At 39.6% G+C, this 57,671-nt stretch carries 51 protein-coding genes (1 of these 51 only partly in view); 26 read left to right on the forward strand and 25 right to left on the reverse strand.

Annotated features, from left to right (window positions below; all coding sequences use genetic code 11):
• From ACPPVU_RS24255 to ACPPVU_RS24275, 5 genes are all read right to left on the reverse strand, one after another.
• Positions 1 to 927 carry the 5' portion of an energy transducer TonB gene (locus ACPPVU_RS24255; protein ID WP_426669319.1) on the reverse strand. 717 nt of this gene lie to the left of the window's left edge, so only the first 927 of its 1,644 coding nucleotides appear in the window; it begins with the start codon at positions 925 to 927; its stop codon lies off the left edge, out of view.
• Between the two features lie 3 nt (positions 928 to 930).
• On the reverse strand, positions 931 to 1,302 hold the full coding sequence (locus ACPPVU_RS24260) for a BlaI/MecI/CopY family transcriptional regulator (RefSeq protein WP_426669320.1): 372 nt from the start codon (positions 1,300 to 1,302) through the stop codon (positions 931 to 933).
• A gap of 157 nt (positions 1,303 to 1,459) precedes the next feature.
• Complete coding sequence (locus ACPPVU_RS24265; protein WP_426669321.1) at positions 1,460 to 3,019, reverse strand: M20/M25/M40 family metallo-hydrolase; 1,560 nt, start codon at positions 3,017 to 3,019, stop codon at positions 1,460 to 1,462.
• Positions 3,020 to 3,182: 163 nt separating this feature from the next.
• A complete protein-coding gene (locus ACPPVU_RS24270) occupies positions 3,183 to 3,875 on the reverse strand; it encodes a response regulator transcription factor (RefSeq protein WP_426669322.1) in 693 nt (230 codons plus the stop codon).
• Positions 3,876 to 3,885: 10 nt separating this feature from the next.
• On the reverse strand, positions 3,886 to 5,724 hold the full coding sequence (locus ACPPVU_RS24275) for a sensor histidine kinase (protein ID WP_426669323.1): 1,839 nt from the start codon (positions 5,722 to 5,724) through the stop codon (positions 3,886 to 3,888).
• A gap of 214 nt (positions 5,725 to 5,938) precedes the next feature.
• Here ACPPVU_RS24275 and ACPPVU_RS24280 point away from each other — a divergent pair, with 214 nt between their 5' ends.
• Complete coding sequence (locus tag ACPPVU_RS24280) at positions 5,939 to 6,823, forward strand: T9SS type A sorting domain-containing protein (protein WP_426669324.1); 885 nt, start codon at positions 5,939 to 5,941, stop codon at positions 6,821 to 6,823.
• Positions 6,824 to 6,878: 55 nt separating this feature from the next.
• Here ACPPVU_RS24280 and msrB read toward each other — a convergent pair whose 3' ends face one another.
• From msrB to nagB, 8 genes are all read right to left on the reverse strand, one after another.
• Positions 6,879 to 7,385, reverse strand: coding sequence for a peptide-methionine (R)-S-oxide reductase MsrB (gene msrB, locus ACPPVU_RS24285; RefSeq protein ID WP_426669325.1), 507 nt, complete (start codon positions 7,383 to 7,385; stop codon positions 6,879 to 6,881).
• A gap of 625 nt (positions 7,386 to 8,010) precedes the next feature.
• Positions 8,011 to 10,611: a ligase-associated DNA damage response DEXH box helicase gene (locus tag ACPPVU_RS24290; protein ID WP_426672228.1), complete on the reverse strand. Its 2,601-nt coding sequence runs from the start codon at positions 10,609 to 10,611 to the stop codon at positions 8,011 to 8,013.
• A gap of 262 nt (positions 10,612 to 10,873) precedes the next feature.
• Positions 10,874 to 11,206, reverse strand: a complete 333-nt coding sequence (locus ACPPVU_RS24295) for a hypothetical protein (protein ID WP_426669326.1) — start codon at positions 11,204 to 11,206, stop codon at positions 10,874 to 10,876.
• Positions 11,207 to 11,332: 126 nt separating this feature from the next.
• Positions 11,333 to 14,194, reverse strand: coding sequence for a M16 family metallopeptidase (locus ACPPVU_RS24300; protein ID WP_426669327.1), 2,862 nt, complete (start codon positions 14,192 to 14,194; stop codon positions 11,333 to 11,335).
• A gap of 57 nt (positions 14,195 to 14,251) precedes the next feature.
• A complete protein-coding gene (locus ACPPVU_RS24305; protein WP_426669328.1) occupies positions 14,252 to 15,367 on the reverse strand; it encodes an acyltransferase family protein in 1,116 nt (371 codons plus the stop codon).
• 28 nt (positions 15,368 to 15,395) lie between these two features.
• Positions 15,396 to 15,740, reverse strand: a complete 345-nt coding sequence (locus ACPPVU_RS24310) for a hypothetical protein (protein ID WP_426669329.1) — start codon at positions 15,738 to 15,740, stop codon at positions 15,396 to 15,398.
• A gap of 138 nt (positions 15,741 to 15,878) precedes the next feature.
• Positions 15,879 to 16,232 carry a four helix bundle protein gene (locus tag ACPPVU_RS24315; RefSeq protein WP_426669330.1) on the reverse strand — a complete coding sequence of 118 codons (354 nt, stop codon included), beginning with the start codon at positions 16,230 to 16,232 and terminating at the stop codon, positions 15,879 to 15,881.
• 146 nt (positions 16,233 to 16,378) lie between these two features.
• A complete protein-coding gene (nagB, locus tag ACPPVU_RS24320; protein WP_426669331.1) occupies positions 16,379 to 18,298 on the reverse strand; it encodes a glucosamine-6-phosphate deaminase in 1,920 nt (639 codons plus the stop codon).
• A 97-nt stretch (positions 18,299 to 18,395) separates the two neighbouring features.
• Here nagB and ACPPVU_RS24325 point away from each other — a divergent pair, with 97 nt between their 5' ends.
• On the forward strand, positions 18,396 to 19,604 hold the full coding sequence (locus ACPPVU_RS24325; protein WP_426669332.1) for an anhydro-N-acetylmuramic acid kinase: 1,209 nt from the start codon (positions 18,396 to 18,398) through the stop codon (positions 19,602 to 19,604).
• A 135-nt stretch (positions 19,605 to 19,739) separates the two neighbouring features.
• Here the strand turns inward: ACPPVU_RS24325 and ACPPVU_RS24330 are convergent, their stop codons facing one another.
• The gene (locus ACPPVU_RS24330; RefSeq protein ID WP_426669333.1) at positions 19,740 to 20,063 is read right to left on the reverse strand and encodes an SHOCT domain-containing protein; all 324 of its coding nucleotides are present in this window, start codon (positions 20,061 to 20,063) and stop codon (positions 19,740 to 19,742) included.
• Between the two features lie 162 nt (positions 20,064 to 20,225).
• Here ACPPVU_RS24330 and ACPPVU_RS24335 point away from each other — a divergent pair, with 162 nt between their 5' ends.
• The 4 genes from ACPPVU_RS24335 (at position 20,226) to trpC (ending at position 23,834) form a co-directional block, all read left to right on the forward strand.
• On the forward strand, positions 20,226 to 20,669 hold the full coding sequence (locus ACPPVU_RS24335; protein WP_426669334.1) for a cytochrome B: 444 nt from the start codon (positions 20,226 to 20,228) through the stop codon (positions 20,667 to 20,669).
• A 218-nt stretch (positions 20,670 to 20,887) separates the two neighbouring features.
• Positions 20,888 to 22,297, forward strand: coding sequence for an anthranilate synthase component I family protein (locus ACPPVU_RS24340; protein ID WP_426669335.1), 1,410 nt, complete (start codon positions 20,888 to 20,890; stop codon positions 22,295 to 22,297).
• Between the two features lie 55 nt (positions 22,298 to 22,352).
• Complete coding sequence (locus tag ACPPVU_RS24345) at positions 22,353 to 22,994, forward strand: anthranilate synthase component II (protein ID WP_426669336.1); 642 nt, start codon at positions 22,353 to 22,355, stop codon at positions 22,992 to 22,994.
• A 57-nt stretch (positions 22,995 to 23,051) separates the two neighbouring features.
• Positions 23,052 to 23,834: an indole-3-glycerol phosphate synthase TrpC gene (gene trpC, locus ACPPVU_RS24350; protein ID WP_426669337.1), complete on the forward strand. Its 783-nt coding sequence runs from the start codon at positions 23,052 to 23,054 to the stop codon at positions 23,832 to 23,834.
• 5 nt (positions 23,835 to 23,839) lie between these two features.
• Here trpC and ACPPVU_RS24355 read toward each other — a convergent pair whose 3' ends face one another.
• Positions 23,840 to 24,193 (reverse strand): DUF5615 family PIN-like protein, encoded by a 354-nt coding sequence (locus ACPPVU_RS24355; protein ID WP_426669338.1) that lies wholly within the window; start codon positions 24,191 to 24,193, stop codon positions 23,840 to 23,842.
• Positions 24,183 to 24,425 (reverse strand): DUF433 domain-containing protein, encoded by a 243-nt coding sequence (locus tag ACPPVU_RS24360; protein ID WP_426669339.1) that lies wholly within the window; start codon positions 24,423 to 24,425, stop codon positions 24,183 to 24,185. Before ACPPVU_RS24360 ends, ACPPVU_RS24355 begins: the two co-directional genes overlap by 11 nt.
• Positions 24,426 to 24,522: 97 nt before the next feature.
• Between ACPPVU_RS24360 and hflX the strand changes: the two genes are divergently transcribed.
• A complete protein-coding gene (hflX, locus tag ACPPVU_RS24365) occupies positions 24,523 to 25,707 on the forward strand; it encodes a GTPase HflX (RefSeq protein WP_426669340.1) in 1,185 nt (394 codons plus the stop codon).
• Positions 25,708 to 25,785: 78 nt separating this feature from the next.
• Here hflX and ACPPVU_RS24370 read toward each other — a convergent pair whose 3' ends face one another.
• Both ACPPVU_RS24370 and mqnB read right to left on the reverse strand, forming a co-directional pair.
• Positions 25,786 to 26,625, reverse strand: a complete 840-nt coding sequence (locus ACPPVU_RS24370; RefSeq protein WP_426669341.1) for a menaquinone biosynthesis family protein — start codon at positions 26,623 to 26,625, stop codon at positions 25,786 to 25,788.
• Between the two features lie 62 nt (positions 26,626 to 26,687).
• Entirely contained in the window at positions 26,688 to 27,359 is a 672-nt protein-coding gene (gene mqnB / locus ACPPVU_RS24375) for a futalosine hydrolase (RefSeq protein WP_426669342.1), read from the reverse strand.
• 82 nt (positions 27,360 to 27,441) lie between these two features.
• Here mqnB and ACPPVU_RS24380 point away from each other — a divergent pair, with 82 nt between their 5' ends.
• The 4 genes from ACPPVU_RS24380 to ACPPVU_RS24395 all read left to right on the forward strand — a co-directional run bounded on the left by ACPPVU_RS24380 (position 27,442) and on the right by ACPPVU_RS24395 (position 33,323).
• A complete protein-coding gene (locus ACPPVU_RS24380) occupies positions 27,442 to 27,858 on the forward strand; it encodes a 6-pyruvoyl trahydropterin synthase family protein (RefSeq protein ID WP_426672229.1) in 417 nt (138 codons plus the stop codon).
• Between the two features lie 9 nt (positions 27,859 to 27,867).
• Positions 27,868 to 28,506: a GTP cyclohydrolase I FolE gene (gene folE / locus ACPPVU_RS24385; RefSeq protein WP_426669343.1), complete on the forward strand. Its 639-nt coding sequence runs from the start codon at positions 27,868 to 27,870 to the stop codon at positions 28,504 to 28,506.
• 117 nt (positions 28,507 to 28,623) lie between these two features.
• On the forward strand, positions 28,624 to 29,511 hold the full coding sequence (gene fabD / locus ACPPVU_RS24390; RefSeq protein WP_426669344.1) for an ACP S-malonyltransferase: 888 nt from the start codon (positions 28,624 to 28,626) through the stop codon (positions 29,509 to 29,511).
• Between the two features lie 71 nt (positions 29,512 to 29,582).
• Positions 29,583 to 33,323, forward strand: coding sequence for an ATP-binding protein (locus tag ACPPVU_RS24395; protein ID WP_426669345.1), 3,741 nt, complete (start codon positions 29,583 to 29,585; stop codon positions 33,321 to 33,323).
• 63 nt (positions 33,324 to 33,386) lie between these two features.
• On the opposite strand, the gene ACPPVU_RS24400 is transcribed toward ACPPVU_RS24395, so the two are convergent.
• Positions 33,387 to 34,304, reverse strand: coding sequence for a hypothetical protein (locus ACPPVU_RS24400; protein WP_426669346.1), 918 nt, complete (start codon positions 34,302 to 34,304; stop codon positions 33,387 to 33,389).
• Between the two features lie 340 nt (positions 34,305 to 34,644).
• Here ACPPVU_RS24400 and ACPPVU_RS24405 point away from each other — a divergent pair, with 340 nt between their 5' ends.
• Positions 34,645 to 36,195 carry a glycoside hydrolase family 10 protein gene (locus ACPPVU_RS24405; RefSeq protein ID WP_426669347.1) on the forward strand — a complete coding sequence of 517 codons (1,551 nt, stop codon included), beginning with the start codon at positions 34,645 to 34,647 and terminating at the stop codon, positions 36,193 to 36,195.
• Positions 36,196 to 36,208: 13 nt separating this feature from the next.
• Here ACPPVU_RS24405 and ACPPVU_RS24410 read toward each other — a convergent pair whose 3' ends face one another.
• Positions 36,209 to 36,997: a DUF1835 domain-containing protein gene (locus tag ACPPVU_RS24410; protein ID WP_426669348.1), complete on the reverse strand. Its 789-nt coding sequence runs from the start codon at positions 36,995 to 36,997 to the stop codon at positions 36,209 to 36,211.
• Between the two features lie 138 nt (positions 36,998 to 37,135).
• Here ACPPVU_RS24410 and ACPPVU_RS24415 point away from each other — a divergent pair, with 138 nt between their 5' ends.
• The 7 genes from ACPPVU_RS24415 to ACPPVU_RS24445 all read left to right on the forward strand — a co-directional run bounded on the left by ACPPVU_RS24415 (position 37,136) and on the right by ACPPVU_RS24445 (position 43,747).
• Positions 37,136 to 37,903, forward strand: a complete 768-nt coding sequence (locus tag ACPPVU_RS24415; RefSeq protein WP_426669349.1) for a UDP-2,3-diacylglucosamine diphosphatase — start codon at positions 37,136 to 37,138, stop codon at positions 37,901 to 37,903.
• 106 nt (positions 37,904 to 38,009) lie between these two features.
• Entirely contained in the window at positions 38,010 to 39,083 is a 1,074-nt protein-coding gene (prfA, locus tag ACPPVU_RS24420) for a peptide chain release factor 1 (RefSeq protein WP_426669350.1), read from the forward strand.
• Between the two features lie 180 nt (positions 39,084 to 39,263).
• The gene (locus tag ACPPVU_RS24425) at positions 39,264 to 40,190 is read left to right on the forward strand and encodes an FAD:protein FMN transferase (RefSeq protein WP_426669351.1); all 927 of its coding nucleotides are present in this window, start codon (positions 39,264 to 39,266) and stop codon (positions 40,188 to 40,190) included.
• A gap of 372 nt (positions 40,191 to 40,562) precedes the next feature.
• Positions 40,563 to 40,805 (forward strand): hypothetical protein, encoded by a 243-nt coding sequence (locus ACPPVU_RS24430; protein WP_426669352.1) that lies wholly within the window; start codon positions 40,563 to 40,565, stop codon positions 40,803 to 40,805.
• Positions 40,806 to 40,880: 75 nt separating this feature from the next.
• Positions 40,881 to 41,723, forward strand: a complete 843-nt coding sequence (locus ACPPVU_RS24435; protein ID WP_426669353.1) for a hypothetical protein — start codon at positions 40,881 to 40,883, stop codon at positions 41,721 to 41,723.
• A 5-nt stretch (positions 41,724 to 41,728) separates the two neighbouring features.
• A complete protein-coding gene (locus ACPPVU_RS24440) occupies positions 41,729 to 42,412 on the forward strand; it encodes a response regulator transcription factor (protein WP_426669354.1) in 684 nt (227 codons plus the stop codon).
• Positions 42,413 to 42,415: 3 nt separating this feature from the next.
• Positions 42,416 to 43,747, forward strand: coding sequence for a sensor histidine kinase (locus ACPPVU_RS24445; RefSeq protein WP_426669355.1), 1,332 nt, complete (start codon positions 42,416 to 42,418; stop codon positions 43,745 to 43,747).
• Between the two features lie 302 nt (positions 43,748 to 44,049).
• On the opposite strand, the gene ACPPVU_RS24450 is transcribed toward ACPPVU_RS24445, so the two are convergent.
• Complete coding sequence (locus ACPPVU_RS24450) at positions 44,050 to 45,162, reverse strand: glycosyltransferase family 4 protein (protein WP_426669356.1); 1,113 nt, start codon at positions 45,160 to 45,162, stop codon at positions 44,050 to 44,052.
• A 410-nt stretch (positions 45,163 to 45,572) separates the two neighbouring features.
• On the opposite strand from ACPPVU_RS24450, the gene ACPPVU_RS24455 reads away from it, so the two are divergent.
• The 3 genes from ACPPVU_RS24455 to ACPPVU_RS24465 are packed head-to-tail and all read left to right on the forward strand — an operon-like array spanning position 45,573 to position 48,105.
• Positions 45,573 to 46,235 carry a hypothetical protein gene (locus ACPPVU_RS24455; RefSeq protein WP_426669357.1) on the forward strand — a complete coding sequence of 221 codons (663 nt, stop codon included), beginning with the start codon at positions 45,573 to 45,575 and terminating at the stop codon, positions 46,233 to 46,235.
• 10 nt (positions 46,236 to 46,245) lie between these two features.
• Positions 46,246 to 47,490, forward strand: a complete 1,245-nt coding sequence (locus tag ACPPVU_RS24460; RefSeq protein ID WP_426669358.1) for a glycerophosphodiester phosphodiesterase — start codon at positions 46,246 to 46,248, stop codon at positions 47,488 to 47,490.
• Positions 47,491 to 47,517: 27 nt separating this feature from the next.
• The gene (locus tag ACPPVU_RS24465) at positions 47,518 to 48,105 is read left to right on the forward strand and encodes a hypothetical protein (protein WP_426669359.1); all 588 of its coding nucleotides are present in this window, start codon (positions 47,518 to 47,520) and stop codon (positions 48,103 to 48,105) included.
• 19 nt (positions 48,106 to 48,124) lie between these two features.
• On the opposite strand, the gene ACPPVU_RS24470 is transcribed toward ACPPVU_RS24465, so the two are convergent.
• The gene (locus ACPPVU_RS24470; protein WP_426669360.1) at positions 48,125 to 49,051 is read right to left on the reverse strand and encodes a metallophosphoesterase family protein; all 927 of its coding nucleotides are present in this window, start codon (positions 49,049 to 49,051) and stop codon (positions 48,125 to 48,127) included.
• Positions 49,052 to 49,212: 161 nt separating this feature from the next.
• Between ACPPVU_RS24470 and ACPPVU_RS24475 the strand changes: the two genes are divergently transcribed.
• Complete coding sequence (locus tag ACPPVU_RS24475) at positions 49,213 to 49,569, forward strand: TolB family protein (protein ID WP_426669361.1); 357 nt, start codon at positions 49,213 to 49,215, stop codon at positions 49,567 to 49,569.
• A 377-nt stretch (positions 49,570 to 49,946) separates the two neighbouring features.
• Entirely contained in the window at positions 49,947 to 54,206 is a 4,260-nt protein-coding gene (locus ACPPVU_RS24480; protein ID WP_426669362.1) for an NACHT domain-containing protein, read from the forward strand.
• A gap of 153 nt (positions 54,207 to 54,359) precedes the next feature.
• Here ACPPVU_RS24480 and ACPPVU_RS24485 read toward each other — a convergent pair whose 3' ends face one another.
• Together ACPPVU_RS24485 and ACPPVU_RS24490 are read right to left on the reverse strand one after the other, a co-directional pair.
• A complete protein-coding gene (locus ACPPVU_RS24485; RefSeq protein ID WP_426669363.1) occupies positions 54,360 to 55,052 on the reverse strand; it encodes an MBL fold metallo-hydrolase in 693 nt (230 codons plus the stop codon).
• 255 nt (positions 55,053 to 55,307) lie between these two features.
• Positions 55,308 to 55,724 carry an RDD family protein gene (locus ACPPVU_RS24490; protein WP_426669364.1) on the reverse strand — a complete coding sequence of 139 codons (417 nt, stop codon included), beginning with the start codon at positions 55,722 to 55,724 and terminating at the stop codon, positions 55,308 to 55,310.
• 196 nt (positions 55,725 to 55,920) lie between these two features.
• On the opposite strand from ACPPVU_RS24490, the gene ACPPVU_RS24495 reads away from it, so the two are divergent.
• Positions 55,921 to 56,529, forward strand: coding sequence for a DUF1684 domain-containing protein (locus ACPPVU_RS24495; protein WP_426669365.1), 609 nt, complete (start codon positions 55,921 to 55,923; stop codon positions 56,527 to 56,529).
• 4 nt (positions 56,530 to 56,533) lie between these two features.
• Here ACPPVU_RS24495 and ACPPVU_RS24500 read toward each other — a convergent pair whose 3' ends face one another.
• Positions 56,534 to 56,728, reverse strand: a complete 195-nt coding sequence (locus ACPPVU_RS24500; RefSeq protein ID WP_426669366.1) for a hypothetical protein — start codon at positions 56,726 to 56,728, stop codon at positions 56,534 to 56,536.
• 327 nt (positions 56,729 to 57,055) lie between these two features.
• On the opposite strand from ACPPVU_RS24500, the gene ACPPVU_RS24505 reads away from it, so the two are divergent.
• Entirely contained in the window at positions 57,056 to 57,634 is a 579-nt protein-coding gene (locus tag ACPPVU_RS24505) for a hypothetical protein (RefSeq protein ID WP_426669367.1), read from the forward strand.
• Positions 57,635 to 57,671 lie beyond the last annotated feature (37 nt).

Genomic DNA, 57,671 nt, shown 5'->3' on the forward strand with positions numbered 1-57,671 from the left:
AACAGGAGGTGCGGGCCTATTGACAATTACAGTTTTAACTGACGTAGCAGGTGTCGAGAACATCTCTTCAATTTTTTTATTGATCAATCTAATCGTTTTGCTTTTGCTTATAGTAACCGACGATAGTACCAACATTAAAACAAATAAGGGTACAAGCAGGCAGTACTTTAATAATGAAATATAATGGGAACGATTCTTTTGAAGCATAATGATCCGCTGCTTCAGCAAGCTATGGTTAAAAAATGGATTTACCAGCTGATGAGTGGGCGCTTTTATAGTTTGACTAAGCAACAGCATCGCATATTCTGCTATATCAACTCCATCATCCAATGCCCGCCTGTCTGCTATAAACTCATGAATGTGTTTTATTCCGAACCGGTAGTAATATACGACAGGGTTAAACCAGTTAATAATTGCCACGATCTCTATCAGGATCACATCTGCAGAATGCCATTGATCTGCGTGTACCTGTTCATGCGCTACTATTATAGTCTGATCGCCTGAGTTTGTTCCTAATCTGATACTCTTAAAAAAAGAAAAAGCGCCAGACTCTTCGGGTTCATCTATTACCTTTTTAAGTGATACTAATTGCCAGATAAACTTAATGATCAGGACCGCTGCACCTAATGAGTAAACGATCGTCAATATTTGTCCGATAGTAAAATGATGTTCTTCAATTGATTTAATATGATAAACCATTATAGGCGCACTATAAAGTGCAATGGTATGCTGTACCTTCTGGGTAATAAATAGATTTTTTACCCAATCCGAATGTATAACAGGTATAAAAAATGATAATAAAGCTGATGATACGAGGTAAATGCGGTTAAGATGGAAAAAGGTTTCCCTGCGAAGCAACAATGTATAAAACCCGTAAAACAATACCAGGTAAAGGTTTACCAGTAATAAATATTGCCACCAGCTCATTGCTTATTTTTCTTTAAGTTTTTCAATCAGCTTCATGATTTCGTCGGCTTCCTTCAAGTCAATTTTCTCCTTTTTTACAAAGAAAGAAAACATGTGCTTCACTGAATTATCAAAGTATCCGCTTAATAATTTTTCTGTAGCAAATCCCTGGTATTGCTCTTTACTGATGATCGGAAAGTATTCATGGCTTTTTCCGAATGCGGTATGATCTACAAAACCTTTTGTTTCGAGGATACGGATAAATGTGGATACTGTATTATAAGCCGGTTTTGGCTCGGGCAAAGTATCGATCACATCTTTCACAAACCCTTTTTTTAGCTGCCACAATACCTGCATTATCTGCTCTTCCGCGCGGGTTAATTCTTTTATTTCCATGATTTTATAAGATTCTGAAGTCTGGTTATTCTGCACTGATCTAATTGGTTAATCTAAGTTATTAATAAAAACATAAAAAGCAACTAACGCCTTAGTTTTTTTCAATAAAAAAACTCCCGTTTTTAGCGGGAGTTTCATTTAAAACCTACTTTTATTCCTAGTTGGTTCCTTGCGCCTTCGGAAGTTCTTTTCTTGGTATCATTTCCTGTCTCTGCGAGGTATTATAAACAAATGAAGCAACTATTGTTGCCGCCTGTTTCAGGTCATCCTCACTTAGGCGATCATAAGTATCCTGGTTACTGTGATGCGTACGTGTGCCATAGTCCATAGCGTCCTGTATAAACTGGAAGCCCGGTATACCTACTGCATCAAATGATTGGTGATCAGTTCCTCCTGTATTTCTGATGGTAATAGTACTTGCACCAAGATCTTTAAAAGGCTCAAACCATGGCTTGAAAACCGGTCCGGCTGATGAATCGCCCTGCAGGTAGATACCTCTTATTTTACCCGTCCCGTTATCCAGGTTATAATATGCCGAAATTTTTGCCTGTTCGGGTTTTAATTCCATTGTTTTAGGATCACCGAAGTGATTAAGCACATATCCGCGTGAGCCGAACAAGCCCTGCTCTTCTGAACTCCATAAAGCGATACGAATAGTACGTTTGGGTTTAAAGTCGATCGCTTTTAATATGCGCATTACCTCCATCATTACAGCGCTGCCTGCGGCATTATCCGTTGCACCAGTTGCTCCGTGCCATGAGTCAAGATGCCCGCCTATCATCACTACCTGATCTTTTAATTTTTTATCAGTTCCAGGTATTTCAGCTACTACATCATATCCCTGCAAGTCGTCAGTAAAGAATTGGGTTTTTATGTCAGCTTCCATCTCTACTTTTTGCCCGGCTTTTAACAAACGCAGTATACGCTGGTAATCTTCGCCGCTGGTTTCCAGTTCAGGCAGAGCTGCCTTAGCAGTATCCGCATAAGATGCACCATTGGTAGTAAATACCGTACCATCGGTACCACGTGCCATGCTCAGTATAAGGCTTACATTTTCTTTCTCAAAGAAAGTGTTCATGGCAGCACGTAAAGCACGTGTTTTTTGCATGGCAATAAACTGTGGTGAATTACGGTCCATTGCCCGGCGCTGATTTGGCTGAGCCGTCGCCTTAGCCATTTCTTCCAGTTCTGCATCAGTATATCGTGCAAGATCCGGTTTGGTGCTGCGGGTCAGCTTGGTATTATTGTCAATGATCACAATTTTACCGGCCAGTTTGCCTTTGTAATTGTTCAGGTCGGTGATGCTATCAGCTTTTACTAATACCACATCGCTTTTTACCTGGCCGTTGGTACTTGATGTCCATGCTTTTGGTATGGCGATGATAGCATGATAATATGGAACTGTAATAGCAGCATAGTTTTTCTCTACTTCCCAGCCTTTACCAAATTTACCCCATGGCTCCAGTTTGGCATTAGCTAAGCCCCAACTTTTTAATTGGTTAACCGCCCAGTTTTGGGCGCGTTTAAGGCCCGGAGACCCGGCCAGTCGCGGACCGGCAACATCGGTAAGGTAAAAGGCGGTTTCCATTACTTTTGAACGGTTGAGGCCTTCATCGCGGATCTTTTGAACCGCTGCCTGGTCTACAGGTTCCTGTGCAAAAACAGAACCCGCTATTCCGGCAATTAATAAGCTGGAAAAAAGTAGTTTTCTTTTCATTTCAGATCAGTTTTGATTGAGATAAACAAACTTATCTATTTTAAGCTAAATTACTCCAACCTCATATTAACAAACTTGTTGCATAGACTGTGGTTTCGAAACGAGTCTGGACAATAAAAATACGCCATCAATCCAGAACGGAATTAAGCTCTTAGGTGAGACCTTAATTAATCAGCAACTTATATCCCCTGCCGTGCACATTAATAATTTCCACACTTGGATCATCTTTCAGATACTTACGAATCTTGCTCAGGAAAACATCCATACTGCGACCATTGAAGTAGTTATCATCGTGCCAGATATTGAGCAGGGCTTCCTCGCGTGTGAGCACCTCATTCTTACGGAGACAAAGTAAACGCAGCAGTTCAGCCTCTTTTGTAGATAGTTTTTGTTGCGCGTCGCCTGCAGATATCATCTGCGAGGTGTAATCAAAGCTGTACCGGCCAATTTTAAAATGGGTTTGTTTTTCTTCTTCGCTTTTCTCACTGTTGTTCACCCTCTTCAATAAGGCATTTATCCGCAGTAAAAGCTCCTCTATCCTGAAGGGTTTGGTAATATAATCATCCCCACCAAGATTAAAGGCTTGTGTCTTATCCTCAATCATACCCTTTGCGGTAGCAAAAATAATAGGCACATGGGCGTTAAATTTCCTGATCTCTTTGCCTAAAGTAAACCCATCCTTTTTTGGCATCATTACATCCAGTATCAGCAGATCAAAGTTTTGCCTGGTAAATGTTTTCAGGCCTTCTTCACCATCCTTGCATAAAATAACTTCAAATTTTCCCTTTAGCTGCAGGTAATCCTGTAAAAGTAAACCAAGGTTCGGATCATCCTCAACTAATAATATTTTTTTCATGCTATGTGGTTTATGCCGAGTGGAATTTTAGTTCGAACTCCGAGCCTTTTTCTTTTTCTGATTTAACGCTTATAGTACCGTTAAGCTTCTTTACGATGGTATTAACATAACTTAATCCTAAACCAAAGCCTTTTACATCGTGCAAATTGCCTGTCGGGATACGGTAGAACTGTTCAAATATTTTGGTCTGCTGGTCACGGTTCATGCCTATCCCCTTATCTGCTACACGGATAACTACCTCACCATTCTTATTGAATGTGCTGATAGTAATCTCCGGCACTTCGGGACTGTATTTTATAGCATTATCGATCAGGTTATAAAGCACGTTTGAAAAATGAAGTTCATCAGCCTCGATCATTGCCTTTTCAGCATCGAGGTTGAGGTGAGCGATAACATTATGCTTTTGTAATTTAAGCGCCATGCTATCGAGCACTGTAGTCACCATCTCATTAACATCCAGCTGCTTTATATCCAGTTTCAGATCATTCTTTTCTATCCTGGCAATATTCAATACACGTTCTATGTGATTGCCTAATCGTTGGTTTTCTTCGAATATAATATTAGCGAGTCTTGCAACGCGACTTTTATCTTCAACAATCTCCTTATCCCTCAATGCTTCACTGGCGATCATGATGGTTGATACCGGTGTTTTAAACTCGTGGGTCATGTTATTGATAAAGTCCATTTTCATTTCAGATATTTTTTTCTGCCTGATGATAGAGAAAATAGTGTATCCGAAACAAATAATCAGAACTAACAGCAGCGCTCCTGAAGTAGCCATTGAGGCCGTCATTCTGGTAAGGATCAGAGAATTCTTTTTAGGAAAAGATATTTTGATCTTACCAGGGTCACTGATCACCTGCTTACCAAAGATAGACACCTGGTAAGTGTTAGCCGGTATAAAGTCTGCTTTTTCATCGCTGGTATAGGTGGTACTTGTGAAAATCAGCGAATCACTATTAAAAGTACTTACCGAGTAATCGAAAGGCAGAAAGATTCCTTTATTATGAAGTTCAAAACGTAGCAGCGAATCAATCCAAAACGGACTAAGACGCTTCTTCAACGGCTCATTTGATTTCTGATATTCATCTGCCAGGTTCTCAATTACGTTAGCTTTACCACCTTTCTGTATATTTTGCAGCGAATCATCTTCGAGCATTTTCTTTACTTCGTTAAATCTGCGCTCGCTTTTTTTGCGATCCTGTTCATGTACCCAAAACGGATTTATCTGCACTACGGGTATTACCTGTTTACCAAATTGCGGGTCGATATAATCAACCAATAAAGTATCGTACTTGTGCAGTTTGGTAGGCTTTTTTGTAAATGCCGGATTAGCCGGGCCCCTCACTATTTTGGGGTCAGTCATACGTTGATGAATATTGCCAAATTCATCTGTATACTCTTCATACCTGAAATGAAGATTTAATTCGCCTGCCTGGGCCATATTAAAAAACTCTTCATCCAGTTTGTTGCTTAGTATTACTTTTTTAAGGCTATCACGCAACAAATTCAATCTCCGTTCGCGTGCAGTCAGTTTTCTTTTTTCTGGCTTGGTAATAAAAGTTTTTATCGTACTATTTTCAGTATTATTTACAAATGAACGGTGGTTTGCAATATTCCCCGGTTTAAATTGTTGATCGAATATCTGCGCCTTTTTATTTAAAAAATTAAGAGCGTCGCGCTTTACCAACTTGCTTACCACATTATTTAACGCATCATTAACTGAACGGTCAAAAAGATCGGATTGCATCTGATAAGATTGCCTCAAAAAATACAACTGCATGGACATTACACCTAAAAGTGCAAATCCCATTAAACCAATAATAAAACCTATACTCTTTTTCTTCATTCCTTAAAAAACAAAAATATTTTAAATAAACGCAACGCGCTTGCATTTAACACTTTTTAACATCTGATGTCAAAGATTTAACATCTTGTAATAGAATAGCTTGTTAACTTTGATTTATTCAAATTTAACCAAAATCACATGAACCATCATGAGCTAATATTAAAATCAGGCTGCTCATGATAGCTTCATTTCCACTTAAAAACAAATTACTGCAATGAAAAACTATTGGATAAAACCCGGTTTCGAATTCATTTTTGCCTTAAGCCTCATTGTTATTATGGCGTTGCCCCCTTTGGTTTTTGCCCAGGGCACAAAGGATATGGAAATAAAAATAACCAATGGCGATACAACCATCAATGGGAAAAACATCAAAGAACTTTCTGCGGATGACCGCAACCAAGCCTTGAAAGATATTGGAAACCTGGGAGGGCCGGAAAGTATCGGGCAGCAGCATATCATCATCAAGAAAAGAGGGGCTTCCGATACAGTTTCTAAAAGCATCGTTATAGAGGACCGTCATTTCAGAATTGACAAAGAGCCAGAAATGGCAAATATGCCCGGCTTTGGGAAAGATACCACTGGGCGTATGTTCAGATTCAGGATGAAAAGAATGGGTGGCAAGGATTCAACCTTTACTTATGACTACAAGTTAAATGGAGACAGATTTAGAGACCGTGATTTTGACTTCCCGACGCGGGACCGTGAAATGAGATCTTATCGGCACAGAAATGTCCAGCGTTTTGAATATACCAATACCGGGAGCGATGGCATTGATACCTATGTCAGTTTTAGAGTATCTGACGTATCGCCTGAAAAATTGAAAGCCATTACCGGTAGCGAAAAAGCAGAGCTGGAAATAAAAGACCTTAACCTGGTACCAGAATTTTCTTCAGGTAAAACTTTACTGATGTTTGGCCTTACATCAAAATCCGTTGCAGAAGTAAAACTAACCGACAATGACGGCAAGTTAATATGGAGCGATAAAGCCATGAATGGCAGCTTTAATAAAAGCTTCGTGCTTGGCCTGAATGGAATTTACTTTCTGCAAATAAAACAGGGCGGAAAAACTGCACTAAAAAGAATAATGAAAGATGAATGATCAACCGATAGTTTAATAATAGAAAAGGCCCTCAACGGGCCTTTTCTATTATCCATTATTTTGCTTTAACAAATTTCAGGGCGTACGAATCAAGGCAATAACGTAACCCTGTTGGCGCAGGCCCGTCATCAAATACGTGCCCGAGGTGCAAACCGGTACTACGCTCTACTACCTCATCGCGCACCATACCATCCGAATAATCTTTTATGATCATAATTGCCTTGGGATCTATCGGTTTGAAAAAACTTGGCCAACCCGTACCCGAATCATATTTAGCATCCGAGCTGAATAAGGGTTGCCCTGTGGCGGCGCTCATGTAAGTTCCCTTTTCATGATTGTCCCAATACGGATTATGAAACGGAGGCTCGGTACCTTTGTTTACCATGATCTCATAGGCATCCGGTGATAGCACCGTTTTCCAATATGGATTTGGCTTTGCTCCGGGAAACTTTTTTACGTCTTCGGAACTCCCTGGAACAACCTTTCCGCTTGATTGCGCATGGCCACAGGCACTCACTATAATCATCAGTAAGGCTGCAATAATTACATTAGTTTTTTTCATATTTTTTATCAAAATCTCGTATAATTTTTTATTATATTTATTAGTAGAAACTTCTCACGAAACCTTACAAATTAATTATCAAAATTAAGTCATTAAGCATATTCTTTTATGCATTTGGCATGGTTTTGTGTTGATATAGTGTAAAATATAAAGGCCTTATTTAGCATGTTTAAATACCGCTAATATAAGGCTGATTATCAATCATATGTCGGGGAAAAATTTACCCGAAAAAGTATACTATTGATTTTTTTGTAGAACATAATACCCGAATTTTTAAACTACTTCTTTTGCTCTGGCATGGCAAAAGTGTCTGATTGATCTCTAAAGGGCTTTTTAAATAAGAGGCATAATAATTGCCTTATTTCTTTACCATAAATCAAGACCATGAACACATACACAGTAGTAGGCGTTATCATCACAGTTTTACCGATCATCTTAATTATTGCAACAGTAATTATAAGAGGAAAAAAACTGTTTGATTAATCAGTCTTTTAAATCTTAAAATTAAATTTTAAGAAGAGCACTGCATCAGGTGCGGTGTGATTTTTCTTGTGATACAACCTAAACCTTCATATTTTCGCATAGCATTCTGTGTTTTTGCTTATTATGAGGGTTGTATCTCATCTTAGAATCCTCTTTTAGAGGGTTTATTTTTTCTATTGGATTTTTTGTTCTCCGGTTCGTCAATACCATCCATGTCGTAAGGCCTGGTCATTCTTGCTATGCGCTCTTCAAGCGTTTCAGTAGTTAATCTTTCACGCCCAAGACTATCAACCATAATAGGAAAAGCAAATGGCGTGGGCCGGTCTATCTCTTTGAGAATAATTGTTTGTGTAACTATTCGTTGCAGCGCCGCACGCAACCTGAACTCTTCCAATTGAAAAGCAAGGGCTTCGCTATAAGCCTGCCTTATCAATAAATTATTAGGCTCATACTCGCTAAATACATCGAAAAGCAGCGAGGTGGATGCTTGTAAATGTTTATTCTTTACCTGCTGACCGGGATAGCCAGTGAATACAAGTCCGCCTATATGCGCAATATCCCTGAAACGCCGCCTTGCCATCTCATTTGCATTGAGGCTATGAAGGATATCATCCAGCAAGTTATCTATAGAAAAAAAATCGTCATCTTCCAAAGCCATTTCAATGGGGATACGCTCATCGGCAAGGAGTTCAAATCCATAATCATTCATGGCGATAGAGAATGAGAACGGTTTTATTTTGGAGATGCGGTAAGCAAGTAATGAAGCCATTCCCTCATGCACTAACCGTCCCTCGAAAGGATAGAATATAAGGTGGTGCCCTTCGCGCGACATGAACGACTCGATCAAAAATTCATGGCTTTCGGGCAGATGCGATAATTGTTTCTGCAGTTCGAACAAAGGCTTAAGGGCGATCACCTCTTCATCATTTTCTATACCGTGCGCTACCTCGTCCAGCTTATCCCTGAAAACTGCTGAAAGTTGCGATGATAGCGGCATCCTTCCTCCCATCCAGCTTGGTATTAGTCCCTTTTTGGCGTTGGATTTTCTGACATAGGCGCTCATTTCCTTTACCCGGATAAACTCCAGGCTTTGTCCGGCAAACCAAAAATTGTCCCCCGGTTTTAATTTTGAAATGAAAGATTCTTCGATAGTTCCCAAACTTTTCCCGCTTAGCCATTTTACGCGGATACTCAAATCACTGGTAATAGTACCGATGCTTAACCGGTGGCGCATAGCTACCCTGCGACTTTTTACCTGGTACAGGCCATTATCAACTTCTACTTTCAAAAACTCATCATACTGCGCCAATACATTGCCGCCGTGTGTTACAAAATCAAGCAGTTCGCCAAACTCTTCCTTTTTCATATCAGCGAACGCATAGGTAGTCTTCACTTCATTAAAAAGCTCAGGCGCTCTAAACCCGTCCGAAACTGCCAGCGTAACCATGTATTGCACCAGCACATCAAAAGTGAGCAGCATAGGGTCACGGCTTTCAAAAATGCCTTGTTTAATACCCTGCTTTAAAGCGGCACCTTCCAATAGCTCTAATGAATGCGTGGGCACATAATACGCCCTCGATACAGCCCCAGGATGATGTCCGCTACGCCCTGCCCGCTGCATGAACCGGGCAACGCCTTTCGGACTGCCTACTTGTATCACCGTATCCACCGGACGAAAATCCACCCCCAAATCCAGGCTTGAAGTGCACACTACTACCTTTAAAGCCTCGGCATGCAGCGCCTGCTCAACCCAGTTGCGTAATTCATTATCAAGCGAGCCATGATGCATGGCCATAATACCAGCATACTCCGGGTAATTATCGAGTATGGCGTGATACCATATTTCCGCCTGTGACCGGGTATTGGTAAATATCAGCGTAGTTCTGCTTTTGGCAACGATCTCTATCACCTGCGGCAAAAGCTTTACCCCGATATGCCCTGCCCATGAGTAATTCTCTATATTTTCAGGAATGACAGATTTTATCACCAGCTTTTTATCAATATGAGCCCGAATCATTTTGATCTGATCTGCAGGAAAATCATTTCCTAACAACACATCTGCTGCTTGCTCTAAATTGCCTATGGTAGCGCTTATACCCCAGATTCTCAGTTGGCGGTTTGCAGTTTGCAGTTTGCTTTCTTTTCCAAGCTGATCACTGCCTACTGCCAACTGCGTACTGCCAACTAAAGCAAGGGTGCGAAGCCGTGAAAGGCCTAACTCCACCTGCACCCCACGCTTTGTACCCAACAACTCATGCCATTCATCGATCACGACTACCTGTAAGGATTGAAATATTTTGAAGTATTCTTTCTGAGCCAGCATCAGGTGCAGGCTTTCGGGTGTGGTGAGTAATACTTCGGGGAGTTTCTTTTTCAGTGCCTGTTTTTCAGCTGCGGGAGTATCGCCTGTACGCGTGCCTATCTTCCAGGGAATGCCGATCTCGTCGCACACTTCCTGCATTGCTTTTTTAATGTCATTGGTTAGTGCGCGGAGGGGTGTTATCCAAAGCATCATTAGGCCGTTGTTTGATCGCGTATCCCAGGTACCGGGGTTTTTGTTGATATAATCAGCCAGAAAAGGCAGAAACAAAGCAAAAGTTTTACCGCTGCCTGTGGGCGCATTTAGCAAACCAGAATAACCGCCAAGATAAGCCTCCTCCATTTCCTGCTGGAAAGGGAACTGGTGCCAGTTCTTGCGTTTGTACCATTCTGCTATAATTTGCTGTCCTGTAGTAATCACAATTCAACATACAATTTAAATAGCAGATTAGTTGTGGTTGCAAAATAAAAAATTGGTGTTCATGTTTTTTGCATGAACAGCGTGAACATACAAATGAACATCTGTAAATCAGCTATTTGCATTTTTATGCATGGTGACAAAATAGTGTCACCACTCTCCTGTAAGGAAGGTGTTAGGAGGGATATTTATTCTCGGATTGCATTTTCGCTTGTTTTTTAGTCGGGAATTAATAAATCTGGACTAGCACGACGATTATGTTATCCAATTACTTTTGAAATTCCCATTCTTTACGATCTGAATAATACACCATAGACCTAAAAAATCCGACCTGAAACGACACTACATATATTCCGCTATCTTTTGTTGTATTGTAATTTAACGGATAGTTATCAGGCAAATTCAGCTGCATATCTTCCAAATATTGGGGAAGCTTGTGATTCTTTTTCTTGTATGCTTCAACCCTTTGAACCAGATAGTTACCTTGATTTTCCAAATCATTTATTGCTTTACTCTTTATATAAAATGGTAAATAACAAACAATTAGAGATATTGCAACTATACAAATTACAACTATAAATATCCCCTTCTTTTTCATCATTATGGATATGTTATAAAAGCAGATATTGCTGTTTTATTTATGCTTGAATAAGAGTTTCTTCGTTGGTCCGGTTTTGCAACTCCGGATCAAAAATGCCGGAGATTTGCAATCCCCGGCATTAAACTCTTATTTCTTCTCAGGTAATAAAATCAATTTGATCAAATTATCACCACTCAAATATTTATTGGCAGCATCCTTAACAGTTTGAACCGTTACTTTATTCAGGTTTTGGATGTGGTGCAACACCGCATCCGGGTCTTCCTGGTTTTGAGATGTGGATGATAAATGTGCCTGCCAGAATGAATTTTCCTTTAACTGTACTTCGGTTGACCGGCTTTCTTCGGCAACAAATTTCTGAATATCCACTGCTTCAGGACCGTTCTGTTTGATCTTCCCTATTTCATCCAAAGCAGCTGCGATCAGTTTATCTACATTCTCCGGGGCACAGCCAAATACTATGGTAAAGTTGTACCTGCTGTTAGGCAGTTTCGCAAAGTTTGCCAATACACGTGGGGCATAAACACCGCCTTCTTTCTCGCGTAACCGCTCTATCAGTTTAATGTTCAATATTTCATTAAGCGCGTCTATCTGCAAGTTATTATTCTCGTTGTACTCATAATCTCCGGTAAATACCAACTCCACACTGCTCTTCTCACCAATACCTTTATATACTTTTTTGGTGATCTGTCCGGCAGGTGCATGGATTCCTAAATTTTTGTAACTCTCATCACGATTAGCGGAAGGCAACGAACCCAGATATTTTTCCAATAATGGTTTTATCTGATCCTCATTAAAACTACCTACAAGGGTAAAGACAAACCCGTTTGCATCAGCAAATCGTTCTTTATAAAAGCTGTAAGCTTTATCAAGATTAGCACTGTTCAGCAATTCTGCCGTTGGCACCATGCGGCGCAAATTGTAATTGCCCAAAGTGGCCGAAACCGTATCCTGGAACACGCTTGTAGGGTCAAGACTACGGTTAGCCAGCAATGATTTAGTTTCTGATATTTGTGACTGCCAGATATCTGCATCTTTACGCGGTTGGGTAAAATACAAGTACACTAACTGTAAGGCCGTTTCAAAGTCTTTAGGTGTTGAACTTCCATTAACGCCTTCCGCAGTTTCATGGATATAAGGTGCAACGTGGACATTTTTGCCGCTCATCATTTTATCCAGTTGGATCTGGTTAAAATCGGCTATCCCGCTACCACCTATCACTTCTGCAGCCATGTTCACCGAAGTAAAATCAGCATCGCTTGCCAGTGATGTACCACCGAAATGGTAGCTACTGATCAATATCTGGTCGTTTTTAAAAGTGGTTGGTTTCAATATCACTTTTACACCATTTGCAAAAGTGAGTGTAGTTGTATTAATAGATGTATCCTTTTTCTCTGAAACGATCTTTCCGGCTACCGGCTCTTTCGCCAGCAAAGGTTTGTTGCTCACTACATCAACATAAGCTGTTACATTTTTGCCTGCGTCACTTATCCAATCGAGCAGCGTTTTTTCGCTTGGTAGTTTGTCTTTTTCTTTCTCAGGGGCTTCAACCAATACCACACGATTTTTATCGCTGATATATTTACCGGCCAATGCATTAATGTCGCTTAGTTTGATCTGGCTGAAATTGTCTTTCTGGAAGTTGTATTCAAACTCAATCCCCGGAATAGCCTCTCCCTGTAAAAAGTTTTGTTGATACTCCTGTACAAAGTTTACCGACTTGGTTTTATCACGCTCCTTGTAAGCATTTTCTATTTGGATTAAAGCATCTTGCTTCGCACGTTCAAATTCAGTTTCAGTAAACCCGAACTTGCGCGCCTTTTCAGTCTCAGCAACGACAGCTTTTATTGCTTTCTCTAATTCTCCGGGCTTTGCAACAGCGATAGAGGTAAAGGCATCCTGGTGACCGATAAAACCACCGTAACCAGCCCTACCAAACAAGAATGGAGGAGCAGCCTGCTTGGTAAGCTCACCCAAACGTTCGTTCAGCATTGCATTGAATAATTGCACGCGCATTCCTTGTAGATAATCCTGCTTAGTGCGTGTTTTTTGCTCGGGATGTTTTACAACGATTTCAGCCAAAGTATAAGGGAACTCTTTATCAAGAGCAATTTTTACTACAGTACCGGGATTAGCCGGAACAGAATATTCGGTACGCGGCTTTTCATTAGCAGGGTTTTTCAGTTCCGAAAAATTATCTTTTATTAACTGCTCCACACGTTTAGGGTCGAAATCTCCAACTGCTATTACCGCCTGCAAATCCGGCCTGTACCAATCATGGTAAAAGCTTTTGATAGTTTCAGGCTTAAAGGTTTTCAAAATATCCTCTTTACCAATAGGCAAACGATCCGCATATCTCGAATTATTCAATAACGCAGGCAATATCTGGTGCTGTAAACGTTCCTGTGCGTTTTTACCACGCAGGCGTGCCTCTTCTAAAACCACACCACGCTCATCGTCAATTTCTTTTGGGTCGAAGGTTTGGTAACCTGCCCAGTTGGCTAATATATCAAACCCTTTTTCAAACACTTTAACGCTATCTGTAGGCAATGGAAGCTGATATATCGTTTCATCAAATGAAGTATAGGCATTCAGATCGGCGCCAAATTTCACACCAGCTTTTTGCAGATAATTTACCAGCTCATTCTTCGGGAAATCACGGGTGCCATTAAATGCCATGTGCTCGGTAAAGTGGGCCAATCCCTGTTGGTCATCCGTTTCCAATACCGAACCTACTTTGTTAACCAGGTATAGATCAGCCCTGTTTTTTGGCTCTGTATTTTTGCGGATATAATAAGTTAAGCCATTTGGCAACCTCCCGATGATCACATTCGGGTCAACAGGCAACAGGTTGCCTTTTATCTGGGTAGCCGCTGCAACGGGCTTTTCTTTAGGCGACGGAACAGGCTTTTTCTTTACCTGCGCAAACGAAACATTTGCCGCAACAAACAGTGCCAGGGCAGCTATAGAGAGTTTTCTATTGAAATTCATGAATAGTATTACGATTTTATATTTAGATGTAAACGAATTGATTTAGTTTCAAAGTATTTAAACTTTAATGATGATCTTTCTTTTATACAATACCCACATCACTATCCAAATGCAAAACACGGTAAATAAGGCACTCGCCAGTGAGGCATTAACAGGCGAAAAATAGGGCGCAAATAAGACATTGTAAATAGGCTTGCCACCGATCCTGATCTTACCCATGTAGTGAGGGATAAAGTCGGCCAAAATATATGCGGTGATGGCATTAGCGCCGAAAGCAACAAATATTGGAGTAAATTTCTTATGTCCGCGCACATCGATCAGCCAGTAACTTAAAGCAAGACCGATAGTGGCCAATCCGCCGGTATATAAAACAAATGAGCTTGTCCATAAGGCTTTGTTGATGGGGAAAAATAGGTCCCATATCAAAGCCAGCATCACAGCGATAACACCGTAGACAAACATCCAGGTTACTTTAACGCTGTCCTCCTGATCTTTGCGCTTGATCCATGTTCCAAGCCGGATACCAAATAACCCGGTAGCAACGGCCGGTATTGTTCCCAATAAACCCTCCGGGTCCCATGTACGCGAATCGGCCCAAAGGTGATTTGTGGTAAATACTGTCCTGTCTAACCACGCACCAAGATTTGTTGTAGGCTCCAGATTGGCATAACCTACTCCCGGAACGGGAATAAAAGTCATGATGATATAATAGCCAACCAAAGCAATGACAAACAGCCAATCGCGGGTTTTCTGAGATGTTTTGATGTACAATATTGAACAGATAAGGTAAACTACAGCTATCCTTGTTAATACCCCCGGAATACGCATGTGAGCCAGGTTCGGTTGAAAAAAGAACCGGATAACATAGGTGATCAGCAGCAATATTACAGTACGCTTAAAAGCATGCAGAATTAATTTGTTGTGATCGGTTGTTACTTCCTTCCGGCTTTCCATCGCGTAAACAATGGATATACCAACCATGAACAGGAAAAAAGGAAATATCAGGTCAGTAGGCGTACATCCATTCCATTTGGAATGCTCCAGCGGCGCATAGGAATGATCGCCACCGGGATCATTTACCAGGATCATAGAAGCCATGGTTATTCCGCGAAATACATCGAGTGAAAGGAGGCGCTTTTTTAGTACGGAGCTATTAGTAGTAATTTCGGTCATTTTTTTGTTGTACGTTTTACGTAGTACGTTATACGTTTTCGTCGTAAATTCTTGTGTAGTTAGAAAATTCTGTGCTTTTTAGATCTTGCTCGATCATCTTTTTTGCTGTATCAAAATCGACTACATAGCAACAAACCTCCATCGTTCCGCTCCCTATGCTCCCTCCGTCACAATGTCCTAATCCTGTCCATCCAAGAGTTTCATTCATTTTACTTTGAAGTCGTGTTCTTTTTTCTAGATCTTCAGGACTTCCCATGCCATCTACTGCGAATTCAATCAATAGAGTATAATGATCATCTATATCAATTTCGCCAATGCCCTCTTTACTTTTGATTGTAATTTCTTTTTGGATTTTTTTCCTAAAATTCTCCACGACTACCTACGGTACCCCAATGTACAACTCCTGTTTTTTCGTCTTTATCCCAGGTTTCCCAATAGTGCAGTGTATTATTAATATTCTTATAAAGCTTTAGCATATCCTTTAGTAAAATTAGTGGCTGTTGTACGTTTTTTATTTTCTTACTTTATCAATTAGATTGATATTCATTGCGCGCACTTTATTGATCTGTTCTTGAAGTATAACGAATTTTTCTTCAGATAAATAGTTTAAATCCTTAGCCAGCAAAGTCAGATAATCTGTTTCATTAGTTGATCCTAATGCAATTTGCAAAAAATTAGCAAAATCTTTGGATGTATACCTGCCACAACCCTCTGCTATATTACATGGTATTGATACCGCCGCACGTCTTAACTGAGAAGTGATACCAAAAGTTTCTTCTTTAGGGAAGCCTTTGGATGATTCATAAATTTTCAATGTAAGCTGATGTGCTTCCTGCCAGATTAAAAGGTCTTTAAAATTCTGCATAGTGATAAAGTTTAGATTTGAACCCCCTAAGATATTGTTTATTGCGAAATTGTTGTACGTTTTACGTGGTACGTTTTTTGATTACCGTAGCCCGATCTATCTTTCTAAATTATGCACGTATAACGTACCACGTAAAACGTACAACCCTAAAAAACATACCTGACGAACGCTTCCATCGCCTGGTATTCAGCCAGCCCTAACCGGTCATAAGCCTGCGCTGTTTCACGGTTACGGTCTTCAGCCCTTACCCAGAACTCGCGGGCATCATCCCCCGGGAACACCGCCCGGTCCTTCTGCGACTGGTGCTTGAAGATCGCATTACGTTTCCTCAGTACTTCCTGCGGAGATAATGGTACAGCCATCTCGATCTCATAGGTCTCAAACTCCTTCCAGGCACCGCGGTACATCCACAGCCAGCAGTCTTTTACCCAGTCTTCGGTTTCTCTTAGTTTTCTTAAGGCTGCCAGGATAATGTTAAAGCAAACCAGGTGTGTCCCATGCGGGTCGGCAAAGTCACCCGCTGCAAATACCTGCTGTGGTTTTACTTTTTGCAGCAGCTCCATGGTCAGCTCAATATCCTTGTCCGTTACCGGGCTCTTCTGCGTTTTGCCGGTCTCGTAAAAGGGCAATGCCATAAAGTGGATATGATCGTCGTTTAATCCCGCATACCGTGCTCCCGAGATGGCTTCCGTCTTGCGGATAAAGCCTTTCACATCGCGGATCTCCTGGGTATCGATCTCGTTGGGCTGCTTTTTATCGAAGAAGGTACGCATGTCTTCATACAGGCCTTTCAAATGACTGTTATCATCCCCTATGCTGTGGTTAAAGTCGATGGCGAATTCCATATACCTTAATACATCATCATCCCATACTGCGGTATTACCCGAGGTCTGGTAAGCCACATGCACCTCATGCCCCTGGTCTACTAATCTTATGAACGTTCCGCCCATGGAGATCACATCATCATCCGGGTGCGGAGAAAAGATGATCGAACGCTTGCGTGCCGGCAAGGCCCTTTCAGGACGCTGCGAGTCATCCGCATCCGGCTTGCCACCCGGCCAGCCGGTAATGGTATGCTGTATCTGGTTAAAGATGTCAATATTGATGTTATAGACCGGGCCCTGCTCTACGGCAAGTTGCGCCATGCCATGGTTGTTATAATCTTCTTCGGTCAGCTTCAGTACCGGTTTACCCAGCTGCTCGGCAAGCCAGATCACCGCTTTCTTTTTGAGCATGTTATCCCACGTGCAGTCTTTTACCAGCCAGGGGGTATTAAAGCGGGTCAGCTCTGAGGCGGCCTCGGTATCCAGTACAAATTCCACATGCTGGGATAGTTGCAGGTAAGTAGCCGGTACATCGCCTGAGATCTCGCCTTCCACGGCTTTCTTGATGATGGGTGCCTTCTTGGCGCTCCAGGCCATCAGGATAATTTCCCGGGCCTTGAAGATGGTACCGATCCCCATGGTGATGGCTTTGGTCGGCACGTTCTGCTTGCCACCGAAATCACGGGAGGCATCATTACGGGTCAGATCATCCAAAGTCACCAGCCTTGTTCCTGAGTTGGGTGCCGAGCCCGGCTCGTTAAAGCCGATGTGGCCGGTACGGCCGATCCCTAAGATCTGCAGATCTAAGCCTCCTAATGCGCTGATCTTCTTTTCATATTCCAGACAGAAGCCGACTACATCTTCTTTTTTCAGTGTCCCGTCCGGGATATGTACCGAAGCTTTATCGATATCGATATGATCAAACAAATTCTCGTTCATGAAGGTGACATAGCTTTGGGCTGCCCTGGGCTTCATCGGGTAGTATTCATCCAAATTAAAGGTGATCACGTTTTTAAAGCTCAGGCCTTCCTGCTGGTGCTGGCGCACCAGCTCGGCATAAACGCCCAATGGGGTTACACCGGTGGCCAGGCCAAGTACTACCTTTTCGCCTGCTGCCTGTTTCGAACGGATCAGCTCCGCGATCCGCTTCGCTACCGATAACGACGCTTCTTTCTGGTTTGCAAATACACTCACCGGCAGCTTCTCATACCGGGTCTCTTCCAATAAATTTAATCGGGCCATGTCAAGGTTTAATTGATGTACGTATGGGTTTTAAACAAATATATTAGATATGTTTGCTTATAGGAAAGCATATTTCATTTAAAGTTTTATCAGCAAAATGCCTGCGCTAAATCAAAACCTGCAAAACCTATTTAACATCGCACAAAAGCCGGAGAAATTAGGCATCGGACTCATGTCCGGCACCTCACTTGATGGCTTGGATATCGCTTTGTGCAGGTTTACAGGTAATGGATTGAACACCAAATTCGAACTGATCAAATTTATCACCATCCCCTACAAACAGCATTTTAAAAACGAGGTACATGAAATATTTTCCCGCCGGCTGGTCGACCTTGAAAAGATCACATTGCTCAATGCCTATATTGGTACTTTTCACGGCGAACTGGTTTTGGCGGCCCTTGCTAAATGGAACATAAAACCAAGCGAGGTGGATTTCATCGCCAGTCATGGGCAAACTATTTACCATGCGCCCAAACGATTACATCAGCAGGCAGAATATCCCAATGCCACACTTCAAATAGGCGATGGCGATCATATTGCTGTTAAAACGGGCATTTTAACCATCAGCGATTTCCGCCAGAAACACATTGCAGCAGGTGGCGAAGGTGCACCACTGGCATTATATGGCGATGTATTATTAGGAAGCCAGCCGGGCGAGGACAGAATATTACTGAACATTGGCGGCATAGCCAACCTCACCTACCTGCCTGCGGATGGTGATCATCATAAAGTAGTTTGTACCGACATTGGCCCCGGCAATACACTAATCGATGCTGCCTGCCGCGAATACTTTAATCAACCTTATGATAAGGATTCTATGATCGCCCTATCGGGTCTGGTAAATGATAAATTATTAAGCGCACTACTCGATCATCCATTCTTCAAAGAAAAAGCGCCAAAAACTACCGGACCGGAATTATTCAATCTCAGCTACCTCGAAGACGCCCAACAGGTATCGGGCGTAAAAGATATTAGCCCCGAAGATATCATCAGTACACTAAGCGAATTCACCGCAAAAACTATTGCTGATTTTATCCTGGCTAATTTTCCTCCCGACAGTAAAATCTTTGCCAGCGGCGGCGGTGCCCGTAATCCCTTTGTGATCAATTGCCTTAAACACTTTTTGCCTAAAGCTGATATTGCAGATACCGGCAGCCTTGGTATTGATCCTGATGCAAAGGAAGCCATTCTGTTTGCCTTGTTAGGTAACGAGGCATTATCAGGCGAGCCCATCCGCATAGGTAGTAACCCTGCGGTGCTGATGGGGAAGTTTAGTTTTCCGGTTTATTCCATTTTATTACTGTAACACCTGTAAGGAGGTACAGATGTTACAGTGTTACCGCAGACTATGCCTCTCCACCCTCCAGAATTCGCAATTGGATCGTATTCAAGTAACTGTTGTGGTTTTAAAGCTTCGCTCCTCTCAATAACAATGTGATACCTACTGATTCAGCAATCTCCCTTTCTGGACATTATATTCAGCTTCAGTGATCGCACCGCTATCGAATAATTGCTTATATTTCTGCAATTCATCTGCTGTGGATTGATCTTGGTAATTATAAAGGTTTGGGTCATACACTTTAGTAGTGCCAGTACAATATATTATTATTATACCTATTAAGCCTAGAAACAAGCCCAGTAACAAGCCCCCTACAGGGCCTACGGTCCTTTTTGAACCTGCTCTATATCCCCATACAGGAAATAAAGCAAATAGGCCTAATACAATAAGAATTAAAATGATTTCAGGTGCTCCAAGTGATCCCATGATTTTAAGGTTTAAGTTGATTAATGATATATAGGTAATACGAATATAGAAAAAATAAATAATACATTTATCCACTCACATGTGTTATCCTATCATGGCACACTCCACAAGAAAAACATCGAAAAGCCAAGTAATTACTATATTCGTTGAAATTTTCAACTCATGAACGCTTACAGCTTTTTCCTGCACCTGCACTCCGGTTTCAGGTACATTGTACTTTTATTAGTTCTTTTGGCTATCATCCGCAGCTGGACCGGTTGGCTGGGTAAAAAATTATATAGTGAGGGTAATCGTAAACTCAACCTGTTTGCCATGATATCCGCACACACACAGCTGCTTATCGGTATTGTTCTATATTTTCTGAGCCCTTTTGTTCAGTTTGGCAGTCAAACGATGAAAGATGCTACCACCCGTTACTGGACCGTAGAGCACCTTACCGGGATGATCATCGCCCTGATTTTGATCACGATTGGTCATGCAAAATCCAAACGTGCCTCGGCAGCTGAGCTAAAACATAAAAGCATAGCCATTTTTTACACTTTAGCACTGGTAATCATTGTGGTAACCATAATATTGAGCAAAAGAGGGCTGTTCGGAATGTCATAAGTAATAATTTTTTTACAAAAACTTTGGCAATTCAAATTTCTTTATAAATTTGTCACCGCGATGATTAAAAACAACAAGAACTATAGCTGGTGGCACCATGAAAATTGGCAGCCGGATATTCTCTTGAGATGGAATTACTAATCAATTGTAAACCTAATATGAACCCGGCGCCAACCAACGCCGGGTTTTGCTTTTTACAATCCTTTTGAAACAACATAATGAAATCCTACAAAATAACAACTACCTCTAAAAAATTATTAGCTGATACCACAACGCCTGTAAGTATTTACCTGCGCCTGCGTGATGTTTATCCAAATTCGCTGCTGCTTGAAAGTTCCGACTACCACAGCCGCGAAAACAGTTTGAGCTATATTTGCTGCGAACCCATCAGTGGTTTAATACTTAATGACGGGCAACTGAAAATGAGTTATCCCGATGGCCGAACCGAAACGAAAGAGCCAGGCTCTTTCGACCTGGTTGAAAATATCAGCGAATTCCTGTCCAACTTCGAGGTGAGTGACACTCCAGGCAAAATCATATCCAACGGGCTATTCGGTTACTTCACCCACGAGGCTGTTGAGCATTTCGAAACTATCAAACTAAAACAAGTCACCGACGATGTAAAGAAGATACCGGTAATGCAGTATCACATTTACCGCTACATCATCGCTATCGACCACTTTAAAAATGAGCTGCATATCTTCCATAATCAAATCGACACGCGGGCAGAGAATGGCAGTATAGAAAAAATAGAATACCTCATCAAAAACAAAAACTTCCCGGAATATCATTTCCAGATCAATGGCGAAGAAAAATCAAGTCTGACCGGAGAAGATTTTATGGCGATTGTAGAAAAGATGAAGAAACATATCTACAGAGGTGATGTATTCCAGATCGTGCCGTCAAGGCCGTTTTCCAGGAAGTTTTTAGGTGATGAATTTAATGTTTATAGGGCATTGCGTTCCATTAACCCGTCGCCTTATTTGTTTTATTTTGATTATGGCGATTTCAGGATATTTGGCTCATCACCCGAGGCGCAGATCACCATTAAAAACAGGGTGGCCAGCATATACCCTATTGCGGGTACTTTTAAACGCAGCGGTGATGATGTAAAGGATGCAGAGATAGCACGCCAGTTAGAGAATGACCCTAAGGAATCAGCAGAGCATGTAATGCTGGTTGATCTCGCACGTAATGACCTTAGCCGCCATTGTGAGCAGGTGGAAGTTAAAGCATTTAAGGAAGTGCAGTATTATTCGCACCTTATTCATTTGGTATCGCAGGTAAGCGGCAAACTTAGACCGGGTGTGTCCTCCTTCAAAATTGTGGCGGATACTTTTCCTGCCGGGACATTGAGCGGAGCACCAAAATACCGTGCAATGGAGATCATCGACGAAAATGAAAAAACCAAACGCAGCTTTTACAGTGGCGCAATCGGATTTTTTGGTTTTAACGGGGATTTTAACCATGCCATCATGATACGGTCGTTCCTGAGCAAGAACAACACGTTGCACTACCAGGCCGGCGCAGGCATAGTGGCTGATTCAATTGCCGAAAGCGAATTGAAAGAAGTGGACAACAAAATAGCGGCATTAAGAAAAGCGATTGAATTAGCGGAGGAACTTTGACCCCCCTAACCCCCTGAAGGGGGAATTATAATGTTTTAATTAATAACAATGCAAAATGACAGCAAGTAATAATATAAATAGTCCCTCCTCCGCCAGCATGCGGAGGCCGGGGGGCATATTAATAATAGACAATTACGATTCTTTCACCTACAACCTGGTGCATTTGGTACATGAAATAGGTATGGAATGCGAGGTATGGAGAAATGATAAATTCAATTTAGATGATGTGGATGCATTCGGTCATATCATCCTGTCTCCCGGACCAGGGATACCTTCCGAAGCGGGTTTGCTTTTGGATGTGATCACCCGGTATGCACCTACAAAGAGTATTTTTGGCGTTTGTCTTGGTCAGCAGGCCATTGCCGAAGCATTTGGTGGTCAATTGTATAATCTGAGCAGGCCGATGCATGGGATTGCAACACCAATCAGAGTGACAGATACAGCAGAAAAGCTATTTACAGGATTACCGCAAAGCTTTAACGTGGGCAGGTATCACTCCTGGGTAGTAGACGAAAAAGGCTTGCCCGACGTTTTTACCATTACAGCCATCGACGAAAAGGACAATAGCATTATGGCACTTCGTCATAAGCAATATGATGTTCGTGGTGTTCAGTTCCACCCTGAGTCTGTACTAACTGAACATGGCCGGGCGATGATGCAAAACTGGCTGGCCCCGCAGTTTGCCGAAGTGGTTTAATTGCCTTAATAATTATTAAAAAATAAATGGCAAGCTGTAATACTTGCCAAATGCTTTATGAATATTTTAGATAAAATTGTTGCACATAAAAAAATAGAAGTAGCAGCGGCTAAGCAAAATGTATCCTACAAAAGCCTGGAGACGGCAGAGTTTTTCAAAAGAGATGTACTGTCATTTAAAGATTTTTTGCTGGATGCCAACCGTACCGGGATCATTGCTGAATTTAAACGTAAATCCCCTTCAAAAGGGATTATCAATGATAAAGTCACTGTTGAAGATGTGACTACCGGTTATGCCTCGGCAGGCGCTTCTGCACTTTCTGTGCTCACAGACACTGATTTTTTTATGGGGAAACAAGAAGACCTGGTACGTGCACGCCGTGCAAACCAGATCCCTATCCTGCGAAAAGATTTCATGATCGACGAATACCAGCTAATGGAAGCAAAAGCCTGGGGTGCCGATGTCATCCTACTAATAGCAGCCATCCTCACTCCTGCGCAGATCCAGCAACTAGCGTCGTTTGCAAAAAGTCTGGGATTGAATGTTTTGCTCGAAGTACATAACTTAGAGGAACTGGAACGCAGCATCAACCCTAATTTGGACGCCATTGGTGTAAACAACCGCAACCTGGCTGATTTTACAGTATCGGTGGATACATCATATCAATTGGCGGAACATATCCCTGCTGAATTTTTAAAAATATCAGAAAGCGCCATCAGCAATCCCGAAACAATCAAGCAATTAAAAAAGGCAGGGTTTAATGGTTTTCTTATAGGTGAGAATTTTATGAAACAGGCTGATCCGGGAATGGCGATGAAGGAGTTTGTGAAGGAGTTGTAAATTAGTTATTCTAATTCGACTATATCGACATCGGATGAAATAAGCAGTTTCACTGATTTTAATATGTTTGGTTTAATAAACTCCCAAAGCACTCTGTTATCACAGTTGCCTTTCTTAATGACGATCAATTTGGGAGGAGAACCTAAACGACTAATTAGTTCAGGAAAATCTGCATCTTTTGAAATGAGAATTACATTGCTTTGTAACTTCGCTTTATTATAAATGGCGGTATCTGTAAGATTATGCAGGTTCAGACTATAAGAAGATTTAACAATGAAACCTGTATATTCTGACATCCATTTTGCAATTATTGGAGACAATTGAGTATCAAGCCATATCTCCCAGTATTCAGGCGGCATGGATTACAACAGTATTTTTCATTTTAAGAGAAGCATACAATAGAGCAGCAAGTATATCTTCTTTTTGTAAAACAGGGTGCTGTACTAAAATTTCTTCTTCAGATAATCCTGTAGATAATAGTTCGAGCACATCGCTCACTAAAAAGCGTAATCCCCTGATACTGGGTTTTCCGCCTAACAGATCAGGAACAAGTGTGATGCGCTCAAGCAGCTTTTGCTGTTCATTGTTCATACTATAAAGTTAGAGAAAATATTTTACTTACTGCCATTTTAGCCGTATTAAAGCATAATACCTTAACTTGGCACTTTGATTGATAGATCAATATCGAATGAAACAAAAATTTTATGATACTGCTGTGAAGCAGGAAAAAGTAGTATTGGTGGGTATTATCACACCCAACGAAACCGAAGCCCAGGAGAAAGAATACCTGGAGGAATTAGCGTTTTTAGTGGAGACTGCGGGCGGTGAAACGATCAGGAGTTTTACCCAAAAAATGAAACACGCGGAAAGGGCCACTTTTGTGGGCACAGGTAAATTGGAGGAGATTAAAGAGTTTGTTACCTCCGAAGAAATTGATATGGTGGTTTTTGATGATGAGCTCACCCCATCGCAAGTACGAAATATTGAAAGAGAACTTCAGGTAAAGGTGCTTGACCGCAGTAACCTGATATTGGATATTTTTGCCGGCAGAGCACAGACTGCTCAAGCTAAGGCACAGGTTGAGCTGGCACAGCTGCAATACTTGTTGCCTCGCCTTACCCGTTTATGGACGCACTTAGAGCGCCAAAAGGGTGGTATCGGTATGCGTGGACCGGGTGAGTCGCAGATTGAAACTGACCGTCGTTTGATCCTGAACAAGATCGATGTCCTAAAAGAAAAATTAAAACTAATAGACCGCCAGAACGAAACACAGCGAAAAAACCGGAACCAACAGGTGCGTGCAGCATTAGTAGGCTATACCAACGTAGGCAAATCCACCATCATGAACATGATCTCCAAGTCGGAGGTATTTGCTGAGAATAAGTTATTTGCTACGCTGGATACTACCGTACGTAAAGTGGTGATAGAGAACTTGCCATTCCTGTTATCTGATACCGTTGGTTTTATCCGCAAATTACCTCATCATTTGGTAGAGTGTTTTAAATCTACGCTGGATGAGGTTCGTGAAGCAGATATACTGATCCACGTGGTAGACGTTTCCCATCCAAACTTTGAGGACCAGATCAGAACTGTAAATGACACGCTGAAAGAGTTAGGTGCTGTGGATAAGCAGATGATCACTGTTTTTAATAAGATCGACGCTTATAAACCGATACAAGCAAGTCCGGAAGAGCACGCTGCCCAATTAACTTTGGAAGACTTTAAACAAAGCTGGATGGCGAAGAATAATAGTCCGGCTATATTTATTTCAGCACTGAAAAAGGAAAATGTGGATGAGTTCAGGGCATTACTTTATGAACATGTGAAAGAGATACATACGGCACGGTATCCGTATGATAAGTTGTTATACTAAGCCCCCCCCAGCCCCCTAAAGGGGGAGTTATAGTCCTAAAGAATTACTTTGAGCTAAATAATTCCCCCTTCAGGGGGGTTAGGGGGTTAAAAATATTTCCTCTTTTATCTCCGGTATAATATTCTTCTCCTTAGCCGTATCAAAAAGCAGGTTTATCGCTTTCCTACCCTCTTCGCCCAGATCAACGGAGTATTTATTTACATATAAATCAATATGCTTATACATCACTTCCTCGCTCATTTCCTGTGCATGCGAGCGGATGAACTCCAACCCTGATTTCGGGTTAGCAAAAGCAAACTCAACAGATTTGCGCAAAACCCTGTTTAATTTATGTTGAACATCTAAAGGCAATTTCCGGTTTGCTGCGATACCACCAAGCGGGATAGCACAGCCGGTTTGTTTCTCCCAATAATCGCCCAGGTCGATGATCTTTTTAAGCCCTTTATTTTGATATGTAAAACGGTTCTCGTGAATGATCAAGCCGACAGCAACCTTACCGCTCAATACTGCATCTTCGATCTCAGAAAATACCAACTCCTGTTTGTTGTTAGCATTAGGCAATGCTAATCCTAACAGGAAGTTTGCGGTGGTATATTTTCCTGGAATCCCGATCTTGTGCTTGGCATTATTTAAATCCGAAATCGAAAATCCGAAATTCGAAATCAAAAGGGGTCCTACTCCAAAACCCAAAGCACTACCCGAATCCAGCAACACATATTGATTAGCTACATAAGCAAAGGCATGATAACTTAGCTTAGTAACATCAAGCTCACCACGAAATGCCTTTTGATTAAGCGTTTCCACATCATCATAAAACACCTCAAATTCTAAACCTTCTGTATCAATTTTATGGTGAATTAAAGCATCAAAAATAAATGTATCATTTGGGCAGGGCGAAAAGCCGAGAGTCAATTTCATTATGTTATACGTTTTACGTGCTACGTTGTACGTTTCTTTTCAGGATAATAACGTAAAACGTATTACGTACTACGTACAACCTCTTTAATAAATCCGATCGCAAAGCTATTCAGATTTTTGATAGCAGGCCCTATCTGCCAGGCATCGCGGTTACGTTTTTCCACATAATTTGACATTGCCCTGATCTGCAGGCATGGAACACCCGCTTGCTTGCAAGCATAAAAAAATGCCGCGCCCTCCATACTCTCCAGTTGAGGCTGGATACGTGTAATTAGCTTTTTAATACTCGGTTCATGACCATGCACGGTATTTACCGTAATTGCGGTAACCTGTCTTAAATCGGAATTAATATATGATGAAAGCCGTGTATCAGTCTTAAATACACTTTCACCAAAACCCAACGTTTCTATCGGTAAAAAAGTGTCATCATCCTCCGCGCCTAATTCGGATAAATAATCTTCGGTAACTTCAACCACTTCACCCAGGGCAATATTCCGGTCAAAACTGCCTGCGATACCCAGGTTGATCACCAGATCATATTTATTAGTTGCAAGATGCCTTCCCAATGCAAAAGCAGTTGCCACCATACCTACTCCGGTTACGAGGAGTTCTAAGTCGTGAGTCGGAAGTCTTGAGTCCGATTTCTGACTTCCGACTTCTGACTTCTGACTTCTGACTTCTGACTCAAGACCTCCGACTTCAAATTCCGTAGCAGCAACAACCAATATCCGCATAAATAAATAGCTTTATTTTAACAGCTAAGATAGAACAAAGCCCTTATTTTTGTTTTGTATATTTGCACCAAGAAATATTATGATGATATACATGACACGGAAAGAGCATTTTAATGCTGCACACAGGATGTACCGTGAAGAATGGAGCGAGGAAAAAAATGCGGAAGTGTTTGGCAAATGCGCCAATCCACACTGGCATGGGCACAACTATAACTTATTCGTAACTGTTAAAGGCCAGGTGACGCATGCAACGGGTTATCTGATCGACCTGAAAGAATTGAAGATAATTATCAATGACCACGTGATAGAAAAGCTGGACCATAAAAATATCAACCTGGACGTTCCTTTTATGGCCGGTAAAATGGCTTCGACAGAATTACTTTGTATCGAGATATTCAACCAGTTAAAAGGCCCAATAGAAGAGCACAAAGGTGTATTCCTGCATTCGGTTAAATTGTACGAGACCGAAAATAATTCCGCTGAATATTTCGGCGATTAAACCTGAATAATGAGTAAAAAAAATTCTTATCCTGACCGTGATGCCGGCATTGACGGTTATGTAAAAATTGACCGGTATAACCCGGAACTGATAGATAATCTTAGTGAGCATTATAAAGGCGTTTTACAACAAATTGGCGAAGATCCCAACCGGGAAGGTTTGCTAAAGACCCCGGAAAGGGTAGCCAAGGCTATGCTATTTCTTACGCAGGGATATGATCTTGATGCCAAAGAAATACTTACCTCGGCCATGTTCAAGGAAGAATACAGCCAGATGGTAATAGTAAAGGATATAGAAGTTTACTCTATGTGCGAGCACCACATGCTGCCATTTTTCGGCAAAGCACATATTGCTTATATCCCCAATGGTCACGTAGTAGGTTTGAGTAAAATACCTCGTATAGTGGATGTATTCGCCCGTCGTTTACAGGTACAGGAACGTTTGACCAATGAAATAAGGGATTGTATACAGGATACACTTAATCCGCTGGGTGTAGGTATTGTAATAGAATGCCGTCACTTATGCATGAGTATGCGAGGTGTACAAAAACAAAACTCGGTTACCACAACTTCCGCATTTACCGGCGAATTTTTAAAAGAAAAAACCCGTACAGAGTTCCTAAATTTGATATCGTCAAGATTAGGTTAACAGTTATCGGTGATTAGTGATCAGTAAACTTCTTTAAAACACAAATCGCCTTTTATCAGTTAACTTAATCAACTAATAAAACCTAATTAACTAATCTCTAATCACTAATTAACTAAATTGAAAGCATATATTTTTCCGGGCCAGGGAGCCCAGTTTGTAGGTATGGGCAAGGATCTGTACGAACAATCCGAAAAGGCCCGTGAGCTATTTGAAAAAGCCAATGAAATATTGGGATTCCGTATCACCGATATCATGTTCAATGGCACAGACGAGGATCTAAAGCAGACCAACGTTACGCAGCCTGCCATCTTTTTGCATTCTGTGATCCTGGCCAAAGTATTGGGCGATGATTTTAAACCAGATATGGCGGCTGGTCACTCATTGGGCGAATTCTCAGCACTGGTATCAGCGGGGGCATTATCATTTGAGGATGGTTTGAAACTGGTTGCCGCCCGTGCAAATGCAATGCAGAAAGCCTGTGAGATACAACCATCCACCATGGCAGCAATTTTAGGGCTTGATGATTTTACGGTAGAAGATATCTGTCATCAATTAACTGATATAGTAGTTCCTGCCAATTACAATTGCCCGGGACAGCTGGTTATTTCGGGTACTATTGCAGGTGTGGATGCCGCTTGCGAAAAGCTGACCGCCGCCGGTGCTAAAAGGGCACTTAAACTGAATGTTGGCGGTGCCTTCCATTCACCTTTGATGGAGGCTGCCCGGGTTGAGCTGGAACACGCAATAGTGCACACCGAAATTAAAGAACCAATTTGCCCTATTTATCAGAACATAGATGCCAAACCATATACTGACCCTGCTAAAATAAAGCATAACCTGATAGCACAATTGACAGGGCCGGTACGCTGGACACAAACCGTTATGCACATGCTCGAAGACGGAGCGACCTCATTTACCGAGGTAGGACCGGGAAATGTGTTACAGGGCCTGGTCAAAAAGGTTGACAGGGCTGTAGCAACCAGCAGTGCAGCTTTACCACAATAATATTACAGGCCATCCGTAAAAACAGGATGGCTTTATTTTTATATTGTATTTTTAAACTACCTTGTTAAATCTTGACAACCTCCGCGAAAATACGGCTTTTGCTGGCTTTGCTATTTGCCAGTTTATTGTTGACGGCACTCATCGTCCAGAATACTTATACACCTAAAAACAATCTTTACCAAACCGGGCAAACCCTCGAAAATAACCTGAATAAAAAGGAAGAGCTTGTAAACGATGTGATCAGCAATAAAACGAGCTTTAATAAATTAAAAACGCTGGATGAAGATGAACAGGAGGCCCTTAAAACCATTAAAGCTTTTACCACCGATGAAAACATATGGGCCACTACATTCAAAAACGGCCACCTTGTATTTTGGAGCGGTGTTAAGACAATACCACACCACCCGGATGCTGTACGCGAAGGCTATTCATTTGTGCAGGAAGCCAACGGATATTATGAGGTAATAAAAAAAAGCGAAGGTAATTTTTCGGCCATCTTTTTTATACCTGTAAAAATAAATTATAGGGTTCAAAATAAATATCTGCGAAATACCTTTGCCAGAGATTTGCTGAACGACAATAATATTGAAATAGCAGATTTTACTGACAGAAACATTTATGAGGTGCATAGCACCAACGGCACTTACCTTTTTTCTGTGAAAGTAAGACAGAACGAAGTCGGTCATAAGTTCTTTTATTTTGAAGTGGGGATATGGATATTATGTGCTATGGTTCTATTCCTGCTTATCCATAGTATCTGTAATTATTTTGCTTTTAAAGGTTACATCTTTTTATCGATCCTGATATTAGGCACATTTATAATTCTGATAAGGTATCTCAATTTGCATTATGGCTGGCCGGTGTTTACTCATCGGCCTGAGGTCTTTAATTCAGCAAACTACACCTCATCAAGGCTCTTTCCAACATTAGGTGATTTCTGTATTAATATTGTGTGCATCAGTTGGTTTCTGATTTTCATCTACCGGCATAAGGATAAACTATTAAAGCATATTTATAATAAAATCGCAGGTTATGCAATTGCAATAACCTGTGCATTAGTTCTGTTTATAAGCGCAAGCGTATTGCTGAAACTTTTTTACGGATTGGTTTTTTATTCAAACATCAACTTCAATGTAAACAATGTGCTAAACTTGTCAGCCTTTAGCATTTTAGGAGTTTTAATGCTTTGCTTCAGCTTTCTGATCTTCTATCTGTTAACAGAAATTTCGTTAACCGTCTGTAACAAATTGTCCGTTCCCATTTCGCATAAGGTCATATTTGTTGTATTAGCAGCAATAGCAGGCACTATTATGGCTTGGCATTATGATAATGAAATTACAGCGTTTTATGCATTTTGGGCTGCATGGATAATTATAAGAGGCTATGCATATGAGTATGATCAGGGCAAACTAACCTCAGCCGCCATGATCACTATTATACTGCTATGCGCTATTCTTTCAGCAATAAAACTAAATCATTTTCAGGCTGTCAAGGAAAAGGAAACACGTAAAGTATTTGTACAACAACTAGAAAGTCCTGATGATGTAACGGCAAATTCGATCTTCCAAAAAATTGATAGAAAGATAGCCAACGATCCTATTATCAAACAATACTTTACAGACTCGAGCCACAACAGCAGTTACTTAAAAGATCATTTTCAAAAAATATATTTTGACGGATACCTTGCAAAATATGAGTTTAAGATATACGAATTCAACTATAAGGGAGAAGCATTATCTGCTGACAAAACCTATGATCTGAATGTGTTCAGAGATATGATCAAATTTGAATCCTTTTACAAAGTCTCTGATTATTTCTATCGCAATAACGGAACCTTTGGGGTGCAAAAATATTTAGCATTGCTCCCCATATATAAAAACGATGACAACGTTGGAACCATTGTTGTAGAATTAGAATCAAAACTTTTACATGGTGAAAATTCATTCCCCGAAATACTGATCGACGGCCAAATTGGACCAGATGACGTTTTTAAGGATTATTCGTATGCCTTTTATACAGACGGTAAGCTGCTTACGCAAAACGGCCTGTATGTTTACAGTCTTATCAATAATGAATTTAAAGGCAAGGTTAAACAATACCTGTTTAAAAGCACTATTAGTAATGAGCCATCAAGGTTTGGCATTTTAACACGGTACAATCATTTAATCTATCAACCCACCAAACGCAATCTTATTGTTGTGAGCAAGGCGGATGATATTATTTTGAATACGATAACATCAATCACTTTCTTTTTCATTGTCTTTCTGTTTTTTGGGGTTGCAGTTATCAGTATCAGATGGTTATGGGCACGTATAAGGATAATGTATATAAAGGATAATTATTGGCATTGGGCACTCCGGTTAAATTTTGACAAAATACTTTATAAAACACGTATACAACTTTCTATAGTTTTTGCAGTAGTTGTTACCCTTGTATTAGTCGGAATAATAACCTATGTGTCTATAATTGACCAGTATAACGAACAACAGGAGAATGTAATCAGTGATAAGATAGCTCGCATTGGCAAGGCTTTTGAAAATAGCGGTTTGATCAACAATGGGTTTATTAAAGTCGATGACGAATTCCAGGTTAAATTTGATGAATTTGCCAATACTTATTCTGCCGACTTAACACTATTTAATACCAATGGCGTCGAACTGGTTTCGACCCAGCCTAAAATATATGAATACGGATTACTTGCACGACGGATAAACGGAACCGCTTATATCTATCTTAATAAACTACAAAAATCAGAATACCTGCATACAGAGATCATAGGCGACTTGAATTATAAAGCGGCTTACATACCAATAAAAGATTCTAAACGCACCCTGGGCTATTTACAATTACCTTACTTTTCAAATGAAGCTGATTATAGAAGCCGTGTAGGCTCGCTGCTTAATGCGATGATCAACATCTATGCATTGATCTTTATTGCTATAGGTTTGCTTGCAGTTATTATTGCAAGGCAAATTACCAACCCATTAAATATTATTCAGTACAGCTTAAGTAAAACCATTTACGGGCAAAAGAACGAGCCCATAAAATGGCAGCGCAACGATGAAATAGGTGCATTGATCTCCGAATATAATAATATGATTGCTGCATTGGAACGAAGCGCACAAAAGCTTGCACAGTCAGAAAGAGAAAGCGCATGGCGCGAAATGGCTAAACAGGTAGCACATGAAATTAAAAACCCGTTAACTCCATTAAAATTAGGGTTACAGTTACTCGAGAAATCATGGAGAGACAAGGATCCTAAATTTGACCAGAAATTTGAACGGTTCAGTAAATCATTTGTCGAGCAGATTGAAAGTCTGTCCTCTATTGCCTCAGAATTTTCGGCCTTTGCAAAAATGCCTGATACCCGGATAGAGCAAATGAATATTTTTGAAGTGCTTACACAAGCTGTTACTATTTTTAAGCAAATGGACAATGTGAAGATCATTTACCAGGTTCCTGATAATCCATTTCTTATTAATGCCGACAAAGACCAACTGCTACGATGCTTTAATAACCTGCTAAAGAACGCTATTGAAGCAACACCGCAGGGAAGATTTTGTATAATTGAGATCAGCCATTTGATCACAGCTAAAAATATCCTGCTCAGAGTGAAGGATAATGGTAACGGGATACCAGAAAATCTGCGCGAAAAAATATTTGAACCAAACTTTACCACCAAAAGCTCGGGCACCGGACTTGGACTTGCTTTTGTAAAAAACTCTATTGAAAATGCCGGCGGTAAGGTATGGTTCGAAACGACTATTGGTATAGGAACCACATTCTATTTTAGTCTTCCTGAAGCTTCCTGAAGTTTATAAAAAAAGTCCTGCTTTGTTATAAGCAGGACTTTTAATCAATATTTTTTATAAAGACTATTTTAAGCTAAAAGAAGTTTTGCCCATTGTTGAACCATCAGTATACAACAACACGGTGTAAGTACCTTTCTGAAATGGAGGTGTTGGGTTAATCCAATCAATAGTATAACCAGTGCCATCATTCTTAAAATCAATTGATGTTTTGTAGGTATATTGAAGGTCCTGCCCGTCAGAGCTAAAAGTTCCGGCATCTTTTGGATCAGTAATTAAATTACCTGTAGGATCAAGAATACGAAGATAAACATCATGCAAGCGTTTTTCTGCTACGTTGTTTTCCGCAACAGTAAAGTTGATCTTTATCTTTTTGGCGGGACTTGCACGGGTTACATCAACCTCTTTGCCGCTATTTTTTATTTTGTAGGCAACAATATCGGCATTTGCCAATTTTAATACCGAGGCGATTTTGACTTTACTATCGAGGTCCTGGTTCTGCTTTTCAAGAGTGGTTGCCTTTTCTGTAGTGCTGGCCAGGTTGGTCTTGAGTGTATCGCGCTCATTGGACAGGGTAGTATTTTGCTTTTTGAGCTCTTCAATGTCAGCAGTATATTTGGTTACAAAATACCTTAATTGCTTAACATCTTCCTGGGCCTTTGCAAGCTCAGCATGCGTAAGCTTGCCTTTTGCCAATTGTACACGCAAAACTTTGATCTTCGATTCCAACGAATCGTTCTTAGCTTTCATCGCCGCAGACATTTTAGCCTTACCGGTGTTTACCTGTTCAATTTGTGCTTCAAGGCTATCCAATTCAATTTTCAATCTGTTTCTCTCATCATCCTGATACACAATTTTAGTATCTGATTTATTTTTTTGCAGATACAGGTATACGTCAGTTCCCAGCAAAGCTAAAACTACGACAATCAGAAAATAAATTACATTCGAATTCTTTTTAGGTGTTTGCCCAGATTGATTTTCCATAACGGTTTTTTAGTTTTAGTTTGAGTTTAATTAGGTCTGTTTAGCAAAACTACCCACTATCAATAAAGTGAATAATTTTGACTTTTAAACGTTTAAATTTTTACTATTTTTTGGTGTAACAAACAGAATGATCAATTGTTTACAATCCTTTTAAATTAAATAAACGTAAAAATGATAAAATTATGACAATGTTACTGCCATTGAGCATGATTTTATAGGTAAACGACGGTTAAATATAAATACAAAAAGGTGAAAACACAAAAACCGTATTAATTGTCGGTATAATAAAAAAACAGTTTGATGAGTTTATATCTTTGCAGCTTTTAAAAATGCCCTCCTGATGCGTTTATACCAACATTTAATATTTTTCACCTTTCTGTTATTTATTTTTCTAAAAACACATGCACAAACAGACACTGCACATGTAATAAAGCCCGAGCCCAAACGAGAGTTTAGAGGCGTATGGGTAGCCACTGTGGTAAACATCGACTGGCCAAGCGATGTACATGCATCTCCGGATAAACAAAAAAAGGAACTATTGGGCATATTGGATGCTGATCAGGCAGCCGGCATTAATGCAATTATTTTGCAGGTACGCCCTGCCGCAGATGCTTTTTATGCTAAAAGCCTTGAGCCATGGTCTAAATGGCTAACCGGTAAACAAGGTCAGGCCCCTGGCCCACTTTATGACCCGCTTGAGTTTGCGATAACAGAAGCGCATAAGCGCGGTATGGAACTTCATGCCTGGTTTAACCCCTATCGTGCAACTTTTGACAGCAATTTCAGAAGCCTTAGTCCAAATCATATTACTAACCTGCAACCCAGCTGGTTTTTTACTTATGGTGGGATAAAATTATTTAACCCCGGTATTCCTGAGGTTCGCGACTATATTGTAAAAGTAATTTTAAACGTAGTAGATAATTATGATATCGACGGCGTGCACATGGACGATTATTTTTACCCTTACAAAATTGATGGGCAGAGAATAAACGACGAACAAACTTTTAAAACTTACGCGGCAGGTTTTACAAATATTGATGACTGGCGCCGTAATAATGTTGATCTATTAATAAAAATGCTGAATGACAGCATTCACGAACATAACCCTTATGTTAAATTCGGTGTTAGTCCGTTTGGAGTTTGGGCAAATAAAAGCCATAATCCTGAAGGCTCGGACACACATGGGCTCGAAACTTATTATGAATTGTATGCTGATGCCCGCAAATGGATGAAAGAGGGTTGGATTGATTATGTTGTTCCTCAGCTTTACAGGTCGATGAATGATAGACTAATGGACTTTGGTAAATTGGTTGACTGGTGGAGTAATAATACCTATGGCAGGCATCTATACATAGGTCATGCACCATATCGTGCATTCGAACCCAGAACACGGGCATTTCAAAACCCTGCCGAGATACCAAACCAAATAAAATACCTGCGGAATAATCCCCGCACAGAAGGCAGTGTATTTTTCAGCAACAACACGTTGATGAAAAATCCGCTTGGCCTTACCGATTCACTCCGAACCAATTATTATAAATATCCCGCATTACCACCTGTAATGCTTTGGCGCGACTCAATTGCTCCAAATGCGCCTAAAAACTTAACGCTAAAAGCCACAGGGAACGGAGTAAAATTAAAATGGATGGCCCCGGATACCGCAAAAGACGATGAAACGGCCTATGGATATGTGATCTACCGTTTTTTAGGAACAGAAAAAGTGAATTTATCAGATCCAAAATATATTATACACATTCAGTACACTGATGATATTGAATACGATGACAGAACCGCGCAAAGGGGCAAAACATATCTGTATGTTGTGACGGCGCTGGACAGGATGAAGAATGAAAGCGACCCTACCCCAACTATTGCAGTAACAACCAATTAGTATAGATTATAATTTACAGATCGATCAATTTTTTGTCAGCAAGCCTTTGAAGATAAATATCAATTTCAAGGTCACCCATGCCGTAGATCTTTTCTGTTTTCCAGAAATCTTCATAAATAGCCTGTTTATTTTTTATCCCGTTCTTATAAATATCCAGTAGCTTTTGCTCTATATGGTTTAAGCCATTTTCGTTCAGCCTTACCCTTTGCAAATGGGCTTGTAATGCGGGTTTAAGTAAACGCAGGGCACCCCAAAAAGTATTGCCATCAATCCATTTTTCAAGTGCAACATCATCTCCGCTTACATAAAGCTTCCAGGCTTCAGAAGCTAAATTGAATTCGTATTCATTCAACCTTTCCCGGTCATCATACAAATCCTCTAACTGGTCACTGTTGAGTTCCCCCATCCCTCTGAAATCGGCGACACCAGGATATTCACATGGGCACACAAGATATATTGCAGGTGCAGATAGATCAGTCCTTTTACGCATCATTGCCATAACGCCAAGCATATTCAGCTGGCAATGCAAATCAAACTCAAACCAAAGGGTAATTTCCTCATAGGGTTCACTTAGCTTTGCCAGTGGATTAAGCACATATTCCTGGTAATGTTCAGGCCTGTCATTAAAAGCCTTGGATATCCATTCTTCGCGTGCCTTCCAAAAATCAGCAGATGAAATGTCTTCCTGCAACGGCCCTTGCGAAAGTATTTCCCGCCAAACCAATATATCGCCGTCAAGCCCGGTTTGTTCAAAAGTATACGCGGTAGAGTCGCCGTTGAGGATGTGAAGGATATTGCTCATTGGAATTAAATAATGAATATTAGATTATCAAATATCGGACTATGAATTGGCTAAAATGCATTAAATCCGAATTTGACCAAAACCTGATATTCTCCTGCTCTTTTACCTTTCGCCTCAATACCTTACTTTTGGCAGCAGATGTCAACCCGCAACAAACTCTATTTTGCTTCCGATTTTCATTTAGGTGCAAACAGCTATGTTTCGAGCCGCGAGCGCGAAGACCGCCTGGTTCGCTGGATGGATATGATAAAGACTGATGCCGCCGAAGTGTTTTTGATGGGTGATGTTTTCGATTTCTGGTTCGAATATAAAACTGTTGTTCCTAAAGGCTATATCCGGTTCTTAGGCAAACTGGCCGAACTGGCAGATGCAGGTATAAAAATCTATCTGTTCAAGGGCAATCATGATATGTGGATGTTCGATTACTTTACTAAAGAATTCGGCGCCGTCATCATCAGTAATGAACTGGAAATAGAGCGCAATGGCAAAAAGTTCTACTTACACCATGGCGATGGTTTGGGCCCGGGTGATAACATGTACAAAGTATTAAAAAAGGTTTTCAGAAGTAATTTTTGCCAATGGCTTTTTGCGCGTATTCATCCTAACCTGGGTGTGGGGATTGCCAATCGCTGGTCAAGCCACAGCCGTATTGCTAATAAAGACAAAAATGAGTTGCGCCCAGAACACCAGGAGTGGCTGGTCACTTACTCGCGAGACCTGCTGAAAACCAAATATTATGATTACCTGATCTTTGGCCACCGGCATAAGCCATTTGATATCAGGCTTGATGAAAAAAGCCGCTACATCAACCTGGGCGAATGGGTAACTTATTTTACCTACGCCGAATTTGACGGCACTGACCTAACACTAAAATACTTCGAAAAACCAATTGTGGCTTCTGTGTAATAACATTATCCGCTCTTGATACTTGATAAAAAAGTCCTTAAAATTTCGTATTTTTGTGCGATTTTTTACTGTTTGGTATAAACCTGCAGTATAGCGATCCATAATTATGTTAGAGAAGTTAGAAGCAATAAATCAGCGTTGGAAAGATGTGGAGGCCGAATTAAGCAATCCGGATGTAATGTCGGATATGAAGCGTTATGCCCAGCTGAATAAGGAATATAAGGATTTGGCTAAAATTGTTGACGAGTATAATATCTACCGCAACATCATGAGCAATATAGATGCCAACAAGGAAATTTTAGCAACCGAAAAGGATGAAGAATTCCGCGAGATGGCTAAAATGGAGCTGGACGAATTATTGACCCAACAGGACGAGAAAGAAGAAGAGATACGCCTGATGCTGATCCCTAAAGAGCCGGAAGATGCAAAACATGCTATAGTTGAAATACGCGGTGGCACAGGTGGTGATGAGGCAGCGTTATTTGCAGGAGATCTTTACCGTATGTATATGCGTTATTGCGAAAAACGCGGTTGGAAGACTGAATTGGTCGACTATACCGAAGGAACAGCAGGCGGTTACAAAGAAATTGTTTTCAATGTGCTTGCTGAAGATGCTTACGGTACATTAAAATATGAATCCGGCGTTCATCGCGTACAACGAGTGCCTGATACCGAAACCCAGGGCCGTGTACATACCTCTGCAGCCAGCGTGGTAGTATTACCAGAGGCAGATGAATTTGATATTGAACTGAATGTAAGTGATATCCGAAAAGACTTATTCTGTGCGTCAGGACCAGGCGGGCAGTCAGTTAACACAACTTATTCGGCAGTGCGTTTGACTCACATACCAACAGGCATAATTGCGCAATGCCAGGACCAAAAATCACAGTTGAAGAACTACGATAAGGCTTTGCAGGTACTACGTTCAAGGATATTTGAAATGGAATTGCAAAAACATTTGGAAGAAATATCCAAGAAACGCAAAACCATGGTATCAACCGGCGACCGCTCTGCTAAAGTACGTACTTATAACTATCCCCAGGGACGTGTTTCAGAACACCGTATCGGTCTAACTATGTATAATTTACCCGGAGTAATGAATGGCGACATACAAGAAATACTGGAAGCTTTACAGTTTGCCGAAAATGCCGAAATGCTAAAAGAGGGAACCATCGCTTAATTATCATTCTGCTGTCAGTTTTCTTTAAAATTTATTTTTCTTTTAACTGGGCCTCCGTTTTCATTTTATTTTCATAATAGGGCTGTACTTTCGATATAAATAATGCTTGAGGTGTGTTCTGCCCAGGCGTTATAAAATTGAAAGTGATGATTTTAATTATACCTGTAAACTCATTTGCCCATGTTAGCTGTTAAAACCTACAACAACGACTTAAATATTTTCAGGCGTCCGGTACGCCTGATGGGAAATCTGTTCGAAATAAGTGTGGTTGGCAATGACCCTATTGGGGCAGATAATTGCATAGATGGCGCTGTTGACGAAATAAACCGGGTTGAAAAACTGCTGAGTGCATTTAGCGACGACAGCCAGATCAATGAAATTAACCGTAACGCAGGTATCAAACCTATAAAAGTTAGTGCAGAAATTTACAGGTTGGTTGAACGCTCATTAAAAATATCAGAACTTACACATGGTGCGTTCGATATTACCTATAGCACTTCTGAGAAAGCAATTGACGTTCAAAAAATAGAACGCAAATCCGTAAAATTCACCAACTACAAAAATGTATTGGTTGATCAGGAGAATACCACCGTTTTTCTTAAAGAAAAGGGAATGCGCATTGGATTTGGCGCAATAAGTAAGGGATACGCTGCTGACCGGGCTAAGTATGTTTTACAAATGATGGGTGTAAGAAGCGGTGTGATCAATGCCGGCGGCGATCTGTTGACATGGGGCCTATTGCCTAATAATGAGCCCTGGACTATTGCAACAGCTGATCCAAGCCGTGACAACCATCCTTACGCTGATATCAATATCAGTAATATGGCTGTTGCTACATCTGGTAATTTCGAAAAGAATATTACTATCAGCAATAAAAAACACCCAAATAACCTTGATACTAAAAAAGGCTTTCCGGTTAGCGTATTGAAAAGTGTAAGCATTGTAAGCCCCACAGCTGAACTTTCTGATGCAATGGCAACGCCAGTGATGTCAATGGGAGTGAATGCCGGGCTTTACCTGATCAATCAATTACAGCAATTAGCCTGTATTATTGTTGATGATCATGACCGGATTTATACTTCCAGGGAAATTGCTTATTTATCTTAACCGGAACAGCAGCAAAACCCCTCATCACATAAAATTTACTGTATAAACTTTTGTAGATACCCGCAGTATAATCTGTAGTTAAAGGGGTTATAAACCTTATTATTGTTACAATAGATTAGTATTATTCCTTTGGATAACAGTCTATAATGCTTAAAAATTTCCATTTTTGGTATATAAAGCTTATAGTTACAAACTGAAGTACAAATACGGAAGATTTCTATCCAATTTTTGATTAATAACGTTTGAAAAAAAAATTAAGTTTTTCTCTTCCAAATGATTAAGTGGTTTGTGTATATTGTCCTGTTTTTGATACTCATACCATGTTTATCTTCTGCTAAAATCAAGCTTGATCACAATCATAATTACGTTAGTTTGGAACCATCCAAAGAATTGAGTATTGACACTACACTCAATAAAAAAACTAAGCAAAAGCAAGCTGACCCCGACGATAAAAAGAAAGTAAAAGAGGTTGCAAAAGCTAAACGTTTGCCCAAACCGGAGAAACTTGATGACGGTGCGGATGCAAATTCTGCAAATAAAGCAAAACCAAAAAGGCAGCGCAGGCCTCCGGGCTTGGAACGTCCACCTGAAATACCGAGAAGAAATGGCAATTAACTATATCACTTTTAATAAAATTACGTATTGACTAAAATGAAGTATATCTGCGTCCTGCTCTTTTTAACAATTTGTTTGAATGCTAATGCCGGCATACCCGGGCATCGCATTTTTATAAATGATCCGACCAGGATAACAGCAGATACTGATACTGTGGTTAGAAAAAGATCTGTATCTGCAGGCGTTAGTTATGGCAGCGATGCAAGCTTTTTTGGCCGTACAGGGCCAGTTAGATACCCATTCTTAAATGCTGATGTTATTTATAATTCCAAATCAGGCGTATTTGTTTATGGCTCGGCTTACAAAGTTCTAGGCTCGATACCGGCCGTTGATGAACTTGACCTCGGTGCAGGGTATTTTTACCATGTCTCCTCAGGCTTTTCGGGGAATGCAAGCTATACCAGGTTCATTTTTGACAAGAATGCGCTCATCATTAAGTCTGCCTCATCAAACGATATCAACGTAAATAACGCTTATGATTGGAAAATATTAAGATCCAGTATTATACTGGACTATTTATTTGGCGAATCAAACGACTTTTTTCTTACTATCAATAACTCAAAATACATCGAAACAAATTGGAGCATATTTGATGATAAGGACTATTTATCATTTAATCCCGGAATAAATATCATTTTGGGCACTCAAAACTTTGTTGAAAAGTATTCTTTAAATCATCCTGGCCACCTTGGTAATTATCAACCAATAGGGCCTCCAATAAATCCGTCAAAGTATGCTGCGCGCAACAGCGATTTCGACATGCTTAATTACAGCTTTAAAATTCCAGTTGCTTACAACAGGCCTCACTATACATTTGAGTTTGCTTATAGATACTCCATACCTGTAAACGTTGAAGGTATATTAAGAAACCACAAAGAATCGTTTTATAACCTGACGTTTTATTACGTTTTTTATTAACCTGTATGAATGTTCTGATTGTTGAAGACGAAAAAGCACTAACCACGGAGTTGGAGATATTTTTAACCAACTGCAACTACATCTGTGAAATATGTTTTGATGGCTTGTCGGCATCTGAAAGGATCGCAACAAACTTATACGATTTTATATTGATCGATCTTGGATTGCCTGACTACGAAGGGCTGGATCTACTTAAAGAAGCTAAAAAATATAACCCTGAAGCTGCGTGTATTATACTGACTGCCCGTGCCGAGGTTAACGACCGTATAAAAGGCCTTGACCTTGGCGCTGATGACTACCTGGCAAAACCATTTTCGTTACTTGAATTGCAAAGCAGGATGCAGGCTATTACAAGAAGAAAATTCGGATTAAAAAACTCTACTGTTATATTAGGCGACTTTGTAATCGATCTTACCAACCGTAGTATCTCTTTTGGGGATACTACAGTTAGCACTATTACAAAAAAAGAATTTGATCTGATAGCTTATATGCTATTGCATAAAAACAGGACGCTCACACGGTCGCAATTAAGTGAGCACATATGGGGAAGCATAGTGAATGACGATTATGACTCCAACTATATTGATGCGCATATAAAAAACATCAGGAAAAAATTGAATGCGTTTGGCTCTCCCGACTGGCTGGAAACAGTGCGGGGACTGGGCTACCGTATAAACATTAACAATTAAGTATTGAAACTCGGAACCAAATTAACGCTGTTTAATACCATTTCAAAACTGGTAATTGTGGTGTTGTTTGTGTTATTGCTACCCACCCTGATCAGGGATATCAATCGAAATTATACAGATAACTGGCTGCGCAGGCAAAAAGATAAGGTACTGAAAATTGTAAAGGGACCGGGCATAAAAAACTACATTCAGAACGGAGAAAGCTACGGTAGTTACAATGCTTTGCTTAAGGAAGAATATGTTAGTATTGATGTTGATTCATTAAATGAGAATATAGATACCATTATTAATGAAAACCGGCTTGTTGAGGGTGATACTATCCAATACAGGATATTGAGTCATAATTTTAAAGTTAATAAAACAAATTATTTGCTCGAGATAGGTAAAAGCGTCGACACTATAAATGAAACAACAGCCCCTTTACAAAGTATAGCTTTTGAAATACTCTTAGGCATGGTACTCTTAACCATCCTTGCCGACCAGATATATTCGACTTATGTATTGCGACCATTGGGGATGATCATCAAAACCAAACTCATTGGGCATAAATTCCCTCATCACACACCTTATAAGAAAGTAAGGACCACAACATCGGATTTTGAATACCTGGATATCAGCATTCATAAAATGATCCAGACTATTGAAAATACATTCCAGAAGGAACGCGAATTTATTTCGAATGCCTCACATGAATTAATGACGCCGATTTCCATTTTACAGTCAAAGATCGAAAATATGTTTGAGCGGGATGACATTGTTGATGAAACAAAAGTGCGCCTGCTCGAAATGCAGAAAATACTTAACCGCTTAAAAAGCATTACTAAAACTTTGCTGCTGATTTCTCAAATTGAAAATGATCAGTTCTTAAAAGAGGATGATATTTTACTATCAGAACTCATACAAGAGGTTTATGACGAAATCTCTATCCGCTTCCAGGAAAAAAATATTAATTGTCAAATTGAAATACCCGGCGATTGGAAACTGATACACGTTAACAAATTTTTATTGTTCAATTTGTTCTTTAACCTGATCAATAATGCCATCAAGTATAATAAAGAAGGCGGGAGCATAAAAATACAAGGTTCATCGGTAAATAAAATTTTTGTCGTCGAAATTATTGATAGCGGAATTGGTATTAACCCTGACCAGTTGCCGCACATCTTTAACAGGTTTAAAAAATTCAGTCAGTCACTCCAGCAGGATAGTTTTGGTCTGGGGCTTCCTATTGTAAAATCAATCGCGGGCTTTCATCGGATAAAAATCGAAGTAAGCTCCGAACCGGAGGTTGGAAGTACCTTTAAGCTTATTTTTCCCGGCGATCTGATATCGTTATAAACCCCGTCTTCATCTGCTAAATTAAAGGCAAAAAAGATTTATTTCAAATAAAACTATAATTTCTATAGACTTTATAGGAAATATAAAAAAGATGTTTAAATTTGTCCCATAATAATTCAATAACATAATGTAGGGTGCTGGTTTTGGCAGTATATTGATGGTTCGATTCCGTCCTCTGCATCTCTTTTCTCTCTCATAATTTAGGTTTTATAATTGGTTGAAAGAGTTCCTGCCCATCAGGAACTCTTCTTTTTATACTCCAAATAGCAGGATCAAAATTATAAGATGAATAAACCGGCAGTTCAGGCATTAAATTTTTGTTTATAAATATCTTCGTAGAACTTTAATGTTTCTGAAAAGCATTTTTCCCAGGTGAATTTTCCACTTTGATGAAATCCTTCCTTAATTACCAATGCACGTACATTAGGGTTCTTGAGCAAATTGATTTTATCGGTAACAGCCTCAGATGACACCTCATTGATCATTAATACTGCATTGCCGCCAACTTCAGGAATTGAGGACAAGTTAGTTGCAATAACAGGGCATCCGGCACTCATAGCCTCTACTATTGGCAACCCAAATCCTTCGTTTATAGAAGGGTAAATTAAAGCAAACGCTTTATTATATAGGATGTTTAAATCCTGATTATTGACATTGTCCATTTTAACATACCTGCCCGGAATGGTGTTTTCCAAATCTCTAACTTCGGATGATGATAGATCCCCACCCCCGATTACTACTAATTTTAAATCACTTACCTGTTTAACTGCTTGCGGAACAATATCAAAATTTTTATACCTCCGCCGCTTACCAATAAAAATAACAAAAGGACTGTTCAAATTAAACCTCTCTGTAATATCATTGTTCTCTTTTTCTATCGGGAAAAAGTCTTTACTAACCCCATGATAAATTACTCTGATCTTATTTTCAGGTATTTGAGGGAAATAATGTTTTAAATCCCTCCTGGTATTTTCAGAGATGCAGATAATTCCATCTGCATTCCTAACCCCTAAGCTGGTGAGGGTAATATGTACCAGCTTCCTCGGTAACTTTGACGAGTAACCTTTTTTGTGAGTAAAATCGTGAACAGTGTAAATATTCACCACATTTTGTTGAAGGCAGGTACGATAATAACTTGCATGATAAAGAGACCCGGCAGGTAAACGTTTTGTGAAAGGTAAGAAGCGAAGAATTGAGGCCCGGGAAAGGTTTTCAAATATGAATTTATTTTTCTGACACGTCATATTATATTCATTACCTACCGAATCCAAAATTCTCGTATCTTCAGATTGCGTTATGATATGTACATTGTCCAATCCGATAAAATATTTTTGTAGCTCCTTCCAATAGGTTGAAATCCCCCCATATTTTTGGAGGCCGTAAATAATATTGTCTAAATATATTTTAAAGTCCATTTAATTTGCTCTTACCTTTTGTCTGTGTTCTTCTAAATAGGTCTTAGGCTTATAACCATAAGCTATATACAAACTGCAAAACAGTTAAAATTATCAACTTAAGATAATAATTCTATAACAGTACTGCTGAAAATTTCGCACAACTTCTCAGCTGTGTAATGCTTTCATCTGCTTTAAAAAATATAGTAGTTGATTCAAATTCGAAATTGCAACCAATCCTGTCCGGCAAAATAGCATTAGCCAAACAAAAAGGGATTAACCTTGCATAGTATTACAGTCGCTAAATTATAGGTTCTACTGAAACGCCATTCATGAAGCTACATTTAAATCTTAGACAATTTGGAGTTATTCTGTTTTTAATGCTGTTTTTTTCGGCTCAATATAATTGCGCGCAAACAGTGGACTCAAATGTGAAAAAAGATTCTGGTAATGATTCATTTGATATAAAGAATTCAAGTTTTTTATTGCCACAGCCACTTCCAAAAGGGAAATATTATCAGAGTCTTTTCCTGGCATATGTGGTTGTCCCAAAAGATTGGACCACTGAAACTGTTACTGCTCCTATGTTTGGCTATGCAGGGAAATATACCTTGCCTTACGGGTTTAATTTGCAGGCAAGCCTTGCTACTTTAATCATTTCGTACAGATTGAATTTCGGGCCATTTTGGAATTATTCAGTCGATAATTTTCATTTTGGAGCCGGGTACCAGGTTGCTTTCAACTATGGCATCCTGAATCATTTTGGCTATACTACTAATTTAACCATCTGGGAACAGCAACCTTCCCTCAGCGTTGGATACAGTTTTAAAGAGATGGCTGTAATACTGAGAGGTGATATGTATTTAACAAGTTCACTCCACGAGACTCAGGCGGGCTATACGATTGCTTACCCTTCTTTTTTGAACGGATATAGCGTGACAGGTACTCTTGAGCAAAGATTATGGAAAAATCATCTAATGTCTTTTGGCGTGAAGATGAATTACCTGAAATACCACCTCATTGCATGGCCGGCTTTTCCGGTTAACCAGTATCGTTATTGGGTTCCTGAGTTTGATTTGGGTTTAAGTTTTTAATATGATGAACATGAATTATCGATTTACATATTTGCTCCTGGTATTGATGATATTCTTTTCCTGTTCAAAGAATCAAATCACTTTGCCACCTAATGGCCTGAATGCCAATCTGATCAACACAACGCCTATTTCTAATACTGTTATGAAAAACATGGAAGGAATATATTCGTTGAGTAGCGGCAGTTCAAGCCTGGGCTCAGAATTCGTATGTAAAGTGTCAAAAAATAAAATTTCTTTTTTTAGTAACAATGAGAACGGGATTTTTTTCATCCTGGGATATGGTTACAACCAGGCAAACGGTTCTATCCAATTTTCCGGGTTCTGGAGATATTCGCAAAATGCGACACAGGGTACTATTAAATTTTCTGTTGCCAGTACCGATGGGGCATCTGACTTGCTGTTGAATGGGATAGTAAGCCATCTTCAGCTAAAAGGTAATTTTAATCCTTCAAACCAAGCTATCAGCCTGCAATACAAAAGGCCCTTTTCCCAATATGTGCTGACTCATGAATTTGTAATTTTTGCGCATCACGGTGTGCAAACTACTGCCAATCCCCCCTACGCACAAAACTCTATAAACGGCGTTTTGCATGATGAAGACTATGGAGTAGACGCACTTGAATTCGATGTTCGTCTCACTAAGGACAATGTGCCCATCTGCATGCATGATGCTAATTATGATATCCGACTGACCCAGAAAGGCCCTGTGTATGGGGATTTTAATCTATACACTTTCGACTTTTTAGAGAATTATGTCAGACTGGTTGATGGTCAAAAAATTCCTTCTTTAGCCCAGGCGTTGCAGGTTTTTGTAGATTCAACAACTATGAAATATTTCTGGATGGATGTAAAAGGAGACCCTGATGTTTTTAAATATATGGAGCCAATAGTCAGGGACGCGTATGCCAGGGCCCATGCAGCGAACCGGGATGTGGTGATCTTTGCTGACCTCCCCTCAACAAGTGTGATCGACGAATATCGTAAACAACCAAGTTATGGTGCCGATCTGCCTTGCATGTGTGAGTTAAGCTTGCAAGATGCGATTGACAATAACTGTAAATATTTTGGGCCAAGATTCACATTAGGCTTGCTGCTGGATGACGTTAATAAGGGGCATAGTCTTGGTATAAAAACTTATACCTGGTCATTAAACGATAAGACCACTATTGAGAAATATCTGCAAGATGGGAACTTTGACGGTGCGATTTCGGATTATCCTGCTTATTTAATATACGATTATTATGGACTCAAGTGATTATAGAACTTGCCAATAAGGTTAATTATGCTTTTGAAAAAAATTATTACCGGAATTTTGATCATTGCTTGTTCAGCGCATTCCATCGCTCAAACAAATAATAATGCTCAACCCCAGGAGCATCATTTTGCTGTTTATGCCGGATTTGGGCCGAACTTTTATTTCAACAACCTGCAGATAGGAAAAAATTATGTTAATGAATTCAACTATTCATTCACAGGCAGATTTATGTGGGAACCGGAACATTTATTAAGCTTAGGATTTGAAACTGGTTATTACCGGTTATATACTTTCAATGCACCCGGGATCAATCAGGTTCATATTACAAACACAGCAATACCCCTTCAGGTGGTTGTTTCCATGAAATTGCTGACATCTTTTTATATAAATTTTTCCATGGGCCAATCCATATTGCACAACGGTGCTTCATCCGAAAACTTGGGAAATTTCAAAGCATCTTCCTTGTCAGTGGCAGATTTTACAGGAACCTTCGGCTACCGGCACAGGTTAAAAAATAATAGATTTTCTATCGGGAGCGAAGCAAAATATTTTTATTCCAGTAGTTTCTCCGATAAAAGTATTGCATTAGTTTTCGTAGGCGGATATAGATTCTGAGGTCGCTTTTTCAACAGAATTATCTTGTCACACTAAAGATCAACCCATCGTTAAAACCAGAAAAGTCAGCTTTTAGTTGCCGGGATATAATCTGCATCGAATCCCCATATCGTTTTACTTCAAGATAATGAAACATCGGCTTATAAGCATGAGAAATATCGGGTGTTAATTCTTTACCCGAAAGCAAAGGCTGATGCGGGCCCCCGCCTCCACCTATTACCAAAAAGTATTTCCCCTGTACGTTAAATCTTTCAAAATTATGGGAATGACCCGAAAGGAACAACACACACTTTTTTGAATTGATAAAAGCCGGAACAAATTTTTGCTGTACCTGTAAAGATGGACTAACTACTTTACTGTTTGTAAAAGGAGAATGATGACAGCCTACTATTACAAATTTTATTGCCGGATTATCGTCCATTGCCTTTATTGTAGCTTTATACCAATTATCCTGTTTTGTAATGTCCGTATCTGCCATTTTACTAAAATTTGAATTTAATAGTATAACAGCCACAGAATCTACAATTTCCCTATAGCCTGTAAAGTTGTGCATTGGAAACCTCGACTGAAATTTTCTTTTTCCTTTCTTTGCATTCAGCATCAATTCATGATTTCCAAGAGCAGCATAAACCGGTATACTATCATCAGCGCACCATTTAAGATAGGTATCCATCTTTTTCCACTTTGCATTGCTGTAACCTAATGATACCACATCACCAAGAATAAATAAACTGGAAGGATGAATAGCGATAATATCCTTAAAGATCAGTTCAGTCGCTTTTTCATTATGATCTATTTTGCGGGTTATATACTCAAAGAAAAGGGGCGCCTGGGTATCGCTGGCAAATGCAATTATGGGGCTTCCTTGCTGTGCAATTGTTAAATGAGGACAACACATAATCCCCATCCAAAAAATGAAATGGCAAATATTAACTCTTGCTATCATTTTAAATACTGCAATTTTTTAAAGGTACAACATTAAGATCCTTTCCTATTACCCAAGGCTCCATTTTTGATAAGGCGTTCACGTTCCTCATGAACGCAGTGAACACCCCTATGGACGCCTGATTTACAGCCGTTTGCATTTTTGAAACTACTGACAAAACAGTGTCACCACATCCCAATAAGGACCAGCTCTATATTGCTGATCAGGACGGCCGGAACGTTACCCATATTTCCAGCGACTCCACGCATAATTATTACCCCTCGTGGTTGCCTGATGGCGAAACTATTATTTACGGAATGAAAAGCGGCCTATGGAAAATGAATATAAAAAAAACCGCCGAAAAAAAACCGCTGATACCCGGAACAGGCTATGCCGAATACGCACTCGACGGCAAAAAAATAGCCTTCAAAAAAGGCAACTGGCCCTCTGCCGAAATCTGGCTATGCGATAGCGATGGCAGCAACCCGGTGCAGCTAACCGATGCACAAAAAATGAAGGGGCTTTTTATTGGTGGATAAGAAATGATAAAGTATTTTAATTTGAATCCTTGTAGAAAAACTGTTGCATTCGGAGACTACATGCATAGGTAATACGTAGTTTGGAAACTATGAGCAGCAGATTAAAGAGATAGATTTTAACTTAGAGTTCGATTCCCCTACGGGCTACTTAGATTATCAAAACACCAATGTAAGTGAGATACTTACGAGGGTTTTTTGTTTTTACTGTCAATTGTGCTGTCAATCAAAAGTAGGATAATTGGATTAAAAACGATAAATATTTTTGTTGTAGTTTGAGTTTCTCAGTAAAAGAAGAAATTAAGAGTGGAAAAAAGCAAAGAAAGATATGTTATATAAAAGTTGTATTTTTATATACATTAGCTTAGACCTATCTTATCATGTTAGATACTAAATCAGTAAATATTTTTGTTTCATGTCCCGGCGACGTATCAACTGAAAAAGATATGGTGGGTGAGGTATCTGCCAGTATTAACCGTGTCTTAGAAAGGTCACGATCCCCGATACGATTTGATATCTATGATTGGAGGGAAATCATCGGCGAATTGGGCGATAGGCCGCAGGAACAAATTAACTCTCGTTTTTCTAATTATAACATCTACATCGGCATTTTATGGATGCGTTTTGGCGCGCCAACTGGAGGGATTAATCCTGATACAGAAACAGAATATGACTCCGGCACAGAAGAGGAGTTTAGGATTGCTCTACGTAAAAAAGAGGCTGGTGAAAAAATAAGTATTCATTTTTTTTTCAAAGAACCGAAAGGTCCAAGAGGCAAAGAAGAAATATTGCAATATCTTAAAGTTTCTAACTTTTATGATGAAGTTAAATCTTTAGGCATTATAAACTCGATTCCGAATGAGCACAAGAGTAATAAATTCAATAATGATATTCATGAAATACTATTTGAATTTGCCCATAAATTTGAAAATGAAATTTTGCAATCTCAAAAGATAGAGTATTTGACAGCATTGGAACTCGAACAGCCAACTTTTAAAGATGTTGCAAGGTTTATTAATAACGCTCCTATAATTGAGCACGCCATTCCAAGGTCTTTAATACCTTACCGTCCAGTTAAAGATTTTGCGCAGCAATATTGGGACGTACAAAGTAACGAAACGCTATCAGACATTGTAGCAACGCTTAAGCGTGTTGTAGTATTAGGAAGTGCAGGCTCTGGAAAATCCATCGAATTGGGACTTCTTGCTCATGCTTTTGCGAAATTAGAAAGCCCTTTTGTTCCGGTATACGTCCGTCTTAACACTTACGTAGATGATGCGATAGAGGATTTTTTACCCGTTGGCTGGAAAGAAATCCCTGAAAGTAATGCCTTAATTATCATGGATGGATTAGATGAGGTGCAGCCACATAATTTCAATACGGCGGTGCGCAAAATACTTTCTTTTTCTGACGTGTATCCCGAATTAAGAATAGTGCTTTCCTGTCGAACTAATTTTTATGATTTTCCGGATAAGGTTCCCGGAGGCACTTTAAGCGGATTCGATCTGTATTTCATGAAAGATATACTAGGGCCGACTTTATACGCCTATGCACAAGCAAACTATCATATCAACGGTGAGGAATTTATCAAAGCAGCCTTTTATGAAGGTTATAGTGAATTAACTCGACAACCTTTTTTCCTTAAATTATTACTAAAGGAATTTCAGCAGAACGGTAATTTACAGATTAGTCGGGTTTCGCTAATGAACAAGTTTATTGAAGAGAGAATCGCATTTGACCGCGCGCACTTCAAACTAACAGCTAATCTTGGAGATAGAAAGCTGCAAATATTTTCTTTATTACAAAGAATAGCGTTGACGATGGAATATTTAGGCAGAAACTATCTTTATTATGATGAGTTATTAAAAGTAGTTCCCATATACGACGACGTGCAGTTGGTAAAATTTTCAACTGCATTTAAGAATATTGAAGCGGATACCGAAAAATGGGGGTTTGAACACAATAACATTCAAGAATTTTTAGCTGCTAGTGCGTTAAAGGATTTAAACATAAATGAGATACAAGCATTTTTATCATTTAATAACAAACGCGTGAAACCCAGTTGGGTGAATACATTGTTTTTTTTGATGAGCATAATAAATTCTGATAAATGCAAAACACTAATTCAATGGATTTTAGAAATTGAGCCAGAAATACTGATAAAGATTGAGCCTGATAAAATAGATCCCTCCACCCGATTTGATATTTTTAAAAGGGTGTTCGAGTATTATAAGACGCAAGGTGTTTGGCTAAGATCAAATAAATTTACAGAGCGTGAACTGGCCTTGTTTGCTCCTGTCAATCAGGCATATCAATATTTAATAACAGAATTTCGGCAAAAAAACAATTCAAGAACGGTAAAATTAAATGCGTTAACGTTACTTAAACACTTAACATTAAATGACAATGAGCTAGATAACGCGAAAATATTTATTATAGATTTTATAGAGAGCAATCCTACAGATAAGCACATTTTTAACGCTGCTGTCTCCGCACTGGTGTCGTTGAATATTGTCGATAAGGAACTCGTCAAAAAAATTATAAGCGAATTTGGCGATAGGTCAAATCAATATATCCGGTCAGGAATATACCAGTTGATCATAAAAGCTGGGGTCATAAACGAGTACATTGATTATTTTATCGATGGCGTGTCCGGTGATTACAAACAGGGTGATCGAGATAATATACATCTGTTGGATGAAGATTTATTCTTAAAAGAAGGCTTGATTAAAGCCGATTCGGTTGGGGCAGTTCAAAAAATTCTTCAATTATTCAAAAATCCGTTTGATCGAAAGTTGATTTATTTTTATGAAAAAGATGAATTTGTTAAAAAAATAATTTCTAATGCGGTTGCTTTATATCCAATATCAAATGAATTGGAAAATGATGTTTATAATATTTATATAGAATACGGGAGAGCTTCGGAAGAACATTTGGCAGAAGTTATTGCTGATTTTTTTAAAGCGATTAATAGGCAATCAGAGACATTTAAAAAAATATTGTTCGATAAGGCAATTTCGGCCTATGAAAAAGGAATTTTACTTAAACCCATTTTATCTAAGACTACTATTGATTTTGTGGTAAATCAATACTTGGCTCACAATCTAACCAATTCAGAAGTATTAGGATTTTACAACAGCATGCACTGGTATCGGCAAAAATTCAAAAATGATGCGATATTAAATTATTTGACAGACCAAATTATTGAAAAAACGTCTGTTCTAGACAATCAAAATAATGTCGATCACCAAAAGATTCTAAAAGAAAGAGAACAGGAAAATTTTAATTTGCTCTTTTCAGAAAGTGCGTTTAGAAATGAAGTAGTTGGCTTTTTTAAACTAATAGGGAAGGATGAATTATCAGGTGATGACCTATGGACATACAACCCTCACGATCTTAGGTCAGAAATCTATTTAAAAGAACCTATATTCAGTTATTTAAGTGATTTTACAAGGGGCAATAGGAATGTTAAATCAAACGAAGCTCTTAAATGGTTAGAGGGACCTGACTTCAATATGTATTTATTTTGGCGTATTAAAGAAAATCTTACTAATCACCCTAATCTTACTGTTTCTAAAGAGCAACGTAAACATATTGATCAATGGGTGCAAAAAACAGTTACAAAAACTGATATTACCGGAGCCATTAAAAAGCGTGTTAATCATCCCAGCTCAGTTACCCGCGATAGCGCGACCGTTGCAATTTGGTATTTCATCAAAAAATTCGATTTCCAAATTGATAAAAATAAAATCCTAGATTTTACATTGTTTGACGAATTTAAACATAATGACGAGAAGGGAATTGACTTTACGATTATTGAAGCGCAAGCTGGCAGGGAAGCGGTTGAAAAAAAGGTTTTGATCAACATCAAAGCGGGGGTTCTTTATGATATTTCTTGGAGGAATAATGCCAACTACGCCCTTGAACATGGAATCAGAGACGCCTTTCCCATTATATTAAAAAATCTTGGTGATCATAGGAAATCAGAATATGTTCGCAGAAAAGTGCTGGCTAATTATATAAACAAGACACAGGATTACCAAGGTTTGATGGCACTTCTAAAAAATATAGGAATGGATGAACTTCAATGGGCGATTGTTGATAGTATCAAACTAGCTTCTTCTGTCCAAACGGATTTGATTTCCTATTTGGAAGGAATATTGAATAACGAAAATGGCCCCGGTGCGCAAAGAATTATGGCATCACAATATCTAACTGAAAAAGATGTTGACAGTGGCACATTATTTTATTTAAATCATTTATTGTCGCAGCAAAATCCAGCCTATGACTTTTATAGAGAGGCAATCTATATTAGAACTATGCGTGACTCAAAATATATTCCCCAATTAATGGAACTTCTTAAAATGGCAAATCGCCCGGAGTTTATGGCAAATGATTTCAATCGTTTTGACGGCACAGTAATTGATGCACTAAATAATATTGGGCTACAATCAGAAGAAAATTTACAGAAAGTGCAACTGGCTTTAAATAAATTTATAGATGATAACATTGGTATAATAGATCATGCGAACTTCTATTACCCTATAATAGATCGAATGGAATATCAATTTTATCTGATTCAATCTCAAAATGGAAGTATTGATGACGCCATAAAAGAAGTTGAAAAAATTAATACGTGATAGAAAGAACTTTTATTGCTACCCGCCCGTCCAAGCGTGTTGCTTGGACAAGATACTGAAAGCATGTCAGCAAGATGAAGCCTGGCCCGATCACAGCAGATTTAAAGAGATAGCTTTAACTTAGGGTCCGATTCCCCTACGGGCTAAATGCAACTAAACAACACTAAACTTCTCTTTAATTTTTGTACTGGCATTGGAATTAAGCAGATTTCCATGTCCAAAAACAGCTTTGTCAAACGAGAAACTTACTGCTTTGAGGATACTTTGTACACCAAGCTCCCGATTTTCATATACGGCGCTTAAGTCGAGCCCCATAGCATTCGCGCAAATATCACCGGCTATCAAAAGGCCTTCGTTCTGCACTAGCAATGCAATATGCCCGGCGCAATGCCCTGGCGTATGAATCACCCTGACTCCACCGGCAACAGGTATTATGTCATTATCATTTAATAGCTTATCAACCTTTACCGGCTCTATGGTATTGCCGGTATTTTTTATAAATAAATTATATATGATCCGGTTAACAACCCCAGGCGAAAGGATCATCGGCTTTCTTCCTGCTATTCCCTTTTCTATCAGCTTGGCATCTTCAGTATGCGCCCAAACCGGAATATTTAACCTCTTTTGTATTTCCGCAGCACTTCCCGCATGATCAGGGTGGCAGTGGGTTAAAACTATTGTTTTAATATCATTAGGGTTTTTGCCATTCTTTTCCAAAGCGGAAAAAATCTTGCCCATACTTCCCTTATTGCCGGTATCTATCAATGTAAGGCCGTCGTCTACAATTACGAAAGCGTTTACCATACCCAGGCTTATTTGATAAACATTTTTTGCAACTTCTTTCATAATCTGATCTGCAACAGTTTAAAATTATGCTTAACTTCATTGGTTCTGAAATTTTCTATTCTAACCGATACCTTTAAGTTTTCGTATCTTATTGAATTTTAAATAACATACTAAAATACCGTAAAAATACTATTGGATGTAGATCAATTTGAAATTGAACCCGAGCATCCTGTTACTTCCAAAATATTATGGAGCAGGTAACTTAAATAAAATCAGGCAAATGTCATTTGGACTGGGTATGATTGGAATATTAGCTTATATTAATACCGCCTTTTTTGATACTAGAGTTGTTTTTGATTGAGTATCATGCCATCCGTTAATGCCCGTATTAAGCCATGATATACCTTCAAATGGAACTAGCCGCCAAAGTGTTCTGATAAGAATTTGGCGAGTAGTTGGCTTATGTCCTGATACAGTAGCAATCTTCGTTTGAGTAATTAATTTTCCTATTGTTAATCCGGTAGATGCCTCCATTGCAAAATAATAGATAATAAACACCAAGGCATTAATTAAATAAGATATCAATCTGAAACTGTATCCATGATAAGTAAGTAGGATAGGATATTCAACTCGCAAAAGAGGGTAAATAGCATAATGTAATAATGCAAATCTTACAACTAAAAGGTCAATTATTAAGTTGAAAAATCTAGTCCATTTTGAAATAGGTTCCATGGTGTGATAATTTAGGTTGGTAAAAAGTCAATTGCTAGGTGGAAGATAAAGAAATGTTTTTGATTCTATTCTCTGGAATCGTTCATTCCTAACGTTAGTCAGAAAATAGTAAAGCATTATAAACAAAAAAATTGTATTACCTAATTACAAAATTGAATATATTGCATTACTAAATAATGCTAAACCTTTCCATCAAATGAAAATGAAATATTGCCTCGTGCTGCTTCTGCTGGCAGGCCTTAAATGCTTCGGACAAGATTACAAAGCCCAGATTGAGGAGTTCCGTAATAAATACAAAAATGATTTCCTTACTGATGCAAGCTCACCCTTGAAAAAAGACGACCTGGCTTTTCTCCGTTTTTATGATGCCGACAGCACCTACCGGGTAGTGGCTACACAACAGCTTTTACCCAACGAGGCTACTTTTGTAATGCCCGTGTTTAGCGGCACAGGGCAGCAATATGTACGGTATGCCCTGCTCAAATTTGTGCTGAAGGGTAAACCCATGCAACTGACCGTATACCGAAGCATAGCATTGGCGCAAGTACCCGAATACAAGGACTACCTGTTTCTTCCTTTTACTGATGACACCAACGGTACAGACACTTACGGCGGCGGGCGATACATTGATATGAGCGTGAAAGATTTTAACGGCAACAGTGTAGTCATCGACTTTAATAAAGCCTATAACCCATACTGTGCCTTCAGCGGCAAATACTCCTGCCCAAAACCGCCCGATGAAAACCATTTGCAGATAGCCATACCAGCAGGCGAAAAGCTATTTGCCGGGGAGAAGAAGCATTAAGTACTTAGTGCATCAGATTATCAACTACGAAGTAATAATTTACCAACAATGGAGAATCAGGACTTGGTATGGCATTGGTAAATATAAATTGATCTTTGAAGGGCTGCGCGTTTACAACCCAGATCAGCTTTTTGTAAAAAGTGTTCCGGCTTTCGAATTCCTCCAACGATAAGCGCGAGTGCTGAAATTCTATAGTCACGCCTCGTGGCGTATGGATGTCAGCCCGGTGAAACTCTCCTGATTGCTCATCCCGAAAAATCTTCTCGGCCAGAAGAGCGTCTGTCGGCCGGGTATTACCTGGTTAGCAAAAGTGAAAGAACATCAAAAAAATTGGGTGTATCAGACTGATTTAAAGCTATAATTTTTAACATTGTTTCAAATCCTAAAATGCAACAATTATAGAGGGCCTTTTCTAGCATACCCGCGTTTTATGTGTTTAAATTTGATTGCATAAAATTTAAACCGTCGAATCTACGGTTACTCTCAATATAAACTTTATTTACACTCAATTTTAAAAAAAACACTCATGAAAAAGTACCTGTTGTTTGCATTAGCATCTTTATTTTCTGCAGCACTGTATGCGCAGCACCCAGAGCACGACGTCGTATTGACGGCATCTACAAAAACCCCTATTGAGGCCACGCCCCGCCAAATTATCGATTCCTTAAAACGAAAGTTTCCGAATGCGAAAGCTGTCCAGGCATATCAAACCTCTCCAGAGGCCTTAAAAAAAGGTTGGCTGATAACAAAAGAAGATAATTTAAACTCGACCAAGGGGAACGTTGAAAGGTACACCATTAGTTTTAAAAATGATAACTTTCAGTGTTATGGCCTGTTTGAAGCTGACGGAACCATGCTGCGGGCAAAATATCAGGAGAAAAACCCAACCTTACCCAAGGGAGCCAAAGCATCGATGTTAAAAGTTGGAGCTGACGACTTTTATAAGGGGTTCAAAGTAGTTTCAAATACTTACTTCAAAGAAGTTAATTATAAAACTCACACCAGTTACTACGAAATAGTGGTTGTTAACACCCATAACGAAAATATTAAAAAGATGATAACGCTTGATGAGTCGGGCAAGGAGATTAATGTAGTAGACCTTTAACGCTAACAAGGCAATTTTCTCAATGGTCAGCCGTAAT

The sequence above is a fragment of the Mucilaginibacter sp. McL0603 genome (assembly GCF_049992945.1).
Classification (GTDB): domain Bacteria; phylum Bacteroidota; class Bacteroidia; order Sphingobacteriales; family Sphingobacteriaceae; genus Mucilaginibacter.

What these genes read in the sequence shown, in the direction of transcription:
- mqnB (WP_426669342.1), bottom strand. Translation starts at nt 27,359, where the DNA reads ATGCGGATATTGGTTGTTGCTGCTACGGAATTTGAAGTCGGAGGTCTT.
- trpC (WP_426669337.1), top strand. Translation starts at nt 23,052, where the DNA reads ATGAATATTTTAGATAAAATTGTTGCACATAAAAAAATAGAAGTAGCA.
- ACPPVU_RS24340 (WP_426669335.1), top strand. Translation starts at nt 20,888, where the DNA reads ATGAAATCCTACAAAATAACAACTACCTCTAAAAAATTATTAGCTGAT.
- ACPPVU_RS24470 (WP_426669360.1), bottom strand. Translation starts at nt 49,051, where the DNA reads ATGATAGCAAGAGTTAATATTTGCCATTTCATTTTTTGGATGGGGATT.
- ACPPVU_RS24410 (WP_426669348.1), bottom strand. Translation starts at nt 36,997, where the DNA reads ATGAGCAATATCCTTCACATCCTCAACGGCGACTCTACCGCGTATACT.
- ACPPVU_RS24465 (WP_426669359.1), top strand. Translation starts at nt 47,518, where the DNA reads ATGCTTTTGAAAAAAATTATTACCGGAATTTTGATCATTGCTTGTTCA.
- ACPPVU_RS24325 (WP_426669332.1), top strand. Translation starts at nt 18,396, where the DNA reads ATGCCTGCGCTAAATCAAAACCTGCAAAACCTATTTAACATCGCACAA.
- ACPPVU_RS24480 (WP_426669362.1), top strand. Translation starts at nt 49,947, where the DNA reads ATGTTAGATACTAAATCAGTAAATATTTTTGTTTCATGTCCCGGCGAC.
- ACPPVU_RS24305 (WP_426669328.1), bottom strand. Translation starts at nt 15,367, where the DNA reads ATGACCGAAATTACTACTAATAGCTCCGTACTAAAAAAGCGCCTCCTT.
- ACPPVU_RS24335 (WP_426669334.1), top strand. Translation starts at nt 20,226, where the DNA reads ATGAACGCTTACAGCTTTTTCCTGCACCTGCACTCCGGTTTCAGGTAC.
- ACPPVU_RS24380 (WP_426672229.1), top strand. Translation starts at nt 27,442, where the DNA reads ATGATATACATGACACGGAAAGAGCATTTTAATGCTGCACACAGGATG.
- ACPPVU_RS24405 (WP_426669347.1), top strand. Translation starts at nt 34,645, where the DNA reads ATGCGTTTATACCAACATTTAATATTTTTCACCTTTCTGTTATTTATT.
- ACPPVU_RS24300 (WP_426669327.1), bottom strand. Translation starts at nt 14,194, where the DNA reads ATGAATTTCAATAGAAAACTCTCTATAGCTGCCCTGGCACTGTTTGTT.
- ACPPVU_RS24360 (WP_426669339.1), bottom strand. Translation starts at nt 24,425, where the DNA reads ATGAACAATGAACAGCAAAAGCTGCTTGAGCGCATCACACTTGTTCCT.
- hflX (WP_426669340.1), top strand. Translation starts at nt 24,523, where the DNA reads ATGAAACAAAAATTTTATGATACTGCTGTGAAGCAGGAAAAAGTAGTA.
- ACPPVU_RS24265 (WP_426669321.1), bottom strand. Translation starts at nt 3,019, where the DNA reads ATGAAAAGAAAACTACTTTTTTCCAGCTTATTAATTGCCGGAATAGCG.
- ACPPVU_RS24425 (WP_426669351.1), top strand. Translation starts at nt 39,264, where the DNA reads ATGTTAGCTGTTAAAACCTACAACAACGACTTAAATATTTTCAGGCGT.
- ACPPVU_RS24485 (WP_426669363.1), bottom strand. Translation starts at nt 55,052, where the DNA reads ATGAAAGAAGTTGCAAAAAATGTTTATCAAATAAGCCTGGGTATGGTA.
- ACPPVU_RS24440 (WP_426669354.1), top strand. Translation starts at nt 41,729, where the DNA reads ATGAATGTTCTGATTGTTGAAGACGAAAAAGCACTAACCACGGAGTTG.
- ACPPVU_RS24330 (WP_426669333.1), bottom strand. Translation starts at nt 20,063, where the DNA reads ATGGGATCACTTGGAGCACCTGAAATCATTTTAATTCTTATTGTATTA.
- ACPPVU_RS24315 (WP_426669330.1), bottom strand. Translation starts at nt 16,232, where the DNA reads ATGCAGAATTTTAAAGACCTTTTAATCTGGCAGGAAGCACATCAGCTT.
- ACPPVU_RS24460 (WP_426669358.1), top strand. Translation starts at nt 46,246, where the DNA reads ATGAATTATCGATTTACATATTTGCTCCTGGTATTGATGATATTCTTT.
- ACPPVU_RS24295 (WP_426669326.1), bottom strand. Translation starts at nt 11,206, where the DNA reads ATGATGAAAAAGAAGGGGATATTTATAGTTGTAATTTGTATAGTTGCA.
- ACPPVU_RS24260 (WP_426669320.1), bottom strand. Translation starts at nt 1,302, where the DNA reads ATGGAAATAAAAGAATTAACCCGCGCGGAAGAGCAGATAATGCAGGTA.
- ACPPVU_RS24275 (WP_426669323.1), bottom strand. Translation starts at nt 5,724, where the DNA reads ATGAAGAAAAAGAGTATAGGTTTTATTATTGGTTTAATGGGATTTGCA.
- ACPPVU_RS24450 (WP_426669356.1), bottom strand. Translation starts at nt 45,162, where the DNA reads ATGGACTTTAAAATATATTTAGACAATATTATTTACGGCCTCCAAAAA.
- msrB (WP_426669325.1), bottom strand. Translation starts at nt 7,385, where the DNA reads ATGAAAAAAACTAATGTAATTATTGCAGCCTTACTGATGATTATAGTG.
- ACPPVU_RS24355 (WP_426669338.1), bottom strand. Translation starts at nt 24,193, where the DNA reads ATGCCGCCTGAATACTGGGAGATATGGCTTGATACTCAATTGTCTCCA.
- ACPPVU_RS24345 (WP_426669336.1), top strand. Translation starts at nt 22,353, where the DNA reads ATGACAGCAAGTAATAATATAAATAGTCCCTCCTCCGCCAGCATGCGG.
- ACPPVU_RS24505 (WP_426669367.1), top strand. Translation starts at nt 57,056, where the DNA reads ATGAAAAAGTACCTGTTGTTTGCATTAGCATCTTTATTTTCTGCAGCA.
- prfA (WP_426669350.1), top strand. Translation starts at nt 38,010, where the DNA reads ATGTTAGAGAAGTTAGAAGCAATAAATCAGCGTTGGAAAGATGTGGAG.
- ACPPVU_RS24370 (WP_426669341.1), bottom strand. Translation starts at nt 26,625, where the DNA reads ATGAAATTGACTCTCGGCTTTTCGCCCTGCCCAAATGATACATTTATT.
- nagB (WP_426669331.1), bottom strand. Translation starts at nt 18,298, where the DNA reads ATGGCCCGATTAAATTTATTGGAAGAGACCCGGTATGAGAAGCTGCCG.
- ACPPVU_RS24400 (WP_426669346.1), bottom strand. Translation starts at nt 34,304, where the DNA reads ATGGAAAATCAATCTGGGCAAACACCTAAAAAGAATTCGAATGTAATT.
- ACPPVU_RS24490 (WP_426669364.1), bottom strand. Translation starts at nt 55,724, where the DNA reads ATGGAACCTATTTCAAAATGGACTAGATTTTTCAACTTAATAATTGAC.
- folE (WP_426669343.1), top strand. Translation starts at nt 27,868, where the DNA reads ATGAGTAAAAAAAATTCTTATCCTGACCGTGATGCCGGCATTGACGGT.
- ACPPVU_RS24495 (WP_426669365.1), top strand. Translation starts at nt 55,921, where the DNA reads ATGAAAATGAAATATTGCCTCGTGCTGCTTCTGCTGGCAGGCCTTAAA.
- ACPPVU_RS24280 (WP_426669324.1), top strand. Translation starts at nt 5,939, where the DNA reads ATGAAAAACTATTGGATAAAACCCGGTTTCGAATTCATTTTTGCCTTA.
- ACPPVU_RS24415 (WP_426669349.1), top strand. Translation starts at nt 37,136, where the DNA reads ATGTCAACCCGCAACAAACTCTATTTTGCTTCCGATTTTCATTTAGGT.
- ACPPVU_RS24270 (WP_426669322.1), bottom strand. Translation starts at nt 3,875, where the DNA reads ATGAAAAAAATATTATTAGTTGAGGATGATCCGAACCTTGGTTTACTT.